The sequence below is a fragment of the Streptomyces sp. NRRL F-2580 genome, from assembly GCF_000720115.1.
In the GTDB taxonomy this organism is placed as follows: Bacteria; Actinomycetota; Actinomycetes; order Streptomycetales; family Streptomycetaceae; genus Streptomyces.
Window position 1 is genome coordinate 172,523 of sequence record NZ_JOIR01000005.1, and the last position, 57,671, is coordinate 230,193.

General features: G+C 72.2%; 49 protein-coding genes (1 of these 49 cut by a window edge). 38 read left to right on the forward strand and 11 right to left on the reverse strand.

The genetic code is table 11. The features are described from left to right. The first annotated feature begins 64 nt into the window (after nt 1-64). The 11 genes from IF88_RS0106860 (at nt 65) to IF88_RS0106910 (ending at nt 12,137) form a co-directional block, all read left to right on the forward strand. A complete protein-coding gene (locus IF88_RS0106860; protein WP_234323452.1) occupies nt 65-733 on the forward strand; it encodes an AAA family ATPase in 669 nt (222 codons plus the stop codon). Nucleotides 734-852: 119 nt separating this feature from the next. Continuing rightward, nucleotides 853-1,587 carry an enhanced serine sensitivity protein SseB gene (locus IF88_RS0106865; protein WP_030708306.1) on the forward strand — a complete coding sequence of 245 codons (735 nt, stop codon included), beginning with the start codon at nt 853-855 and terminating at the stop codon, nt 1,585-1,587. 56 nt (nt 1,588-1,643) lie between these two features. Continuing rightward, nucleotides 1,644-2,384: an enhanced serine sensitivity protein SseB C-terminal domain-containing protein gene (locus IF88_RS0106870; protein WP_030708308.1), complete on the forward strand. Its 741-nt coding sequence runs from the start codon at nt 1,644-1,646 to the stop codon at nt 2,382-2,384. 436 nt (nt 2,385-2,820) lie between these two features. Further along, the gene (locus IF88_RS0106875) at nt 2,821-3,819 is read left to right on the forward strand and encodes an ABC transporter permease (RefSeq protein ID WP_030708309.1); all 999 of its coding nucleotides are present in this window, start codon (nt 2,821-2,823) and stop codon (nt 3,817-3,819) included. Between the two features lie 131 nt (nt 3,820-3,950). Beyond that, the gene (locus tag IF88_RS0106880) at nt 3,951-5,651 is read left to right on the forward strand and encodes an ABC transporter substrate-binding protein (RefSeq protein ID WP_107050490.1); all 1,701 of its coding nucleotides are present in this window, start codon (nt 3,951-3,953) and stop codon (nt 5,649-5,651) included. Nucleotides 5,652-5,792: 141 nt separating this feature from the next. Continuing rightward, nucleotides 5,793-6,800: an ABC transporter permease gene (locus IF88_RS0106885; RefSeq protein ID WP_107050483.1), complete on the forward strand. Its 1,008-nt coding sequence runs from the start codon at nt 5,793-5,795 to the stop codon at nt 6,798-6,800. Beyond that, entirely contained in the window at nt 6,797-7,939 is a 1,143-nt protein-coding gene (locus IF88_RS0106890) for an ABC transporter ATP-binding protein (protein ID WP_051836548.1), read from the forward strand. Before IF88_RS0106885 ends, IF88_RS0106890 begins: the two co-directional genes overlap by 4 nt. Next, on the forward strand, nt 7,936-9,042 hold the full coding sequence (locus tag IF88_RS0106895; RefSeq protein ID WP_420710918.1) for an ABC transporter ATP-binding protein: 1,107 nt from the start codon (nt 7,936-7,938) through the stop codon (nt 9,040-9,042). The genes IF88_RS0106890 and IF88_RS0106895 overlap by 4 nt, the downstream gene beginning before the upstream one ends. A 220-nt stretch (nt 9,043-9,262) precedes the next feature. Then, nucleotides 9,263-9,919 carry a trimeric intracellular cation channel family protein gene (locus tag IF88_RS0106900; RefSeq protein ID WP_030708319.1) on the forward strand — a complete coding sequence of 219 codons (657 nt, stop codon included), beginning with the start codon at nt 9,263-9,265 and terminating at the stop codon, nt 9,917-9,919. 47 nt (nt 9,920-9,966) lie between these two features. After that, on the forward strand, nt 9,967-10,821 hold the full coding sequence (locus IF88_RS0106905) for a thioesterase family protein (RefSeq protein WP_030708321.1): 855 nt from the start codon (nt 9,967-9,969) through the stop codon (nt 10,819-10,821). A gap of 152 nt (nt 10,822-10,973) precedes the next feature. Next, nucleotides 10,974-12,137 (forward strand): cysteine desulfurase family protein, encoded by a 1,164-nt coding sequence (locus IF88_RS0106910; protein ID WP_030708323.1) that lies wholly within the window; start codon nt 10,974-10,976, stop codon nt 12,135-12,137. Here the strand turns inward: IF88_RS0106910 and IF88_RS0106915 are convergent. Beyond that, nucleotides 12,130-12,798, reverse strand: coding sequence for an N-acetylmuramoyl-L-alanine amidase (locus IF88_RS0106915; protein WP_030708326.1), 669 nt, complete (start codon nt 12,796-12,798; stop codon nt 12,130-12,132). The two genes, IF88_RS0106910 and IF88_RS0106915, sit on opposite strands and share 8 nt — an antisense overlap. 69 nt (nt 12,799-12,867) lie before the next feature. Here IF88_RS0106915 and mnmA point away from each other — a divergent pair, with 69 nt between their 5' ends. Continuing rightward, entirely contained in the window at nt 12,868-14,001 is a 1,134-nt protein-coding gene (gene mnmA / locus IF88_RS0106920; RefSeq protein ID WP_030708328.1) for a tRNA 2-thiouridine(34) synthase MnmA, read from the forward strand. 67 nt (nt 14,002-14,068) lie between these two features. Here mnmA and IF88_RS0106925 read toward each other — a convergent pair whose 3' ends face one another. Beyond that, nucleotides 14,069-14,842, reverse strand: a complete 774-nt coding sequence (locus IF88_RS0106925; RefSeq protein ID WP_051836549.1) for a PE-PPE domain-containing protein — start codon at nt 14,840-14,842, stop codon at nt 14,069-14,071. 199 nt (nt 14,843-15,041) lie between these two features. On the opposite strand from IF88_RS0106925, the gene IF88_RS0106930 reads away from it, so the two are divergent. Continuing rightward, nucleotides 15,042-17,513, forward strand: coding sequence for a helix-turn-helix transcriptional regulator (locus tag IF88_RS0106930; protein WP_030708332.1), 2,472 nt, complete (start codon nt 15,042-15,044; stop codon nt 17,511-17,513). A 44-nt stretch (nt 17,514-17,557) separates the two neighbouring features. Here IF88_RS0106930 and IF88_RS0106935 read toward each other — a convergent pair whose 3' ends face one another. Next, complete coding sequence (locus IF88_RS0106935; protein WP_030708334.1) at nt 17,558-18,481, reverse strand: NADP-dependent oxidoreductase; 924 nt, start codon at nt 18,479-18,481, stop codon at nt 17,558-17,560. Between the two features lie 136 nt (nt 18,482-18,617). Here IF88_RS0106935 and IF88_RS0106940 point away from each other — a divergent pair, with 136 nt between their 5' ends. The 12 genes from IF88_RS0106940 to IF88_RS0106995 all read left to right on the forward strand — a co-directional run bounded on the left by IF88_RS0106940 (nt 18,618) and on the right by IF88_RS0106995 (nt 32,077). Then, complete coding sequence (locus tag IF88_RS0106940) at nt 18,618-19,646, forward strand: GlxA family transcriptional regulator (protein WP_030708336.1); 1,029 nt, start codon at nt 18,618-18,620, stop codon at nt 19,644-19,646. Between the two features lie 88 nt (nt 19,647-19,734). After that, nucleotides 19,735-20,079 carry a DUF1330 domain-containing protein gene (locus IF88_RS0106945; RefSeq protein WP_030708337.1) on the forward strand — a complete coding sequence of 115 codons (345 nt, stop codon included), beginning with the start codon at nt 19,735-19,737 and terminating at the stop codon, nt 20,077-20,079. Between the two features lies 1 nt (nt 20,080). Beyond that, nucleotides 20,081-21,025, forward strand: a complete 945-nt coding sequence (locus tag IF88_RS0106950; protein WP_030708338.1) for a hypothetical protein — start codon at nt 20,081-20,083, stop codon at nt 21,023-21,025. A 43-nt stretch (nt 21,026-21,068) separates the two neighbouring features. After that, entirely contained in the window at nt 21,069-21,758 is a 690-nt protein-coding gene (locus tag IF88_RS0106955; RefSeq protein WP_078892747.1) for an SDR family oxidoreductase, read from the forward strand. After that, entirely contained in the window at nt 21,755-22,738 is a 984-nt protein-coding gene (locus IF88_RS0106960; RefSeq protein ID WP_030708342.1) for a methionine synthase, read from the forward strand. Before IF88_RS0106955 ends, IF88_RS0106960 begins: the two co-directional genes overlap by 4 nt. Nucleotides 22,739-22,768: 30 nt before the next feature. Next, a complete protein-coding gene (gene ligA, locus IF88_RS0106965) occupies nt 22,769-24,970 on the forward strand; it encodes an NAD-dependent DNA ligase LigA (RefSeq protein ID WP_030708344.1) in 2,202 nt (733 codons plus the stop codon). 407 nt (nt 24,971-25,377) lie between these two features. After that, entirely contained in the window at nt 25,378-27,558 is a 2,181-nt protein-coding gene (locus IF88_RS0106970) for a bifunctional diguanylate cyclase/phosphodiesterase (RefSeq protein ID WP_324617187.1), read from the forward strand. 306 nt (nt 27,559-27,864) lie between these two features. Further along, nucleotides 27,865-28,161, forward strand: a complete 297-nt coding sequence (gatC, locus tag IF88_RS0106975; RefSeq protein WP_030010586.1) for an Asp-tRNA(Asn)/Glu-tRNA(Gln) amidotransferase subunit GatC — start codon at nt 27,865-27,867, stop codon at nt 28,159-28,161. A gap of 5 nt (nt 28,162-28,166) precedes the next feature. Then, nucleotides 28,167-29,660, forward strand: coding sequence for an Asp-tRNA(Asn)/Glu-tRNA(Gln) amidotransferase subunit GatA (gene gatA / locus IF88_RS0106980; protein WP_030708349.1), 1,494 nt, complete (start codon nt 28,167-28,169; stop codon nt 29,658-29,660). After that, nucleotides 29,657-29,902 (forward strand): hypothetical protein, encoded by a 246-nt coding sequence (locus IF88_RS0106985; RefSeq protein WP_030708351.1) that lies wholly within the window; start codon nt 29,657-29,659, stop codon nt 29,900-29,902. The genes gatA and IF88_RS0106985 overlap by 4 nt, the downstream gene beginning before the upstream one ends. Nucleotides 29,903-29,940: 38 nt before the next feature. Further along, nucleotides 29,941-31,431 (forward strand): Asp-tRNA(Asn)/Glu-tRNA(Gln) amidotransferase subunit GatB, encoded by a 1,491-nt coding sequence (gene gatB / locus IF88_RS0106990; RefSeq protein ID WP_030708357.1) that lies wholly within the window; start codon nt 29,941-29,943, stop codon nt 31,429-31,431. 130 nt (nt 31,432-31,561) lie between these two features. Beyond that, nucleotides 31,562-32,077 (forward strand): hypothetical protein, encoded by a 516-nt coding sequence (locus IF88_RS0106995; RefSeq protein WP_037805542.1) that lies wholly within the window; start codon nt 31,562-31,564, stop codon nt 32,075-32,077. Nucleotides 32,078-32,187: 110 nt separating this feature from the next. Here IF88_RS0106995 and IF88_RS0107000 read toward each other — a convergent pair whose 3' ends face one another. From IF88_RS0107000 to IF88_RS0107010, 3 genes are all read right to left on the reverse strand, one after another. After that, nucleotides 32,188-34,050, reverse strand: a complete 1,863-nt coding sequence (locus IF88_RS0107000) for a protein kinase domain-containing protein (protein WP_051836550.1) — start codon at nt 34,048-34,050, stop codon at nt 32,188-32,190. Between the two features lie 169 nt (nt 34,051-34,219). Beyond that, nucleotides 34,220-34,819 (reverse strand): GNAT family N-acetyltransferase, encoded by a 600-nt coding sequence (locus IF88_RS0107005; RefSeq protein WP_030708363.1) that lies wholly within the window; start codon nt 34,817-34,819, stop codon nt 34,220-34,222. Then, a complete protein-coding gene (locus tag IF88_RS0107010; protein WP_234323453.1) occupies nt 34,816-36,957 on the reverse strand; it encodes a penicillin acylase family protein in 2,142 nt (713 codons plus the stop codon). The genes IF88_RS0107005 and IF88_RS0107010 overlap by 4 nt, the downstream gene beginning before the upstream one ends. Before the next feature lie 77 nt (nt 36,958-37,034). Here IF88_RS0107010 and IF88_RS0107015 point away from each other — a divergent pair, with 77 nt between their 5' ends. After that, nucleotides 37,035-37,775 carry a siderophore-interacting protein gene (locus IF88_RS0107015; protein ID WP_030708367.1) on the forward strand — a complete coding sequence of 247 codons (741 nt, stop codon included), beginning with the start codon at nt 37,035-37,037 and terminating at the stop codon, nt 37,773-37,775. A 30-nt stretch (nt 37,776-37,805) separates the two neighbouring features. Here IF88_RS0107015 and IF88_RS0107020 read toward each other — a convergent pair whose 3' ends face one another. Both IF88_RS0107020 and IF88_RS0107025 read right to left on the reverse strand, forming a co-directional pair. After that, nucleotides 37,806-38,306: a DinB family protein gene (locus IF88_RS0107020; RefSeq protein WP_030708368.1), complete on the reverse strand. Its 501-nt coding sequence runs from the start codon at nt 38,304-38,306 to the stop codon at nt 37,806-37,808. 114 nt (nt 38,307-38,420) lie between these two features. After that, nucleotides 38,421-39,224 (reverse strand): GNAT family N-acetyltransferase, encoded by an 804-nt coding sequence (locus IF88_RS0107025; RefSeq protein WP_030708369.1) that lies wholly within the window; start codon nt 39,222-39,224, stop codon nt 38,421-38,423. A gap of 60 nt (nt 39,225-39,284) precedes the next feature. Here IF88_RS0107025 and IF88_RS0107030 point away from each other — a divergent pair, with 60 nt between their 5' ends. The 6 genes from IF88_RS0107030 to IF88_RS0107055 all read left to right on the forward strand — a co-directional run bounded on the left by IF88_RS0107030 (nt 39,285) and on the right by IF88_RS0107055 (nt 46,903). Continuing rightward, nucleotides 39,285-39,722, forward strand: a complete 438-nt coding sequence (locus IF88_RS0107030; RefSeq protein ID WP_234323454.1) for a signal peptidase I — start codon at nt 39,285-39,287, stop codon at nt 39,720-39,722. A 129-nt stretch (nt 39,723-39,851) separates the two neighbouring features. Next, nucleotides 39,852-42,101 carry an MMPL family transporter gene (locus IF88_RS0107035; protein WP_030708371.1) on the forward strand — a complete coding sequence of 750 codons (2,250 nt, stop codon included), beginning with the start codon at nt 39,852-39,854 and terminating at the stop codon, nt 42,099-42,101. Between the two features lie 39 nt (nt 42,102-42,140). Next, nucleotides 42,141-42,695: a GNAT family N-acetyltransferase gene (locus IF88_RS0107040; RefSeq protein ID WP_030708373.1), complete on the forward strand. Its 555-nt coding sequence runs from the start codon at nt 42,141-42,143 to the stop codon at nt 42,693-42,695. A gap of 109 nt (nt 42,696-42,804) precedes the next feature. After that, nucleotides 42,805-43,392 (forward strand): hypothetical protein, encoded by a 588-nt coding sequence (locus tag IF88_RS0107045; RefSeq protein WP_030708375.1) that lies wholly within the window; start codon nt 42,805-42,807, stop codon nt 43,390-43,392. Between the two features lie 167 nt (nt 43,393-43,559). Then, nucleotides 43,560-43,748 carry a hypothetical protein gene (locus IF88_RS0107050; RefSeq protein WP_030708377.1) on the forward strand — a complete coding sequence of 63 codons (189 nt, stop codon included), beginning with the start codon at nt 43,560-43,562 and terminating at the stop codon, nt 43,746-43,748. Nucleotides 43,749-43,807: 59 nt separating this feature from the next. Further along, nucleotides 43,808-46,903: a helix-turn-helix transcriptional regulator gene (locus IF88_RS0107055; RefSeq protein ID WP_051836552.1), complete on the forward strand. Its 3,096-nt coding sequence runs from the start codon at nt 43,808-43,810 to the stop codon at nt 46,901-46,903. Here IF88_RS0107055 and IF88_RS0107060 read toward each other — a convergent pair. The 3 genes from IF88_RS0107060 to IF88_RS0107070 form a co-directional block, all read right to left on the reverse strand. After that, on the reverse strand, nt 46,866-47,054 hold the full coding sequence (locus tag IF88_RS0107060) for a DUF6191 domain-containing protein (RefSeq protein WP_158754304.1): 189 nt from the start codon (nt 47,052-47,054) through the stop codon (nt 46,866-46,868). The two genes, IF88_RS0107055 and IF88_RS0107060, sit on opposite strands and share 38 nt — an antisense overlap. A gap of 33 nt (nt 47,055-47,087) precedes the next feature. Continuing rightward, on the reverse strand, nt 47,088-48,323 hold the full coding sequence (locus IF88_RS0107065) for a PQQ-dependent sugar dehydrogenase (protein WP_078892749.1): 1,236 nt from the start codon (nt 48,321-48,323) through the stop codon (nt 47,088-47,090). A 104-nt stretch (nt 48,324-48,427) separates the two neighbouring features. Further along, a complete protein-coding gene (locus tag IF88_RS0107070; RefSeq protein WP_030708385.1) occupies nt 48,428-49,435 on the reverse strand; it encodes an aldo/keto reductase in 1,008 nt (335 codons plus the stop codon). A 73-nt stretch (nt 49,436-49,508) separates the two neighbouring features. Here IF88_RS0107070 and IF88_RS0107075 point away from each other — a divergent pair, with 73 nt between their 5' ends. The 6 genes from IF88_RS0107075 to serA form a co-directional block, all read left to right on the forward strand. Continuing rightward, entirely contained in the window at nt 49,509-50,456 is a 948-nt protein-coding gene (locus IF88_RS0107075) for a 2-hydroxyacid dehydrogenase (RefSeq protein WP_030708387.1), read from the forward strand. A gap of 282 nt (nt 50,457-50,738) precedes the next feature. Then, nucleotides 50,739-53,636, forward strand: a complete 2,898-nt coding sequence (locus IF88_RS0107080) for an EAL domain-containing protein (RefSeq protein WP_030708389.1) — start codon at nt 50,739-50,741, stop codon at nt 53,634-53,636. A gap of 204 nt (nt 53,637-53,840) precedes the next feature. Continuing rightward, complete coding sequence (locus tag IF88_RS0107085; RefSeq protein WP_030708391.1) at nt 53,841-55,727, forward strand: acetolactate synthase large subunit; 1,887 nt, start codon at nt 53,841-53,843, stop codon at nt 55,725-55,727. Between the two features lie 31 nt (nt 55,728-55,758). After that, complete coding sequence (ilvN, locus tag IF88_RS0107090) at nt 55,759-56,283, forward strand: acetolactate synthase small subunit (RefSeq protein WP_030708393.1); 525 nt, start codon at nt 55,759-55,761, stop codon at nt 56,281-56,283. 128 nt (nt 56,284-56,411) lie between these two features. Further along, nucleotides 56,412-57,413, forward strand: a complete 1,002-nt coding sequence (gene ilvC / locus IF88_RS0107095; protein ID WP_030708395.1) for a ketol-acid reductoisomerase — start codon at nt 56,412-56,414, stop codon at nt 57,411-57,413. A 241-nt stretch (nt 57,414-57,654) separates the two neighbouring features. Further along, nucleotides 57,655-57,671, forward strand: the start of a protein-coding gene (gene serA / locus IF88_RS0107100) for a phosphoglycerate dehydrogenase (protein ID WP_030708396.1). Its footprint extends 1,573 nt past the window's final position; 17 of the gene's 1,590 nt are visible here — the first part of the coding sequence; the start codon lies at nt 57,655-57,657; its stop codon lies beyond the right edge, outside the window.

Consider the following 57,671-nt stretch of genomic DNA (forward strand, 5'->3'; position numbering starts at 1 on the left):
CAGTGGGCAAGGGTCCTGGCGACCCGATTCGGGGGAGGCGAACACTGTGCGGAGATTCGGAGTGGTGTCGACGACGGGAACCGTGGACGCGGTGCCGGCGCAGCGCGGGGCGCGCGAACGGGACCGCGGGCGCGAGCGTCCGGCGGACGACGGCATCGGCTCCGTACGCGACCTGCGCGGACCCGAGGTGCGCGGCCCGCAGCGGCTCGCCTTCGCCGACGGGGACATCGTCGTGGTGTCCGGCCTGCCCGGCGGTGGCAAGAGCACCCTGATCACGCGGGCGGCGGCCGAGGGCGGCGCCGTCGACTCCCAGGACACCCGTGAGCGCTGGGAACGGCGGATGCCGGTGCCCCTGCCGTACGCCGCGTACCGGCCGCTGGTGCGCGCCGCGCACTACTGGGGGCTGTGGCGGCTCCTGCGCTCCGGAGCCTCCGTGGTCGTCCACGACTGCGGTACGCAGAGCTGGGTGCGCGGGCTGCTCGGGGCGGCCGCGCGGCGCCGGGGGCGGGCGCTGCACCTGCTCCTCCTCGACACGAGCCCCGCGGAGGCCCTCTCCGGGCAGGCCGCGCGGGGGCGGCGGGTCTCGGCCTACGCCTTCGCCCGCCACCGGGGCGCGGTGGGCCGCCTCCTGCGCGAAGCCGAGGCGGGCCGCCCCCCGCGGGGCTGCGCCTCGGTCACCCTGCTCGACCGTGCCTCGGCCGCGACGGTGACCCGCATCGCGTTCCACGCCTGACCCGCATCGTCCAGCCCCTGCGGCGTGTGAGGCGCAGCGGGCCGGGCCCCCGCAGCGGCGGCGCGTACGGGCCGGTACCCTGCGGGGCGACACGCGGCGGGATCACGGAGGCACGGGACATGCAGGGCAGCGGCTGGCCGGGGAATGAGCTGGAGCATGTGCTCGGGGCGGCGCTCGGGAAGCCGGACGCCGGCGGGCGGATCCTGGAGGTGCTCGGGCGCAGCCAGGTATGGGTGCCCCTGCCCGGAGGCGGCGGCCCGGACTCGGCCGACCTCACCCTGCCCACGATGGACATCGACGGCGCGGCCTACGTCCCCGTCTACAGCTCCGAGGCCCAGTTCCTCGCCTGCGTCGGCCCCAGCATGGACTTCGCCGTGGCCCCGGCCGTGGAGTTCGCCCGCGGCCTGCCCCCGCAGCTCGGCATCGCGGTCAATCCCGAGGGCGCCGTCGGCGTCCCGCTCCCTCCGCCCGCCGTCGCGGAGCTCTGCCGAACCGGCCGGACCCCGCTCGACGGCCCCTCCACCGGCGGTCGCGTCCGGCTCTACGAGCCCGACTGGCAGGAGGACCCGGTGGACTTCCTGGCCGCCGCGGCCGAGGAGTTCCGGGCCACCGGAGTGGTCGCGGCCGCGCACCGCTGCCTGGCCAGCATCGAGGGCGGGGCGCCGGAGCTGTTCATCGGTGTCCGCCTGCTGGGATGGGAATCCGAGATGCGCGAGGCCCCGATGGAGGCCCTCGGACGGGCGCTGACGCGTGTCCCGCCGCCGTGGCCCGTGCAGTTGATCCTGCTGGACGCCGCCCAGGACCCGGTCACGGACTGGATTCGTGAGCGCGTACGCCCCTTCTACCTTCCGTAGGGCCGCTTAAGCTGAGGGGCACGCGTGGACGACGGGCGGACGAAGAGGGGTACCGGGTGAGTGCGTCAGGCACGGCCGCGGCCGGGCAGGTCGAGCACATGATGCGCCAGGTGACCCCCGGGCGCTATGAGAGTTACGAGTCGCTCCTGCATGCCCTGTCCGAGGGGCGGCTCTGGATGCTGCTCTGGCAGGGGCAGCCGGGCTCCACGGACGCCCAGTACGGCGGCATGGAGGTCGACGGCCTCGGGTACGCGCCCTGCGTCACCTCCCCGCAGGAGCTGGCCGCCAGCAGCTGGAACCGGGGCTACGAGGTGGTCACCGGGCGAGACATCGCCCGCGCGCTCTACCCGGACCGCTGGGGCCTGTGGCTCAACCCGCACGCCCCGGGCGGCGGCCTCGGCGTCCCCTGGGCCGACCTGCGCCGGATCGCCACCGGCCTGGACCGGATGCCGGCCGGCCCGCTGCGGCTCTCCGAGCCCGCCATCGAGCTCCCGCAGTTCTACGGGCTGCTGACCCAGCACGCGCACCGCACGCCCGCCGTCCGGTCGCTGCGCCGCGCCTGGGTGCAGCCCGCGCTCGGGTCCCCGTACCTCGCGGTCGGGCTCGACCTGTACGACGCCTCCGCGACCGCGCTGGAATCCGTACGGGAGATGATGCGCCAGTCCGTCGGGGTGGTCCCCGAAGGCGTCCCGGTGTGCACGGTCGCGCTGGCGGACGAACACGACCCGGTGGCGATGTGGCTGCGCGCGCAGACCCGCCCCTTCTACGACCGCGAGGGCCAGGCCCCGGCGTACTGATCCGTCTCTCCACATATCGAGACATTCCCCTCGAAGGCCGCACCGGACCCATCGGTGCGGCCTTCGGCATATCCGCCGAATAGACCCAAGATCCACGTCCGAAAGGGCAGTTGGGGCGGATGTCCGTTCCGCGCCGAACATGAGGTCTTGAACCGCTGAGGCGGGTGCGCCGTTCGGATAACGGAAGTCGACTCGTCACATCACGGTTGCGCATCACATCACCGTCGGGTCTGGCGGGTGATCGAGAGACCGTTGAAGACTCCCCCCACTGAGAGGGCCCAACCAGCGGGTGCCCACTCTTCATCCGCATTTCGCGAGCAGTTCCGTAGCGACGAACCGCCGGCAACCAGCGACGACCGCGACACGATGTGAACCAAGCCGTCACAGCGGCTGGCAGGGGCCGGCCACCAGCCGGCCGAGAGGGGTCCCCACCACGATGACGGCACCTACCGAGACCAGCGGGCCCGCGGGGCTCCAGCCCGGCGCCAGCCCGGACGGGGCGAAGCAAGGGGCGATTGAGGGTCGTTCGCTCGGCCGGATCGCCTGGACCCGCCTCAAGCGGGACAAGGTCGCGATGGCCGGCGGGATCGTCGTCCTCTTCCTGGTCGTGCTGGCCGTTCTCGCGCAGCCGATCCAGGCGATCTTCGGCCTCGATCCCGACGCCCTCCACCAAGACCTGATCGACCCGTCGCTCGCGACCCCCACCGGCCCCTTCGGCGGCATCAGCTGGTCCCACCCGCTGGGCGTGGAGCCGAAGTTCGGCCGTGACATCGCCACCCGCATCCTGGAGGGCTCCTGGGTGTCGCTGCTCGTGGCCTTCGGCTCGACCCTGCTGTCCGTGGTCATCGGCTCGGTGCTGGGCGTCGTCGCCGGCTACTACGGCGGCTGGGCCGACACCGTCATCAGCCGGATGATGGACACCTTCCTCGCCTTCCCGCTGCTGCTGTTCGCGATCTCCATCTCGGCCGCGCTGCAGGGCGGTGCCTTCGGACTGGAGGGGCTGCCGCTCCACATCAGCGTGCTGGTGTTCGTGATCGGCTTCTTCGGCTGGCCGTACATCGGACGCATCGTGCGCGGTCAGACGCTGTCGCTGCGCGAACGGGAGTTCGTCGACGCGGCACGCTCCCTGGGAGCGCGGGGCCCGTTCATAGTCTTTAGGGAGCTGCTCCCGAACCTGGTGGCGCCGATCCTCGTCTACGCGACCCTGCTGATCCCCACCAACATCCTTTTCGAGGCGTCCCTGAGCTTCCTGGGCGTCGGTATCCAGCCCCCGCAGGCTTCCTGGGGCGGAATGCTGAGCGAGGCCGTCAGGTACTACAAGGTCGACCCGATGTACATGGTCGTGCCGGGCCTGGCGATCTTCATCACCGTGCTCGCCTTCAACCTGCTCGGCGACGGTCTGCGGGACGCCCTGGACCCCAAGAGCCGCCGCTGAACCGTTTCCTCGGGCGCGGCCGGGCCACCGCCCACCCCATCACCACTCCACTCTGAATCAGGGGGCTTAACTCCACCATGAAAAGCAGGTCGAGATCAGCTGCGGTGCTCGTGGCCGCCATCAGCATCGCCATGGGCGCCTCCGCGTGCAGCGGCGGGGACAAGACGGGCGAGGGCGACGGCAAGGGTTCCGCCGCTGCCAACGCCGCCGTCACGGGTGTCGTCAACACCTCGGACAAGAAGGGCGGAACGCTCGTCTACGAGGCGTCCGACACGCCCGACTCGTTCGACCCGGGCAACACGTACTACGGCTTCGTCTTCAACTTCAGCCGCCTGTACGCGCGTCCGCTGACCACCTTCGCCCCCGCGCCGGGCGCCGAGGGCAACAAGGTCGTGCCGGACCTCGCCGAGTCCCTGGGCGTGGCGAGCGACGGCGGCGCCACCTGGACGTACAAGCTCCGCAAGGGCGTGAAGTACAGCGACGGCACCGAGGTCACCTCGAAGGACGTCAAGTACGGCGTCGAGCGCAGCAACTTCGCCCGTGACGTCCACTCCAACGGCCCGAGCTACCTGGCCCAGTACCTCAAGGACAACGAGCCGAAGTACGAAGGCCCGTACAAGGACAAGAGCGACGAAGGTCTGAAGTCCATCGAGACCCCGGACGACCACACCATCGTCTTCAAGCTCAAGCAGCCCTTCGCGGAGTTCGACTACCTCCTGGCCAACCCGCAGTCGGCCCCGGTGCCGAAGGCCAAGGACGACGGCGCGGACTACGTCAAGCACATCATGTCCTCCGGCTCGTACATGTTCGAGAGCTACGAGCAGGACAAGCAGGCCGTCCTGGTCCGCAACCCCAACTGGGACGCCGGCAACGACCCGCTCCGCAAGCAGCTGCCGGACAAGATCGTCGTCAAGCTGAAGGTCAACCAGGAGACGATCGACTCCAACCTGAAGGCCGGCAACTCCCACATCGACATCGTGGGCAACGGCGTCGCCCAGCAGACCCAGTCGGAGCTGCTGAGCTCGAAGGACCCGAACACCGACAACGCGCAGGGCGGTCGCCTGGTCTACATGGCGATCAACACCAAGGTGGCGCCCTTCGACAAGGCCGAGTGCCGCAAGGCCGTCCAGTACGCGGTCGACAAGGTCTCGGTGCAGACCGCCTTCGGCGGACCGGTCCGCGGCGCCATCGCCAGCACGGTGCTGCCGACGGACATCCCGGGCCACGTGGACTTCGACACCTACAAGACCCCGGACAACAAGGGTGACGAGGCCAAGTCCAAGGAACTGCTGACCGCGTGCGGCCAGCCGAACGGCTTCGAGACCACCATCACGGCCCGCAACGACCGTGCCGGTGAGGTCGACATGGCCACCGCTATCCAGGCCTCGCTGAAGAAGGTCGGGATCACCGTCAAGATCCAGCAGTACCCGGCCGGCAAGTACTTCAGTGACTACGCGGGTGTCCCGAAGTTCACCGAGGACAACAAGATCGGCCTCATGATGATGCAGTGGGGTGCCGACTGGCCGACCGGCTTCGGTTTCCTCCAGCAGGTGGTCCACGGTGACGCGATCGGCAAGACGGGCAACACCAACCTGTCGCAGCTGAACAACCCCGAGATCAACAAGATGCTCAACGACAACATCGCCAACACCGACCCCGCCGCGCGGGAGAAGGTCTACGGCGACATCGACAAGAAGGTCATGGACGAGGCGGTCATCGTGCCGCTGACCTACTTCAAGGTGCTGCACTACCGCTCGCCGAAGATCACCAACGCGGTGTCGAACCCGGCCTGGAGCGGCCAGTACGACTACCTCAACGTCGGTCTGAAGTAAGTCCGAACCCAGTAAGGCCCGACCTTTCAGCCCGATCTGCCAGAACCGTGGAAGGCAGGTGAAGGCAGCAGTGCACGCCGGCTCGTGCGGCTCCCCCGACCGGGGGGCCGTACGGGCCGGCGGACGCCGAAGCCGACCCTCGTGTTTGTGTACATCGTCCGGCGGATGATCGCCGCGGTGGCCCTGCTGCTCGTCGTCAGCGCGATCACCTTTGCGATTTTCTTCCTGCTGCCCAGGCTGGCCGGCGGAACCGTCGACTCGCTCGCCACTCAGTACATCGGCAAGAACCCGTCACCGGAGTCGATCGCCGCTGTCAAGCAGAACCTCGGCCTCGACCAGCCCCTGCACCACCAGTTCTGGGAGTTCCTGAAGGGGATATTCGTCGGCCGCGAGTTCAACTTCGGCCCGCAGCCCTCTCAGTGCCACGCGCCCTGCCTCGGCTACTCCTTCAAGGACCACGTCGAGGTCTGGCCCCAGATGCTGGAGCGCCTGCCGGTCACGGCCTCCCTCGCCTTCGGCGCGGCCGTCGTCTGGCTGGTCACCGGCGTGACCACCGGCGTCATCTCCGCCCTGCGCCCCGGGTCGCTCTTCGACCGCGTGGCCATGGGCGTGGCGCTGGCCGGCGTCTCGCTGCCCATGTTCTTCACCGGCGTCCTGTCGCTGGCCCTGTTCGTCTTCAACTGGCCGATCTTCACCAACGTGTACGTCGACTTCTCCGACGACCCGACCGGCTGGTTCCAGGCGCTCGTCCTGCCCTGGTGCACCCTCGCCTTCCTCTACTCGGCGCTCTACGCCCGCCTCACCCGGGCCGGGATGCTGGAGACGATGAGCGAGGACTACATCCGGACGGCCCGTGCCAAGGGCCTGCGCGAGCGAGTGGTGGTGACCCGGCACGGACTCAGGTCCGCCCTGACGCCGATCATCACCATCTTCGGCATGGACTTCGGGCTCCTCCTCGGCGGCGCCATCGTCACCGAGACCGTCTTCTCGTACCACGGGGTCGGCGAGTACGCCTACCAGGCGATCGCGGTCAACGACCTTCCGAAGATCCTCGGCGTGACCCTGTTCGCCGCGTTCTTCATCGTGTTGTGCAACCTGCTGGTCGACCTCGTCTACGCCATCATCGACCCGAGGGTGAGGCTGTCGTGACCGACCCGACGAAGCCCGTCAGCGGTGCCGGCCAGGGCACCGAAACCAGCACAGGAGCCGGCACCGACACCGGTACCGGAACCGCGACGGCACCCGGCGCGCCCGGGGCCTTCCTCGACGTCCGCGACCTGCGGGTCCACTTCCCCACGGACGACGGCCTGGTGAAATCGGTCGACGGACTCTCCTTCCAGCTGGAGAAGGGCAAGACCCTCGGCATCGTGGGCGAGTCGGGCTCCGGCAAGTCCGTCACCTCGCTCGCCCTCATGGGCCTGCACCGCGTCGGCAACGGCGGCCGGTCCAGCGCCTCCCTCTCCGGCGAGGTCTGGCTGGACGGCAAGGAGCTGCTCTCCGCCCACCCGGAGGAGGTGCGCAAGCTGCGCGGCCGGGAGATGGCGATGATCTTCCAGGACCCGCTCAGCGCGATGCACCCCTACTACACGATCGGCTCCCAGATCGTGGAGGCCTACCGGGTCCACCACGACGTGAGCAAGAAGGTCGCGCGCGCCCGGGCCGTCGAGATGCTGGACCGCGTCGGCATCCCCGAGCCCGACCAGCGGGTGGACAACTACCCGCACGAGTTCTCGGGCGGCATGCGCCAGCGCGCCATGATCGCGATGGCGCTGGTGAACAACCCCGAGCTGCTCATCGCGGACGAGCCGACGACCGCCCTCGACGTCACCGTCCAGGCGCAGATCCTCGACCTCATCCGGGACCTGCAGAAGGAGTTCGGCTCCGCGGTCATCATGATCACCCACGACCTCGGCGTGGTCGCCGAGATGGCCGACGACATCCTCGTGATGTACGGCGGCCGGTGCGTGGAGCGCGGTTCCGCCGAGAAGGTCTTCTACGAACCCCGCCACCCGTACACCTGGGGCCTGCTCGGTTCGATGCCCCGCATCGACCGCGACCAGACCGAGCGGCTCATCCCGGTCAAGGGCTCGCCGCCCAGCCTGATCAACATCCCCAGCGGCTGTGCCTTCAATCCGCGCTGCCCGTACGCCGACGTGCCCAAGGACGGGATCACCCGCACCCAGCGGCCCGAGCTGACCGAGGACGGGCACAAGCACTGGTCCGCCTGCCACATGCCGACGGAACAGCGGACCCGGATCTGGACCGAAGAGATTGCGCCGAAGCTGTGACCGAGGACATGAAGAAGACGGACGCCCCCGGTGTCCCCGCGCAGCGGGCGGAGGAGCCCGGGCCGCTGCTCAAGGTGTCCGGGCTGACCAAGCACTTCCCCATCCACAAGGGGCTGCTGCGCCGGCAGTCCGGCGCGGTCCAGGCCGTCGACGGCCTCGACTTCGAGGTGCGCCGCGGTGAGACCCTCGGGGTCGTGGGCGAGTCCGGTTGCGGCAAGTCCACGATGGGCCGGCTGATCACCCGGCTGCTGGAGCCCACGGGCGGGACCATCGAGTTCGAGGGCAAGGACATCACCCACCTCGGGGCCTCGGCCATGCGGCCGCTGCGCCGCGACATCCAGATGATCTTCCAGGACCCGTACGGCTCGCTGAACCCGCGCCACACGGTCGGCACGATCGTCAGCGCCCCCTTCAAGCTGCAGGGCGTGCAGCCGGAGGGCGGGCTCAAGGCCGAGGTCCAGCGGCTGCTGTCGCTGGTGGGTCTCAACCCGGAGCACTACAACCGTTACCCGCACGAGTTCTCCGGCGGCCAGCGCCAGCGCATCGGCATCGCCCGCGCCCTGGCACTGAACCCGAAGCTGGTCGTCGCGGACGAGCCGGTCTCGGCGCTGGACGTGTCGATCCAGGCCCAGGTGGTCAACCTGCTGGACGACCTCCAGGAGGAGCTCGGCCTCACCTACGTGATCATCGCGCACGACCTGTCGGTCATCCGGCACGTGTCCGACCGCATCGCCGTGATGTACCTCGGCAAGCTCGTGGAACTGGCCGACCGGACCGCGCTCTACGAGAGCCCGATGCACCCGTACACCAAGGCGCTGCTGTCGGCCGTACCCGTTCCGGACCCGCGCCGCCGGGGCGCGAAGAGCGGGCGCATCCTGCTCAAGGGCGACGTGCCCTCGCCGATCTCGCCGCCGAGCGGGTGCCGCTTCCACACGCGGTGCTGGAAGGCCACGCAGATCTGCACGACGCAGGAACCGCCGCTGTTGTCGCTGAAGACGGGCCACCAGGTGGCCTGCCACCACCCGGAGAACGCCCCCGACCAGGCCCCGGGCGACAAGCCCCTGCCCGGCGCGGCGGACGCGGTGGCGAAGACGACGGAGTAGCAGGGCAGGCGGGGCTGGACCATCCGGCCCCGCCCAGCACTTTCCGGCCCCGCCCGGCACTTTCCGGCCCCGCCGCACCCTCCGGCCCCGCCGGCGTTTGAGGGGCGGGGTCCGGGGCGGAGCCCCAGGTCTTTGAGCCGCACGGGTCCGGCGGCCCGCACTCGACCCCGTAACCCCCGGCGGGAGCACAAGGGCGGGAGCGAGGGGCGACAATGACCCGGTGCTCCACGATCTCTTCCCGCCCGGGGTCCAGCATGCGCTGGACCTCGCCGGCATCTTCGTCTTCGCCACCGCCGGCGCCCTGCTCGCCGTCCGCAAGAACTTCGACGTCTTCGGCATCGCCGTCCTCGCCCTGGTCACGGCCCTCGGCGGCGGCCTCTTCCGTGACCTCGTCATCGGCGCGGTCCCGCCGGCCGCCTTCGGCGAGCTCAGTTTCTTCGTCACGCCGCTGATCGCCGCCGCGCTCGTCTTCTTCCTGCACCCCGAGGTCCAGCGGATCAACCGGGCCATCAACGTGTTCGACGCCGCCGGCCTCGCGCTGTTCTGCGTGACGGGCACGACCAAGGCCTACGAGTACGGCCTCGGCCTCACCGCGTCCGCCGCGCTCGGCCTGGCCACGGCCGTCGGCGGGGGCGTACTGCGCGACGTACTCGTCAACGAGGTGCCCTCGCTGCTGCGCGACCGCGAGATGTACGCCGTGCCCGCCACGGTCGGAGCCGCCATGGTCGCCGTCTCCATCGCCCTGGACTCCCTCAACGCGGTCACCACCGGCCTGGCGATCGTCACCACGTTCGTTCTGCGGCTCCTCGCCATGCGCTACCACTGGCGGGCCCCGCTGGCCTGGAACCGGCGCTCTTCGGTGGCCGAAGAGCCGTAGGAAGAGAAAGCTACCGCTTAGTAGCAACCCGGTGTACCGTCGTTTTCATGTCACACGCAGCTGCCAAGGCATCCATCGGCGACAGTGAGTTCGACCGCGACACCAGCATCACCGCACGCGCGGACGAGCCCGGGGTGTACGACGCGGAACTCTCCGCCGGGTGGACGATCATCGCCGCCGTCAACGGCGGCTACCTGTTGGCCCTGGTCGGCCGGGCCCTCTCCGCGGCCCTCCCGCACCCGGACCCCTTCACCGTCTCCGCGCACTACCTGACCTCCTCCGTGCCCGGCCCCGCCGTGATCCGCACGCAGGTGGTCCGCGTCGGCCGCACCCTCTCCACCGGGCAGGCCTCGCTGTTCCAGTTCGACGAGAGCGGCGCCGAGGTCGAGCGCATCCGCGTCCTCGCCTCCTACGGCGACCTCGCGGCCCTCCCGGACGACGTCCGCACGGTCGCCGAGCCGCCCGTCATGCCCGCCTACGAGGACTGCATCGGCCCCGAGGCCGGCCCGGCCCCGATCCCCGGCAGCTCCGCCATCGTGGACCGGCTCCGGCTCCGGCTGGACCCGGCGACCGCGGGCTGGGCCGTCGGCGCCCCCTCGGGCAAGGGCGAGATGCGGGCCTGGTTCGAGCTGGCCGACGGCCGCGACGCCGACCCGCTGTCCATGCTCCTCGCGGTGGACGCGCTGCCGCCGACCGCCTTCGACCTCGGCCTGGTGGCCTGGACCCCGACCGTGGAACTCACCACGCACGTCCGCCGCCGCCCGGCCCCCGGACCGCTCCGGGTCGCCATCACCACCCGCAACCTGGCCGGCGGCTTCCTGGAGGAGGACGCCGAGGTCTGGGACTCGACGGACCACCTGGTCGCCCAGTCCCGCCAACTGGCCCGCGCGCTCCGTTCCTGAACGCGCCCCTCGCACCGCTCGGCCCGGGCGGGCCTCCCGGCAAATCCAGCCCCGCCGGCGTTCGGGGCGCGGGGCCTCGGGCGGAGCCCCAGGAGACGGTGAGGGTCCCGCCGGGCGGACCGGCACCGGCGGGCTCGTAGAATCGGGGGATCATGGCCTACCTCGACCACGCCGCCACCACCCCGATGCTGCCGGAGGCCGCCGCGGCGATGACCGCGCAGTTCGCCGCCACGGGGAACGCGTCCTCCCTCCACGCCGCCGGCCGCCGGGCCCGCCGTACCGTCGAGGAGGCCCGCGAGGCCTTCGCCGAGGCGGTCGGCGCCCGCCCGAGCGAGGTGGTGTTCACCGCCGGCGGCACGGAGGCCGACAACCTCGCCGTCAAGGGCCTCTACTGGGCCCGGCGCGACGCCGACCCGGGCCGGACCAGGGTCCTGGCGAGCCCCGTCGAGCACCACGCCGTGCTCGACGCCGTCCACTGGCTCGCCGAACACGAGGGCGCCCGCGTCGAGTACCTGCCCGTGGACCGCTACGGCCGCGTGCACCCCGACGCCTTCCGGGAAGCCGTCGAGCGCGACCCCGACGACGTGGCCCTGGCCACCGTCATGTGGGCCAACAACGAGATCGGCACCGTCATGCCGGTCCGTGAACTGGCCGCCGTCGCCCGCGAGCACGGGATCCCGCTGCACTCCGACGCCGTCCAGGCCTTCGGGCAGCTCGACGTCCACTTCGCCGACAGCGGTCTCGCCGCGATGACCGTCAGCGGCCACAAGGTCGGCGGCCCCTACGGCATCGGCGCGCTGCTCCTCGGCCGCGACCAGACCCCCGTACCCGTCCTGCACGGCGGCGGCCAGGAGCGGCACGTCCGCTCCGGCACCCTCGACGTGCCGGCCATCGCCGCCTTCGCGGTGGCCGCGGTCCTCGCCGCCGAGCGGCGGGAGCGGTTCGCCACCGAGATCGGCGCCCTGCGCGACGAGCTGGTCGCCGCCGTCCGCGCGGCCGTGCCCGACGCCGTCCTCGGCGGAGACCCCGAGGGGCGGCTTCCGGCCAACGCCCACTTCAGCTTCCCCGGCTGCGAGGGCGACTCCCTGCTGCTCCTGCTCGACGCCCAGGGCATCGAGTGCTCCACCGGCTCCGCCTGCACCGCCGGCGTGGCCCAGCCGAGCCACGTCCTGCTGGCCACCGGCACCGACCCGCAGCTGGCCCGCGGCACCCTGCGCTTCTCCCTCGGCCACACCTCCACCAGGGAGGACGTCGCGGCCGTGGCCGCGGCCATCGGCCCGGCGGTGGAACGCGCCCGCACGGCGGGCCTCAGCTAGGGCCCGCCGCGAGGGCTGCCCGGACGAGGCGTACGTAGCGGTCCCAGTCCCAGTGGGGGCCCGGATCCGTGTGGTCGGCGCCCGGGACCTCGGAGTGCCCGACGAGGTGGGTGCGGTCCGCCGGTATCCCGTACCGGTGGCAGATGTCGGCCGCCAGCCGGGCCGAGGCCGCGTACATCGCGTCCGTGAAGTCCTGCGGGCGGTCCACGAAGCCGACGTGTTCGATGCCGATGCTGCGCTCGTTCATCTTGCGGTTCGCCGCGTGGAAGGCCACGTCCATCTCGCGCACCAGCTGCTCCACGTGGCCGTCGCCGCGCACCATGTAGTGCGCCGACGCCCTGTGCCACGGGTTCTTGAAGGCCTGCACCGAGCCCTCGAAGCTGCCCTGTGTGACATGGACGACGATCCGGTCCACCCGGTAGTCGTCGGGCCGGTCCGCCATCCGCCAGTTCGCGGGCGAGGCCGAGGTCCAGCTCGCGCCCGCGTGGTCGATCTCGCCTTCCTTGCGCGGCTTGGCCACTCCCGGTATCAGCCACCAGGCCCGGCCGATCTCGTCGTGGCCGGCGACCGCCGCCGCCGCGAACACCCCGAGCCCGCCGAACAGCACCGCCCTGCGGGTCCGGTTCCGCGGTTTCGATCTTTTGTTCCCGAGCTCGGTCATGTGATCCACCCCCCGTACCCGATAACGCGCTGTGACCCCGGCCGGTTCCCCCGTACCCTGGAAGGCGCTATGACTGAAAACCTGCCGCGCACCGCCCGCCCCCTTCGCGTCCTGGCCGCCATGTCCGGCGGCGTGGACTCCGCCGTCGCCGCCGCCCGCGCGGTCGAAGCCGGGCACGACGTGACCGGTGTCCACCTCGCGCTCTCCGCGAACCCGCAGTCCTTCCGGACCGGCGCCCGCGGCTGCTGCACCATCGAGGACTCCCGCGACGCCCGCCGCGCCGCCGACGTCATCGGCATCCCGTTCTACGTCTGGGACCTGGCCGAGCGCTTCCGCGAAGACGTCGTCGAAGACTTCATCTCCGAGTACGAGGCCGGGCGCACCCCGAACCCCTGCCTGCGCTGCAACGAGAAGATCAAGTTCGCGGCGCTGCTCGACAAGGCGCTCGCCCTCGGCTTCGACGCCGTCTGCACCGGGCACTACGCCACCGTCGTGCTGAACGAGGACGGCTCCCGCGAGCTGCACCGCGCCTCCGACATGGCCAAGGACCAGTCGTACGTCCTCGGCGTCCTCGACGAGAAGCAGCTCGCCCACGCGCTCTTCCCGCTCGGCGACACCCTCACCACCAAGGACGAGATCCGCGCCGAGGCCGAGCGCCGCGGCCTCGCCGTCGCGAAGAAGCCCGACAGCCACGACATCTGCTTCATCGCCGACGGCGACACCCAGGGCTTCCTCGCCGACCGCCTCGGCAAGGCCGAGGGCGACATCGTCGACGAGGCGACCGGCGAGAAGGTCGGCACCCACGAGGGCGCCTTCGGCTTCACCATCGGCCAGCGCAAGGGCCTGCGCATCGGCCACCCGGCCCCCGACGGCAAGCCCCGCTACGTCCTCGACATCTCCCCGGTGAACAACACCGTCACCGTCGGCCCGGTCGAGGCCCTCGACGTCACCGCCCTCACCGCCATCCGCCCCCGCTGGTGCGGAGCCGTGGCCGCCGCCCCGGGCACGTACACCGCCCAGCTGCGCGCCCACGGCGGCGAGACCGAGGTCTTCGCCGAGGTCGTGGACGGCGAGCTGCGCGTCTCCTTCACCGAGCCGGTCCGCGGCGTGGCCCCCGGCCAGGCGATCGTGCTCTACGACGGCACCCGCGTGGTCGGCTCCGCCACCATCGCGACCACGACGCGGGCCGCCGCCGCCGTCTGACCGGCACCGTTCACGGCACGACGCCGCGGCCCCCCCCGTGCGGGCCGCGGCGTCGTGCTGTCCGGAATCAGGCCGCCGGGTACCAGACGGTGCCGCGGCCGCCGTGCTGGTTGAGGGTGGTGGCGATGATCTCGCCCTCCCGGAAGTAGCGCGGGTGCTGCTGCAGGAAGCCGGGGAAGGAGTTCAGGGACGTCGCGTCACAGACCCCGTCGGTCTGGATGCAGTGGCGCTGGACGGGGACGCCCGGGAAGTCCTCCGGCCCGGTGCCGGGGGAGTAGGCCACGAAGGGGACGAGGACCCCCTCCGGGACCAGGCGCCAGAAACCGGTTCCGGGCTGCATCGGGTCGGAGTAGAGCATGCCGTCGACCCGCTCGCGCGGTACCTCGGTGCCGTTGTCGGCGATCGTCTGGAGCAGCAGGTCGGCGACCCAGGCGCCCTGGGAGTAGCCGGCGACCGTGAAGGTCGCGGTCGGGTCGGCCCGGTAGGCGTCCTCCAGGGCTGCCTTGGCGTTCCAGTAGCCCTGGTTCACGCTGTCGCCGAAGCTCGGCGCGAAGGGGGCCGGCTGCTCGTTGTGGCTCCCGACGAAGGGGCCGCCGCTGGCCACGTAGCAGACCGGGATCGCGATGCCCCCCTTCAGATCCCTGTTCGCGGCGTCGAAGCTCGTGGTGCATCCGGGCGCGGCCGCGGCCGCGCCGGTGCCGCCGATCTCGATGTAGTAGTGGTTCGCCGGGGCGGCGTGCGCGCCGGTCGGTGCGACGACGGCGCCGGCGAGCAATAAGACCGTCGACACGACGACGGACTTGAGGCGGCGGGTGAGCCTGTTCGGCTTCGTGGTGGACATACGGGTCAACTCCCCTGGGTCGAGGCGGCGCCGCGTCGGGTGCGGCGACAGGCACTCATCGTGGTGTTCGTGCTGGTCGGCGGACCATGCCCGCAACCGGCCATATGTGGCCGGCCGGTGGTGCCCCGTGGTTTGACCGGGATCCCGGAGGACATCGGACACAGGTGGCAGGAGCGTCGTCGGGGGAAAGGGCGTACAAGTGAGCAGCCGGTTCGGTGCGTTGCTCCGCGGGTTGCGGCACGAGGCGGGGATGACGCAGGAGCAGTTGGCCGAGCGGTCCCGGCTCGGGGTCCGGACCATCCACCGGCTGGAGACTGGCAAACCCACCGACGCCCGGATGGGAACGGTGAAGCAGGTCGCGCACGCACTGGCCGACGAGCTGCGGCGCGACCGGGACGAGCTCTGGACGGACCTGCTGGCCGCCCACCGGGGCAACGCGGCCGCCGCCGGGCAGGCCGCGGAGGAGGGCGTACGCGAGCCGCCCGCGGCCGGCGCGACTCCGCCTCCCGCACCCGCCCCCGTACCGGCTCCCGTACCGGCCCGGCCGGGGCGCCCCGGCACGCTGCCGACGTCCCGGGGAGCCCTGGCCGCGGTCGCCGAGGCGCTCGCCCACGACGTCTACGGCCGCTGCATCCGCGAGGAGGAGCAGCGCCGCGTCCACGACCCCTTCCCGCTGCCCGTGCGCTGGCGCTCCGCCCCCGCCGAACTGCTCGACCACCGGGCCAACATCAGCGGTACTCCCCCCGGGGCCTCAGAGGCCCCCGGAGCACCCGGAACCGCCGACGGGCAGCCCGCCCTGGACGGCGGCCTCACCGACATCGCCGACGTCTACCGGCGCGTCCGGTCCGGCCGGCTGGTGGTGCTCGGCCGGGCCGGCTCCGGCAAGACCGTCCTCGTGCTGCGGTTCGTCCTCGACCACCTGGGGGCCCGCACCCCCGGCGAGCCCGTGCCCGTGGTCTTCAGCATGGGATCGTGGGACCCGACCGGCACCACCCTGCGCGACTGGCTGATCGGCCGGCTGCTGCGCGACCACCCGAACCTCGACGCGAGCGCACCCGGCGGCTCCACCCTCGCCGCCGCCCTCGTGGACGCCGGATGGATCCTGCCGGTGCTGGACGGGTTCGACGAGATGGCCACCGGGCTGCTCGGCGTCGCCCTGCGCGAACTCAACACCAGCGCGCTGCCGCTGCTCCTGACCAGCCGCACCGAGCAGTTCGCCGAGGCCGTGGGAGTCGAGGTGCTCCGCCGGACCGCGGGCATCGAGCTGCTGGACCTGGACGCCGACGACTTGGTCCACTACCTGCCCCGCACCGCGCGCCCCACCGCACCGGCCGACCGCGACGGCCGGGCCGCCACCGGCTGGGAGCCTGTGCTGGAGCGGCTGCGCACGGATCCGGACGGCGCCCCCGGCGCCCGCCTCGCGGCCGTGCTCCGCACCCCGCTGATGGTCCTGCTCGCCCGGACCGTCTACAGCGACACCCCGGCCCAGGACCCGGCCGTCCTGCTGGACTCCGACCGCTTCCCGACCCCGGGGGCCATCGAGGAGCACCTGCTGGCCGGGTTCGTGCCGAGCGTCTACGGCTTGCCCCCCACGGCCGTCCCGGGCGCACGCCGTGCGCGCGGGACCCGAACCTGGGACCCGCAGCGCGCCCGGCACTACCTGGGCCACCTCGCCGGGCACCTGGACCGGCCCGGGCGGCGCGAGGGCCAGGACCTGGCCTGGTGGCAGCTGCGCGAGTCACTGCCGCTCGCCTCGCGGATCCTGGCCGTCGTCCTCGCCTGCTCCCTGGTCACCGCGGTCGCCGACTGGCTGGTCTTCCCCGCGAAGAACCTGCTGGCGGGCCGCGGCGCCGCCTTCGCGCTCGGCGCGGGCCTGCTGGACGCGCTGCTGTTCGGCCCCGCCGTCGGCCTCGCCTTCGGGCTGGTCCACGGGCTCGTGGCCGTGCTCGGGATCCGGGCGTTCGAGCCGTCCCGGGTGCGGATCCGGCTGCCGGGCCGCCGCCGGCCGTCCGCCGGACCGTCCGCCCGCCGCGTCGGCGCCCTCGTCCCGGCCGGACTGCTGGGCGGATTCGTGATGGGCCTCGGGTGCGGGCTCGCCTACACCGTCAGCGCGCAGTTGACGTACGGCGGGGTGCTGGCCAACCCGGCGGTGCTGGAGGCGACGGCCGTCAACTGCCTGATGTACGGGCTCACGTTCGCCCTGGCGGGAGGGCTCGTACTCGGGCTCGTGGCCACCCTGGAGACCCCCATCGACCTCGGCCGCGCCGCCACCCCGACGGACCTGCTGGCCGTCAACCGCAGCATCGTGGTGCGCCAGGCCCTCTTCCTCGCGCCGATGCTCACCGTGGTGATCGCCTTCGGCGGCCGGCTCATGACCGAGCTGCTCCAGGGCGTCGTCGGCCCCCTGACCTGGCCGATGGCCGACGGGCTCGCGCTCGGCGCCGTGGGCGGGGTGGCCGGAGCGCTCTCCTACGTCCTGGCGTTCACCGCCTGGGGCCAGTGGGTGCTGCTGGGCCGCATCTGGCTGCCGCTGACCGGGCGCCTCCCCTGGGCGACCGTCGCCTTCCTCGAGGACGCCTACCGGCGCGGCGTGCTGCGCCAGGTCGGCGCCGTCTACCAGTTCCGCCACGCCCGGCTCCAGCGCCACCTGCGCGGACGGCCCGGGGGTTAGGCCGTGACCCAGCCCCCGGGCCGTCCCGCGGTGGACCGCGCCGCTCAGGCGACCGTCAGGACGATCTTGCCGGTGGTGCGGCCCAGCTCGCCGATCTCGTGGGCCTTCGCGGCCTGCTCCAGCGGCAGCACCGTGTCGACCAGCGGCCTCAGCAGGCCCTGCTCGGCCAGGGCCGCGATCTCCCGCAGGCCCTGCAGGTCGGGCTCCACGAGGACCCAGGAGGCGCGCACGCCCTCCGTGTCGGCGGGGATGCCGTCCGGGCCCGGCAGGGTCACCAGGTGTCCGCCCGGCTTGAGCACCTTCAGGGAGCGCCGCGTGTAGTCCCCGCCGACGGCGTCGACCACGACGTCCACACCGGAGACGACGTCCTCGAAGTCCGTGGTGCGGTAGTCGATCACCTCGTCGGCGCCGAGCTCGCGCAGCAGCGCGTGCTTGCCCGCGCTCGCCGTGCCGATCACGTACGCGCCGCGGGCCTTGGCGATCTGCACCGCCAGGTGCCCGACCCCGCCGGCCGCCGCGTGCACCAGCACCCGCTGCCCGGCCGTGACACCGGCCGTGTCCACCAGTGCCTGCCAGGCGGTCAGCGCCGCCAGCGGCAGCGCGGCCGCCTGCACGTGGTCGAGGGAGGCGGGCTTGCGGGCGAAGTGCCGGGCGGGGGCGGTCACGTATTCGGCGTACCCGCCGGCCTGCCGCGGGAACAGCGGCATCCCGTACACCTCGTCGCCCGGGGCGTAGAGGGTCGTGCCGGGGCCGACCGCCTCGACGGTGCCCGAGACGTCCCAGCCGACGACAGGGGTCTCGCCCCAGGCGATCAGGGCCCCGCTGGCCCGGGTCTTCCAGTCGACCGGGTTGACGCCGGCCGCGTGGACGCGGACCAGGACCTCGCCGAGGCCGGGCTCCGGCCGCTCGATCTCCCGCTCGACCAGGGTCTCGGGGCCGCCCCACTCGTTCACGACGATCGCGCGCATATCTGTCTGCCTCATTCCGTGTCTTTACGGTCAGTACGTCGATTTCCGGGCCGTTTCCCGGCGACGTGGTCCAGATTCGGGCACCGCGTGTCCGCATGGTGTTGGCCGTCCGGCCACCATGTGACAGGATCTGGCCATGAGCGAGGAACGTGCGGAACCCACGGAACCCACCCGGCGGACCGGGAGCGGTCCGGACGGCAGGCACCTGGTCGCGGTGCTCGCCCTGCCGGGCTTCCCGCCCTTCGAGCTCGGCATCCCCTCCCGCGTCTTCGGCCAGGCAGTGGACGACGCCGGCGAGCCCCTGTACGAGGTGGTCGTCTGCACCGCCGACGGCCGGCCCGTGCTCAGCGACTCCGGCTTCACCCTCCAGCCCGCCGCCGGCGGCGAGGCCCTGGCCGCCGCCGACACGGTGATCGTCCCGCCCACCCACGCCATGCCCGAGCTGGCGCTCGGCGGTCCGCTGCCGGCCGCCGTCGCCGACGCCATCGCCGGCATCCGCCCCGGCACCCGCCTGGTCTCCATCTGCTCCGGCTCCTACGTGCTGGCCGCCGCGGGCCTCCTCGACGGGCGCCCCGCCACCACCCACTGGAACCTCGCACCGGAGTTCCGCCGGGCCTACCCCCGCGTCCGGGTCGACGAGGACGTCCTGTTCGTCGACGACGGCGACGTCCTCACCTCCGCCGGGGTCGCCGCCGGCGTCGACCTGTGCCTGCACCTGATCCGCCGCGACCACGGCGCGGCCATCACCAACCGGGCCGCCCGGATGTGCGTCGTACCGCCCTGGCGCGACGGCGGGCAGGCCCAGTACATCGACCGGCCCGTCCCCGAACCCACCGTGGCCACCACCACCGCCACCCGCGCCTGGGCCCTGGAACGCCTCGCCGAACCGGTCACCCTCGCCGAACTGGCCGCCCACGCCCGGATGAGCCTGCGCACCTTCACCCGGCGCTTCCGCGACGAGGTCGGCATGACCCCGGTGCAGTGGCTCACCGCCCAACGCCTCGAAGTGGCCCGCCAGTTGCTGGAGTCCAGCGACCTGCCGGTCGACCTGGTCGCCCACCGCGCCGGCTTCGGCTCCGCCAACTCCCTGCGCCAGCACATGCGTGCCGCCCTCGGCATCTCCCCGATCGCCTACCGGCGCACCTTCCAGCCCGCGGCGGCATGACCCCGGAGGTAATCGCCGCCCCGGCCCGCCCCTGACAGGATCGGACCAACGGCCCGGACCGGCGGGCCCGTCGAGAGGGGAGCGGACCATGACCGCGTACGCCATCGCCCACATACGGCCCGAGACGATGAACGAGGACGTCCTCCGCTACATCGAGGAGATCCAGTCGACCATGACGCCCTTCGGCGGCCGGTTCCTCGTCCACGGCGCGGAGGTCGAGGTCCTGGAGGGTCCCTTCCCCGGGACCGTCGTCATGGTCGGCTTCCCGGACATCGAGCAGGCCCGCGCCTGGTACGCCTGGCCCGCCTACCAGGCCATCCTCCCGCTGCGCACCGACCACATGGCGGGCGAGGTCATCCTGGTCGAGGGCGTCCCCGCCGGATACGACGCCGCGAAGACGGCCGCCCGCCTGCGCGAAGCCGCGGGTCTCTGACATGAGCGACTACGCCACGTACCTCCTCGGCGGCCCCGACGGCTACACCGGCCACGCCGACGAGTGGGGGGCCATCTGCCTGGACCTCGACCTGCTGGCCGGCCCCGACGTCCTGCTCCCGTTGCTGGAGGCCGGGACCCGTACGCCTGTGGACTGGGGCGCGGACGACTTCGTGCAGTCGGGCGTCCTGGCCGACCCCGGCCGCAAGGTCCTGCTGTTCTTCGCGGTCGAGGGCCCGGCCGCCTCGTCGCGCACCCGCGCCGCGTTCCTCGCGATGCTGGGTCACGCCTGGCCCGGCTGGGAGGTGCGCTGGGCCCACGACGGCCAGGCCGACCTGCGGAGGTACCTCGGCGAGCCGGTGGAAGACCACGGCCACCCGATCTTCTCCTTCGAGGGCTCCGCCATCGGCCCGGACGACCGGACCCTGACCCTGGCGGACCCGCCGACGACGGTCGTCACCATCGGCGCGGACCGCTGTCACGTGCTCACCGACATCGTCGACCTCGCCGTCGCCGGGGGCTCCGGCCTGCTCGGCCGGCTGGACGACGCCCCCCGGCACGAGGCGTACCGGACGTACGCCCAGGGCGGGATCCACATCGATCCGGAGCACCGGCGGGTCGGCTGGTGGCTCAGCGGCACCCACGAGTACGTGCGTACCCCGGCCGCGGCCTGGGAGGGCTGGACGGTGGAATTCTGGGGGGACCGCTGGTGGGAGCAGACCCGCGCCTCGGGCGGCCGCTTCGATCCGCCCGTGCCGGACCGGGCCGCCGCACTGGCCGAGGTACGGGACGAGGCGCTGCGGTACTGGACCGGATCGAGGAACGGTGATCCGGCCGGGGTCATCGCCCTGGCCGGGCTCAGCCAGGTCGCGTGCCTCACCGCGCGGCAGGCCCCCGCCGCCCGAGCCGCGATCGAGCGCGCCCACGCGGCGGCCGCGGGACTCTGACCTCCGGGGTAACGGCAGCCCCAGGGGTGCGAGCATGGGCGGTATGGCTACTCACATGATCACCGGTGCCGGATCCGGCATCGGCGCGGCCGTCGCGGCCCGCCTGCACGCCCGTGGCGACGACCTCGTCCTCCTCGCCCGCGACGCCGCCCGCGGCAAGCAGCTCGTCGAGCGGTACCCCGGGGCACGCGTCCTCGTGGGCGACCTCGCCGACCCCGAGCGGCTCTCGTGGGCCTTCTCCAAGCAGGCGATCCCCGAGCGCATCGACTCCCTGCTGCACGTCGCCGGGATCGTGGACCTCGGACCGGTCGGGGAGCTGCGCCCCAAGACCTGGCACCAGCAGCTCAACGTCAACCTGATCGCGCCCGCCGAGGTCACCCGGCTGCTCCTGCCCACCCTGCGCGCCTCCAAGGCCACCGTCGTCTTCGTGAACTCCGGCGCCGGCCTGACCGCCCACGCCGACTGGAGCGCGTACGCCGCCTCCAAGCATGGGCTGAAGGCCCTCGCCGACTCGCTGCGCGCGGAGGAGAAGGCCAACGGGATCCGCGTCACCTCCGTGTACCCGGGGCGGACCGCCAGCCCCATGCAGGCCAAGGTGCACTCCCAGGAGGGCAAGGAGTACGACCCCGCCGCCTGGATCGACCCCGAGTCGGTGGCGACCACCATCGTCATGGCCGTCGACCTGCCGCGCGACGCCGAGGTCAACGACCTGAGCGTCAGGCCGGGCCGGTGACCGCGAGCGCCACCGGCGTCGGTTCGCTGCCCGGCGGGGACGCCCGCGAGGCCGCCAAGACCGTCACCGGGTCCTTCGAGGAGTTCCCGTACCTCCCCGAGCTGCCCGCCCGCGGGCCCGGCGCCGACATGATCGGCCGGTCCCTCGGACTGCTCGTCGACATGTACGCGCACGTCGAGCCCAGCGGCTGGCGGATCAGCGACCGCCCCGGACGGGACTCGAAGCGGGCCCGGTCCTGGCTCGGGGAGGACCTCGACGCCCTGGAGGAGTTCACCCAGGGGTACACCGGGAAGGTCAAGGTCCAGGCGGTCGGCCCGTGGACGCTGGCCGCCGCCCTGGAGCTGCACGGCGGCGAGGCGATGATCCAGGACGCGGGAGCCTGCCGGGACCTGGCCGGATCGCTGTCCGAGGGGCTGCGCGACCACCTGGCCGACGTGCGCAAGCGGATCCCCGGCGCGGACATCGTGCTCCAGTTCGACGAGCCGTCCCTGACGGCCGTGCTGCTCGGCCGGGTCCGCTCCGCGAGCGGCTACCGCACCTACCGCGCCGTCGACCGGCAGGTCGTCGAGGGCACGCTGCGCGAGCTCTTCGCCGTGCACGACGGGGACGTGATCGTGCACTCCTGCGCCCCCGAGGTCCCCTTCGGCCTGCTCCGGCGGGCCGGGGCCACGGGCGTGTCGTTCGATTTCTCGCTGCTCACCGAGCGCGAGGACGACGCCATCGGGGAGGCCGTCGAAGGCGGTGCGAAACTCTTCGCCGGAGTGGTGCCGGGCACGGACGGCCCGTTGTCGGACCCTGCCGGTAGCGTCATGGGTGTCAGGAAGCTTTGGCGCAGGCTGGGGCTGGCCCCGGGGACTCTCGCGGAGTCCGTCGTGGTCACTCCGTCGTGCGGTCTGGCGGGCGCCTCGCCCGCCTACGCCCGCGCGGTGCAGGCGCATTGCGTCAGGGCGGCGAGGTCGCTCGCCGACAACCCTGAGTGACGGTCGAGACGGGGCACGGGAGGACACGGCATGGCAGCCGAACAGCAGGACACGGCAGTACCGGCGGCGGTGCGTGAGCAGCACCAGCTGCTCGCCGAGCAGATCGAGGAGCACCGCTTCCGGTACTACGTGAACGACCAGCCGGTCGTCAGCGACGCCGAGTTCGACAAGCTGCTGCGCTCGCTGGAGGCACTGGAGGAGCAGTACCCGGAGCTGCGCACGCCCGACTCGCCCACCCAGAAGGTGGCCGGGGCGTACGAGACGCACTTTGCCTCCGTCGAGCACCGGGAGCGCATGCTCTCCCTCGACAACGCCTTCGACGACGAGGAACTGGCCGCCTGGGCCGAGCGGGTGGCCCGGGACGTGAACACCTCGGACTACCACTACCTGTGCGAGCTGAAGGTGGACGGCCTCGCCGTCAACCTCACCTACGAGAACGGCCGGCTCACCCGTGCCGCCACCCGCGGCGACGGCCGCACCGGTGAGGACATCACGCCCAACGTCCGCACCATCGCCGAGATCCCGGACCGGCTGAAGGGCGACCGGATCCCGGCCCTGGTCGAGATCCGCGGCGAGGTCTACTTCCCGATGGAGAAGTTCGAGGAGCTCAACGCGCGGCTCGTGGAGGCGGAGGGCAAGCCCTTCGCCAACCCGCGCAACGCGGCGGCCGGTTCGCTGCGGCAGAAGGACCCCAAGGTCACCGCGAGCCGCCCGCTGCACATGGTCGTGCACGGCATCGGCGCCCGCGAGGGCTTCGAGATCGAGCGCCAGTCGCAGGCGTACGAGTTGTTGCACGAGTGGGGTCTGCCGACCGCGCAGCACAACAAGGTGGTCGCCACGCTCGCCGAGGTCCGGGACTTCATCGCGGACTTCGGCGTGAACCGGCACTCGGTGGAGCACGAGATCGACGGCGTGGTCGTCAAGCTCGACGAGGTCGCCCTCCAGGGCCGGCTGGGCTCCACGGCGCGCGCCCCGCGCTGGGCGATCGCCTGGAAGTACGCCCCCGAAGAGGTCAACACCAAGCTGATCGACATCAAGGTCGGCGTCGGCCGCACCGGGCGCGTCACCCCGTACGCGCAGGTGGAGCCGGTGACGGTGGCCGGCTCGGAGGTCGAGTTCGCCACCCTGCACAACCAGGAGGTCGTCAAGGCCAAGGGCGTGCTCATCGGGGACACGGTCGTCCTGCGCAAGGCCGGCGACGTCATCCCCGAGATCCTCGGGCCCGTGGTGGACCTGCGGGACGGCAGCGAGCGGGAGTTCGTGATGCCCGCCGAGTGCCCCGCGTGCGGGACGGCGCTGCGGCCCATGAAGGAGGGGGACATCGACGTCCGGTGCCCCAACGCCCAGACCTGCCCCGCCCAGCTGCGCGAGCGGCTCTTCTACCTGGGCGGCCGGCAGTCCCTGGACATCGAGAACTTCGGCATGGTGGCCGCGGCCGCGCTGACCGCCCCGCTGGAGCCGGCGCAGCCGCCCCTGCTCGACGAGGGCGACCTCTTCGGCCTGACCATCGAGCAGCTGCTGCCCATCAAGGCGTACGTCCTGGACCCGGACAGCGGCCTGCCCAAGCGGGACCCGAAGACGGGCGAGGAGAAGATCGTCACGGTCTTCGCCAACCAGAAGGGCGAACCGAAGAAGAACGCCCTGGCGATGCTGGAGAACATCGCCGCCGCCAAGGAGCGCCCGCTCGCCCGCGTGATCAACGGTCTGTCGATCCGTCATGTCGGCCCGGTCGCGGCGGAGGCCCTCGCCCGCGAGTTCCGTTCCATCGAGCGCATCGAGCAGGCCACCGAGGAGGAGCTGACCGCCACCGACGGGGTCGGGGCGATCATCGCCGCCTCCCTCAAGGAGTGGTTCGCCGTCGACTGGCACCAGGAGATCCTGCGCAAGTGGCGGGAGGCCGGGGTGCGGATGGAGGAGGAAGGTTCCGCCGAGGAGGAAGGGCCCCGCCCACTGGAGGGGCTGACCGTCGTCGTCACCGGCACTTTGCAGAGCCACACGCGGGACGGCGCGAAAGAGGCCCTGCAGAGCCGCGGCGCCAAGGTCACCGGCTCCGTGTCGAAGAAGACCTCGTTCGTCGTCGTCGGCGACAACCCGGGCTCCAAGTACGACAAGGCCGTGCAGTTGAAGCTGTCCATCCTCGACGACGCCGGTTTCGCCGTGCTGCTGGAGCAGGGCCCGGACGCGGCGCGGGAGGCCGCGCTCCCGGTGGCCGGCGAGGGCGAAGGGGAGTAGTACCGGGCAGTACCGGGAAGGACCCGTGAGGGGAATCGCCGAAGGGGAGTAGCGAAGGCGAACGGATGCGTGGCGTGCGGCCGTACGGGCGGGCGTACGCCAGGCGCAGCGGCCGGTGGTAAACGGCTGGTACAAGGCTGGTCGCAGGGCGGTGACCTGTCGGATCATCGGATGGGTGACGTGGGGGTCCTGGTCCAAACTCACCCGTTCGGCGGATACCGTACTGATGAGGATGGCTGGGTCGCATTCGGGCAACCACTGCCGACCGCTGCCCCTGGGAGCCTCGCGCGTCCTACTGTTGAGGGGTGCGCCTGTCGTGCACGGCTGCAGGATGCGATCCGGCCGTGGTGGCATGACATCGGGGCCATCGCGTGACATCGGCATCGCCGGCTGTGAGAGGTACGGGCATGAAACCCACCGAAAGCGCCGACCCGTCACCTGAATTCGGCGGGGAAGTCCCGTCCATGCGGGCGGGCAGGCTCGGTGTCCTGGGTGTCAGGACACCGGAGACCCGACCGATCGACACCGACGCGGGCGGACAGGAACGGCGCGGCGTGCTGCCCTTCCTGGTCGTGGGCCTCTCGGTCGTGGTCCTCGGCGCCGGCATCGTGTCCGCGCTGAGTGGTCGTCACGCACTGTTCCCGGGCGGCACGGTCGGCTGGGCGCTGGCCCTGCTCACCGGCATCATCGTCGGCCACCTGGTCGCCCTGGGCAGGGACCGCTGGTGGGGCGGCACCGGATCCGGCGCCGCGCTCACCCTCGGCGTGCTCCTCCTCTACGGGTGGGTGCCCGCGGGCCTGGTCTCGCTGGCCGTCGTCTCCCTGGTCGGAGCCGCCCGCCGGCACCGCTGGCGGCAGGGGCTGCTGCACGGCTCCGTGGACATCCTCGGCATCGGCGCCGGGGCCCTCGTACTCGCCGCCTTCGGCGTGGAACCCTCCGTCGAGACCCCCTGGCTGCCCACCACCTGGGAGCTGGAGGCGGTCCCCGAGGTGGTCCTCGTCGCCGTCGCCTACCTGCTCGTCACCCGGGTCCTGCTCTGGATGGCGCTCGCCCCGCGCGGCGGCGGCCTGCCCACCGTCGCCCGCACCGCCCTGCTCCGGCAGGTCTTAGTCGCGGTCGCGCTGCTCGGCATCGCCCCCCTGATCTGCGTCGTCGCGGTCACCCAGCCCGTCCTGCTGCCGCTGTTCGCCGTACCGCTGATCGCGCTGGACTCCACCCTGTGGATCGCCCGGGCACGCGCCGAGGAACAGCTGCGGGACCCGCTGACCGGGCTGCCGAACCGGCAGTGGCTGCTGGAGCGCGCCTGGTCCGCCCTGGACGAGGCTGAACGTTTGGGCACCCGGGCAGCTCTTGTGCTGATCGACCTGGACCGCTTCCGGGCGGTCAACGACACCCTCGGCCACCTGGCGGGCGACCGGCTGCTGCTCCAGATCGCCGACAGGCTGCGCCAGGCCCTGCCCGAGGAAGCCGAGGCGGCCCGGCTCGGCGGCGACGAGTTCGCCGTGCTGCTCCCCGTCACCGACTCCACCACCAGCGCCCAGCGCGTCGCCCGCCACCTGGTCGCCGAGCTCAGCTCCCCGCTCGACCTGGACGGCCTCACCCTCGTCCTGGAGGCCAGCGCCGGCCTCGCCGTCTTCCCCGACCACGCCCTGGACGCGGAGGGGCTGCTGCGGCGCGCGGACGTGGCGATGTACCAGGCGAAGCGCGACCGGACGGGCGTGGAGGTGTACGAGTCCAAGCGGGACAGCAACACCCCCGACCGCCTGGGCCTCCTCGGCGACCTCCGCAGGGCCCTGGACGCCGGTGAAGTGGAACTCCACTACCAGCCGAAGGTCCGCTTCGACGGCCAGGTGGCCGGGCTCGAAGCCCTGGTCCGCTGGGTCCACCCGGAACGCGGACGGGTGTCCCCGGACGAGTTCATCGCGATCGCCGAGACCTCCGGGCTGATGCCGCACCTGACGGAGTACGTCCTGGAGACGGCCCTCGCCCAGGTGGCACGGTGGCGGGCCCAGGGACTGAAGGTCCCGGTGGCCGTCAACGTCTCGCCGCGCGACGTCCACACCCCGGGCTTCGCGGGTGCGGTGGCCGCGCGCCTGGCCCGGCACGGGGTCCCGGCGAGCGGGCTGCAGCTGGAGATAACGGAACACGTCCTGCTGGAGGACCCCCAGCGGGCGGCCGACACCATGGCCGGGCTCACCGGCCACGGCGTGAAGATGTCCCTGGACGACTTCGGCACGGGCTACTCCTCGCTGGTCCACCTGCGGCGGCTGCCGGTCAGCGAGCTGAAGATCGACCGCTCCTTCGTGGGCAGGCTGGCGGTCGACGCGCAGGACGCGGAGATCGTCCGCTGCACCGTGGACCTCGCCCACTCGCTCGGCCTGCTGGTCGTCGCCGAGGGCGTGGAGGACGACGAGACGTGGGAGCGGCTGCGGGACCTGGGCTGCGACGCGGTGCAGGGGTGGCTGGTCGCCGCCGCGATGCCGCCGCAGGAGGCCACCGCCTGGCTGCTGGCCCGCGGCGAACGCGGCTGGCGCCGCCCGGCCGACATCTCGGCCGAACTGGCGGCGGCCGAGGCCGACGTGGTCTGACCGGGCGCCGCCACTGCTGGGGCTCCGCCCCGCACCCCCGCCTCAAACGCCGGCCATCCATCCCCTCCGGCGTTTGAGGAGCCGGGTGCGGGGCGGAGCCCGGTCTTTGAGCCGCGCCGGCGATCGAGGCACGGGTCCGGGCGGCGCCCGCGAGGCTCCGCGCAGCGGCTCGGGCAGCGGCCCGCGCGGCGAACCCGCGGCGGCCCCGTTCAGGCATCGGGCCAAACCGTTTCGCAGGCCGGGCGCCCGGCCCCATAGGATTGGGTCCGAAACCCAAACATCCACCCACCCCCAGAGGATCGCTGCATGCCTGGCATTACGCGCGAGGAGGTCGTCCACCTCGCTCGGCTGGCGCGCCTTGAGCTGTCCAGCAACGAGCTGGATCACTTCGCCGGACAGCTCGGCGACATCATCGGCGCGGTCGCCCGCGTTTCCGAGGTCGCCGACCAAGACGTCCCGCCGACCTCCCACCCGCTGCCGCTGACGAACGTCATGCGCGCGGACGAGGTCCGTCCGTCGCTCACCCCCGAGCAGGCGCTCTCCGGTGCTCCCGCCCAGGAGCAGCAGCGTTTCAAGGTGCCGCAGATCCTGGGGGAGGACTAACAGCCATGGTCGACATCATCAAGCTCACGGCCGCCGAGACCGCCGAGAAGATCGCCTCCGGCGAGCTCACGGCCGTCGAGGTGACCGAGGCCCACCTGGCCCGCATCGACGCCACCGACGAGAAGGTCCACGCCTTCCTGCACGTGGACCGCGAGGGCGCCCTCGCGCAGGCCCGCGCCGTCGACGCCAAGCGCGAGCGCGGCGAGAAGCTCGGCCCGCTGGCCGGCGTTCCGCTCGCCCTCAAGGACATCTTCACCACCGTCGGGGTCCCGACCACCGTCGGTTCGAAGATCCTCGAAGGCTGGATCCCGCCGTACGACGCCACCCTGACGCGCAAGCTGAAGGAAGCCGACGTCGTCATCCTCGGCAAGACCAACATGGACGAGTTCGCCATGGGGTCCTCCACCGAGAACAGCGCCTACGGTCCCACCGGCAACCCCTGGGACCTCACCCGGATCCCGGGCGGCTCCGGCGGCGGCTCCGCGGCGGCCCTCGCCGCCTTCCAGGCCCCGCTGGCCATCGGCACGGACACCGGCGGCTCCATCCGCCAGCCCGCCGCCGTCACCGGCACGGTCGGCGTGAAGCCCACGTACGGCGGCGTCTCCCGCTACGGCATGGTCGCCTTCTCCTCCTCCCTCGACCAGGGCGGCCCCTGCGCCCGTACGGTCCTGGACGCGGCGCTCCTGCACGAGGTCATCGCGGGCCACGACCCGATGGACTCCACCTCCATCGACGCCCCGGTCCCGCCGGTCGTCGAGGCCGCCCGCAACGGCTCGGTCGCCGGCATGCGCGTCGGCGTGGTCAAGCAGTTCGCCGGCGAGGGCTACCAGGCCGGCGTCGTCCAGCGCTTCAACGAGTCGGTGGAGCTCCTCAAGGAGCTCGGCGCCGAGATCGTCGAGCTGGACTGCCCGTCCTTCGACCTCGCGATGGCCGCGTACTACCTGATCGCGCCGTCCGAGTGCTCCTCGAACCTGGCCCGCTTCGACGCCATGCGCTACGGCCTGCGCGTCGGCGACGACGGCACCAAGTCCGCCGAGGACGTCACCGCCCTGACCCGCGAAGCCGGCTTCGGCGACGAGGTCAAGCGCCGCATCATCCTCGGCACGTACGCGCTCAGCTCCGGCTACTACGACGCGTACTACGGCTCCGCCCAGAAGGTCCGCACGCTCATCACCAAGGACTTCGAGAAGTCCTTCGAGCAGGTCGACGTGATCGTCTCCCCGACGACCCCGACCACCGCCTTCCCGATCGGTGAGCGCACCGACGACCCGCTGGCGATGTACCTCGCGGACCTGTGCACCATCCCGACCAACCTGGCCGGCAACTCCGCCATGTCGCTCCCCTGCGGCCTGGCCCCGGAGGACGGCCTGCCGGTCGGGCTGCAGATCATCGCCCCGGCGATGAAGGACGACCGGCTCTACAAGGTCGGTGCGGCCGTCGAGGCCGCCTTCGTCGCGCGTTGGGGTCACCCGCTGCTTGAGGAGGCACCGTCGCTGTGAGCACCAGTGCACTGTCCAAGGCCAAGGGCTTCAAGAAGTCCAAGACCGGCACCTACCTGTCGATCGGCACCACAGCCTTCGGCGCGATCAGCGTGATCAAGCAGGTCAGGAAGGCCCGCAGCGAGAACGACATGCTGAAGCTGGTCGACGCCGCCGTGTCCGCCGCCGCCATCGTCACCGGCCTCGCGATCCTGTACCGCGAGCTGAAGCGCCTGGGCGACGACGACGTCCTGCTGGGCTGAGAGGGAAAAGTTTCACCGTGAGCACCTACACCGAACTGATGTCGTACGAGGACGCTCTCGCCTCGTTCGACCCCGTCATGGGCCTTGAGGTCCATGTCGAGCTCGGCACCAAGACCAAGATGTTCTGCGGCTGTTCCACCGAGCTGGGTGCCGAGCCCAACTCGCAGACCTGCCCCACCTGCCTCGGTCTGCCCGGCTCCCTGCCGGTCGTCAACGCGATCGGCGTCGAGTCCGCCATCAAGATCGGTCTCGCGCTGAACTGCGAGATCGCCGAGTGGTGCCGCTTCGCCCGGAAGAACTACTTCTATCCGGACATGCCGAAGAACTTCCAGACCTCCCAGTACGACGAGCCGATCGCCTTCAACGGCTTCCTCGACGTACAGCTGGAGGACGGCGAGATCTTCCGCGTGGAGATCGAGCGCGCCCACATGGAGGAGGACACCGGCAAGTCGCTGCACGTCGGCGGCGCCACCGGCCGTATCCACGGCGCGTCCCACTCCCTGCTGGACTACAACCGCGCCGGCATCCCGCTCATCGAGATCGTCACCAAGCCGATCGAGGGCGCCGGCGAGCGCGCCCCCGAGGTCGCCAAGGCGTACGTCGCCGAGCTGCGCGAGGTCATCAAGGCGCTCGGCGTCTCCGAGGCCCGCATGGACAAGGGCCAGATGCGCTGCGACGTGAACCTGTCGCTGCGCCCGACCCCCGAGTCAGAGTTCGGCACCCGCAGCGAGACGAAGAACGTCAACTCGCTGCGCTCCGTCGAGCGTGCCGCGCGCTTCGAGATCCAGCGCCACGCGGCCGTGCTGACCTCCGGCGGCTCGATCGTGCAGGAGACCCGGCACTTCCACGAGGAGGACGGCTCCACCACGGCCGGCCGCATCAAGGACAACGCCGAGGACTACCGGTACTTCCCGGAGCCCGACCTGGTGCCCGTGGCCCCGGCCCGCGCGTGGGTCGAGGAGCTGCGCGCAGCGCTGCCCGAGATGCCGCGCGTGCGCCGCAACCGGCTCCGCGAGGATTGGGGCGTCAGCGAGCACGACATGCAGTCGATCCTCAACGCGGGCGCCGTGGACTCCATCGTCGCCACGATCGCGGCGGGTGCCGACTCGGCCGCCGCGCGCAAGTGGTGGATGGGCGAGCTGGCCCGCAACGCCAACGAGCAGGGCGTCGTGGTCGACGAGCTGCCGATCACCCCGGTCCAGGTGGCCCGGGTCGCGGCCCTGGTCGCCGCCGGTTCGCTCAACGACAAGCTGGCCCGCAAGGTCCTCGAAGGCGTCCTCGCCGGCGAGGGCACCCCGGACGAGGTCGTCGAGAAGCGCGGCCTGAAGGTCGTCTCGGACGAGGGCGCGCTCGGCGCGGCCGTGGACGAGGCCATCGCGGGCAACGCGGCCATCGCGGACAAGATCCGCGGCGGCAAGGTCGCCGCCGTCGGCGCCCTGGTCGGCGCGGTCATGAAGACCACCCGCGGCCAGGCCGACGCGGCACGCGTCAAGGAGCTCATCCTGGAGCGCCTGGGCGTCTCCGAGTAACTCTTCCGCACGCACGGCGGCCCCGCACCGGAACCTCTGGTGCGGGGCCGCCGTGCGTGCAGACTGGGTCCGGGGTGATCGCGCGCGAGGGGCGCGCGGTCGTCGGACGTCGGGGCTCGGGGGTGGACCGGTGGAGATCGGTGCGATGGTCATCGCGGTGGCGGGTGTCGCGGGAACGCTGGGCGGCGCGCTGCTCACGCAGCGGGGTGCGGAGCGCGCGAAGCGCCGCGAGATCGAACTCGTGCGCGCCCACGACGAGCTGCGCGAGAACCGGGCGCTGCGGCGCACGTGCTACGCGAACCTCAACCGGGACGCCCGGCAGTTCACCACCGCACTCAACCAGCATCTGCACACCCTGCGGGAACGCACGGTCGACGCCGCGGACCGGGCCGCGCTCGACGCCGCGAAGGACGCCTTCCGGGACCGCTACTCGGAGGCGCAGATGGTCGCCCCCGATCCGGTCCTCGCGCCGGCGACGCTGGTCCACCACGCCCTGACCGCGGTCTACGGGCAGGTGAAACGCCTGGAGCGGGGCACGCCGGCCCCGGGAGAATCGATGGAGACGGCGGTGGAGGCCCAGCAGGAGATCTGGGACCCGCTCCGGGTGATGCGGGAGGCCATGCGCGCCGACCTCGGCGTGGGCTGAGACCGGATCGGGCCGTCCGTCCGTCATGACCGACATCCTGCCCGGTCCTTCTGACCGCGCGGGACTCCGGGCAGGCTCCCGTGGGAGCCCACCGGGAGGCCGCCGCTTCGTCAGCGCGTCAGCTGCGGGGCGGCGATGACCACCTTGCCCATGTCGCAGCCGGCGTCCACCTTGATGCGCAGCCGCAGGGCGCCGTTCACCTCCACCCTCTTGGTGATCGGCTTGCCGAGCGCCACGAGTTCGGAGAAGGCGGCCGGCTGGCCGTCGAGCGAGATGCTGACGCGCCCCTTCTCGTTGGTGGAACCGTCGTCGATCCCGGCCGTGAAGTCCAGGAACTTCCACTCGCGGTTGAGGTCGAACTCCGCGATCGCGTCGCCGTTGCAGCCCAGGTCGGCGATGAACGCCGCGCCGTACTGCTTGGTGTTGATCTTCGCCGCCCCGACCGCGAACTCGCCCAGGCCGTTCACGGGATTCATGACGGTCAGATCGGCCGCGTTGACGCCGGGCGCGGTGCCGTTCGCGGGCTTCGACGCGGTGGCGGTGGGCTCCACCAGGGTGTCGGCCGGGGCCGACGGGCTGCCGGCGGTCGGCGTCGGCGTCGCGTCCGGGGAGGACGGCTGCCGGCTGGAGGCGGAGGCCACCGGTCCGTCCGCGCCCGAGGCCTGCCCCGTCTCCCGGTCCTTGTCCTTGTCGCCCAGCAGCTGTACGCCGGCCACCGCGAGGGCGGCCAGTACCAGCACCGTGGCCACCGAGCCCAGGACCAGGCCGGTCCGCCGCTTCTTCGGGCGCACGGGCTCCGGGGCCGGGGCCGGGGCCGGTGCCGGGTTCAGGTTGTACGTCGGCCCGTACCCGGCGGGCACGGCCGACGGGACCGGCTCCGCCGCGGCCGTCGGCGCCGGATCCGGCACCGTCTCCGGGGCGGGCTCCTGGGGCGCCGCCGGAACCGCGTGCGCGATCGGCGTGTGGGCGGGCGCCGCCACCACCGGCGGCGGGCTCGCGGGCTGCGGCGGGGCCACGGGCTGCGGTGGGGCGGCTGGGCGCGGCGGGGTCCCCTGGACGGCCCGCTGCGAGGTGGAGGTGGTCGTGGAGACCACCGCGTGGCGGACGTCCTTCATCCAGCCGGCCAGGTTCACCGGCCGCTCCCCCGGGTCGGCCGCGTAGATCGAGGCGATCCGCGCCCGCTGCTCGGCGTCCAGCACGGCGATCTGCGGCAGCGCCGTCAGCGCGTGCGCCAGCTGCTCCGGGGTCGCGGGCGGTGACTGCCCGCTCAGCAGGAAGTAGGCGATCGCCCCGAAGGCGTACCGGTCCGTGCCCGGGGTCCGCTTGCCGTCGAAGACCTCGGGCGCCGCGTAGCCCGGGGTGAACCAGACCTCCGCCGTCTGGTGGTCGGCGGTCAGCTTGCTGAGACCGAAGTCCACGAGCGTGGCCTGCCCGTGGGCGTCGACCATCACGTTGCCGGGGGAGAGGTCGCCGTGGACGACCTGCCGTCCGGACGGCGTGGCCTTCCCCGAGTGCAGCCAGTCCAGTACGTCGGCCAGCTGCTCCAGGGTCCGCATCACCTCGCGCCGCTCGGCGGCGGTGGCGAGCGTCCGCTCGGCCCGCCAGTCCCGCAGGTCCAGGCCGTCGACGTGGTTCATCACGAGGACGAGCGCCCGACCCGTCAGGGTCGAGGACTCACCGGGCCGGTGGATCGGCGGACCCTCGAAGTGCTCGCGTACGCCCACGACGCCGGGCCGGTGGACGAAGCGCAGCAGTTCGGCCTGCTCGTTCCACTTCTGGCTGATGCGGTCGAAGATGTCGGGCGTGATGGTCGTCTTGGAGTCGAGCACCTTGACGACCACGGGCTCGGATCCGCCCGCGAGCTCGATCTCCGCGAGATAGAGCACGGCCTCCCCACCGCGCCCGATGGACCGGAGCAGACGATACCGGTCCGCTGCCGAGTCGGGTCCGATGTGCAGGTTCTGACTGGTCAATGTCGCCCACCTCAACGCAGTTTGAGAGGGCATCAGCTTCCCGGGGGATACCTGCGGGGTCAATCGGAATCGGAAATCCCCGTGAGAAGCGCGGCCGGGCGTCCGGTGAGCGGAACTGCCTTTCGGGCAGGTTCCGTTCGACGGACGCCCGGCCGGGTGGGCGAACCGGTCAGCGGCCTGCCGGCGCGTCGAAGAACGCCAGCCGGGCCGGCTTCGCCGGGAGGTAGACCTCGGGCAGGTCGATCTCCGGGAGGACGACCTCCGGTCCGAGCACGAAGCCGGTGCGCTCCAGGCGGGCGATCGCCTTCGTGTTGCGGGCGTCCGGTTCGACGACCACGCGCCGTGCGGCGTCGTCGGAGAACACGAACGCGATGAAGGCGGCCATCAGGGCCCCGGTGAAGCCGCGCTCGGCCGCACCCTCGGTCGGGCCGATCAGCAGGTGCACGCCGACGTCCCCGGGCTGGACCTCGTAGCACTCGCTGACGCGGTCCTCGGCGCAGTCGTACGTCTGGAACAGCGCGACCCGCTCGCCGTCGCGGCTGACCATGAAGGCGTGGTGGGTGGTGCGGCGGTCGACGTCCTCGTAGATCTCCTGGACCAGTTCGCGGCTGGCCTCGCCCATGCCCCAGAAGCGGGCGCGCTCCTGCGTGACCCAGCTGTGGATCAGCGCGGAGTCGGCGGCCGGGTCGACGGGCGTGATGGCGACGGTGCCGAAGCCCTCGACGAGCCGGGTGTGCACGGGCTGTCTGACGGAGGGGGCGGAGGTCATATCGATTCCTTGGTGAGACGGGTCCAGTCGGTGACGACGGGGACGAGTTCGCAAGCGGCCCACAGGGGGAGCTGGTCGCGGTGGTGGGGTGCGCCGGTGACGCCGTCCGCGCCCAGCGGGACCACCCAGAGGCTGTCCTCGCGGCGGGCGAGGTCCCAGACGTAGCGGGCCGCCGACGCGCGGGCGGTGAGGTCGGTGAAACCGGGGACGGTGGAGGTGGCGTTCACGCAGTCGTGGTCGCCGCCGAGACCGGGCCACTCCGTGGCCTCCGGGTCGGGCACGGCCTGCCAGGGGGTCAGGCGGTGCACCTGCGACCAGGGGGTGTCGGGGGTGTCGGCCGCGGCCGTCTCCTCCAGGGCGGCCCGGACGTGCGCCGCACGGTCGAGGCCGGGGACGAGGGAGGTGGTGAGCAGGCCTTCGAGGGCGTAGCCGATCTTCGGGACCAGGTACAGCCACGGGTGGAAGACGGCCGGCCCGGCGGGCGCGCCCCACAGCCCCTCGAAGACCGGGTCGGCGGCGAAGCGGCGTACGGTCGCGCTGCGGAAGGCCGAGAAGACGGTGGCGTCGGTGCTGTCGGCCGCCATGTGCCGGTCCCAGACCAGCAGTCGGGTGCGCAGGGCCCGCGCCGCCGGGGTCAGGTCCTCGAAGGCGGGCAGCAGGGCGAGCAGGGGCTCGGCCGAGGCCAGGTACGTGTCCCGGTGTACGTCGGCCATCGCCTTCGGGGACCAGTCCGCGGAGCCGCCGAGCAGCTCGCGGATGCGGTTGGCGCGGTGCGGGGGCGCGAACTCCACGCCGAGCGGGGAGGCGATCCCGCGCGCGTTGGCCATCACGGCGAAGCCCTGCACGGGCTCGGCGGGGGTCGGGGCCCAGTCCTGCCAGGCGTGCCGCGAGTCCCAGGCGGGCACGGGGCGCAGCCGATTGGCGCTGTGGCGCAGCGGCACGGCGCCCGCGACGCGGTGCAGCAGGCCGCCCTCGGTGTCGGCGGCGTGGACGACGTTGACCGGCTCGGCCCAGCCGTCGAAGGCCCGGTCGATGTCGGCGACGGTGCGGGCGCGCAGGAGGGCGGGGAGGGCGGCGAAGCCGAGGTCCCGGCGGACCCGGGGCGGGTAGCGGAGGGAGAGGGTCTGTGCGCTGCCGTCGGCGTGGGCCGCTGCGTGCGCGTCGGCCCCGGTGTCCCCGTCCGCGTGGATGATCACGGGGCCGCGGGCGGTCTCCAGGACCTCCACCTCGACGTCCTCGCCGCCGGCCACGGTGATGGTCTCGGTGTGGCGGGCGACGGGCTCCCAGGCGCCGTCCGCGCCCAGAGCCTCGACGACGTCGTCGGCGCTGCGGCGCAACTGCTCGATGTACAGGTCCTGGTAGTCGGACATCGCGTTGGTGATCGCCCAGGCGGCGGTGCCGGTGTGGCCGAAGTGGCCGAGGCCGGGGACGCCGGGGACGGCGAGGCCGAGGACGTCGTAGTCCGGGCAGGAGAGACGTATCTGCTGATAGACGCCCGGGTCCTCGATGAACCGGTGCGGGTCGCCCGCGATGATCGCCGAGCCGGAGGCGGTGCGGTCGCCCGGCACCAGCCAGCCGTTGCTGCCGGCGGTGCCGGGGCCGTCGGTGGCGAAGAGGGTGACCGCCTCGTCGCCGAGGGCGCGGGCGACGCGCTCGCGCCACAGCTTGGTGGGGAAACCGGCGAACAGGATGTGGGTGGCGGTCCAGACGGCGAGCGGGACCCACGGCTCCCAGGGGGCGGGGGTGAGGCCGGTGCGGGCGAAGCGCTCGTCGCGGGCGGCGCCGGCGGCGAGCCCGTCGTTGACGCCGTCCACGTACGCGCGGACCCAGGCGGCGGTGCCGGGGTCGTCGGCTTCCAGGACCTCGTGGCAGAGGCGGGCGGTGTCGGCGAGGCGGCACTGGCGGGCGAAGCGGTCCCAGTCGACGGAGTCCGCGCCGAGGAAGGAGGCGCTGGAGCCCTGGGCGCGATGCCGCTCGACCTCCAGCTGCCAGGCGCGGTCGAAGGCGGTGACGCGGCCCTGCGCATAGGCGAGTCGGAGCTCGTCGGAGGCGCGGAGGTGGGGGACGCCCCAGGGGTCGCGGAAGACCTCGTACGATGCGGAGGCCTCCGAGTCGTTCTCGCTGCTCACACTGCTCACGCTGCTCACACTCTTCCCCAGGGTGCATTAGGTTAGGCTGCCCTAACTATAGACGGGGTGCAGGGGAGGGGCTGGACATGGCTGTCGGCAAGGGCTGGGAGGGCGTGGTCCTGAAGCTCATGCGGGGCAAGGACTTCACGTTCACGGTCACGGGGGCGGAGGACGTCACGGAGCACTACCGCCGGGTGTACTTCACCGACGGCGGGCTGCTGGCGGCCGCCGGCGAGTCGCTGCACCCGACGATGTGGGTGCGGGTCTGGTTCGAGGGCGCGGGCCGTCCGCACCAGCGGGCCTACACGCTCGTCGACCCGGATCCCGAAGCGGGCACCTTCTGCTTCGAGTTCGCCCTGCACGGCGGGGTCGCCAGCGCCTGGGCGCGCGGCGCCAAGCCGGGCGACACGATCGAGGCCACCGTCCAGGGCACCGGATTCACCGGCCTCGTGCCGGCCCCCGAGCGCCTGCTGGTCATCGGCGACCCGGCCTCCCTCCCGGCGGTCAACTCGCTGATGGACGCCTACCCGCAGACCCCGGCGACCCTCTGGTTCGAGACGCAGCACGCCTCGGACGCGGAACTGCCGGTCCGCGGGGACGCGGAACTGCGCGACGTCCGCCGCGTACCGCGGGGCGGCCCGGCGCTGGCCGACCGGGTCCGGGCCGAACTCCCGGAGCTGCTGGGCGATCCGGAGTCGGCGTACGTCTGGCTGGCCTGCGACACGGTGACGACGCGCGCCCTGACGGCGTACCTGCGCAAGGACCTCGCGCTGCCGAAGCACCGGGTGAACGGTCTCGGGTACTGGCGGCCGGGCACGGGTGGCTGAGCCGGCGCACCGGACCGCGCCGGCCAGGGCCTACGCGCCGGTGGTGCCGTCGAGCGCCTCGCGGAGGAAGTCTGCGTGGCCGTTGTGGCGGGCGTACTCGTGGATGAGGTGGAGCATGACCAGGCGCAGCGAGGCCTCCTCCTCCCAGCTCGGCACGTACGCCGTCACGTCCAGGGAGTCGGCGGCGGACTCGATTCGGCGGGCGTGCTCGATCTCCTCCCGCCAGGCGGCAAAGGCCTCGGTGCGGCTGGAGCCGGAGGCGTCGTAGGCGGCCTGGAAGTCGTGGGTGTCCGACCACAGGTGCGCGAGCTCCTCGCCGTTCAGGACGCGACGGAACCAGTGCCGCTCGACCTCGGCCATGTGCCGGACCAGCCCCAGCAGGGACAGCGTGGACGGGGGCATCGAGCTGCGGCGCAACTGCTCGTCGGTGAGGCCCTCGCACTTCCAGGCGAGGGTGGCCCGGTGGTAGTCGAGAAAGGCCCGGAGGGTCTCGCGCTCGTTGCCGGTCAGGGGCGGGCTGATGCGTTCCATGCGGGCGATCCTGCCCGTTGATCCCGGGCGGGGGAACCCCGTCGGGGAGGCAGTGTCCGTAGGCCCGCACGCGGGCGGCCCGGCCGGCGGCGGACCGGACCTCCCCGCCGAAGGTCAGACGGCGCCGGCGGCCGTCCACATGTACGGCACCGTCACGCCCAGGACCCCGAAGCCCAGCCGCTCCAGGATCGGACGGCTGTCGTCCGACGCGTCCACCTGGAGGTACGGGATGCCGCGCTCCGCCGCGATGCGGGCGCGGTGGGCCACCAGCAGGCGGTAGATGCCGCGGCCGCGCCACTGCGGGACCGTGCCGCCGCCCCACAGGCCGGCGAAGGCCGTCCCCGGCCGCATCTCCATCCGGGCCGCGCTCACCGGGGTGTCGCCCGCCATCGCCAGCACCGCGGCGATGTTCTCCGGCTCGTTGCGCACCTGGTCGAGCAGATGCTCCCTGATCCGCGGCCGCTCGATTCCGAAGGCCCCCGCGTGGACCTCCATCATCAGGTCGACCCCGGCCTCGTCCGTCACCACCCGCAGCGTGATCCCCTCGGGCGGCTCCACCGGCAGCCGGGCGAGCTCGGCCGCCCGGCCCACCATCAGGGTCTCCGGCGGCTCCGGTACGAAGCCGGCCGCCCGCAGCCGCTCCCCGAGATCGGCCGGCCCGTCGTAGTCGTACAGCTTCCACTCGAACTCGGGACATCCCCGTCCCGCGAAGAACGCCACCTGCGCCGCGATCTCCGCATCCGCGCTCTCCTCGTCGAGGTCCGACCAGAACACGCCGTTCCACCCGAGCCCGGGCACGCTCTGCCGTACGACCCGCCCCACCCGCTCCACCCGGGCCTGAGCGCTGTCCGACTGCGCCCCCTCGCGCACCTCGGCGTCGTAGCGGGTGCGCAACTTCAGAAGTTCGTCAAGATTCATCGTCATCGTCCCAGCTCACCAGTGTCGGGCCGCCCGCCACAACTGCATTAGCCTCACCCCGTGAACGACGACTCCACCATCTACACCGGCAAGGCAGCCCCCGACGCCGCCGCCGACCGCGGCTGGCTGCTGGGCCACTTCAAGGATCCCGCCGATCCCCGTCACAGCGAGGACGTGGAGATCAAGTGGGGGGTCCACCCGAAGGGCGACGAACGGGAGCGGTGGGCGACCGCCGAGCGGCGCACCGCACTGCTGGTCCTGATCAGCGGGCGCTTCCGGCTGGAGTTCCCGGGGCGGACCGTCGTCCTCGCCGAGCAGGGGGACTACGTGCTCTGGGGCCGCGGCGTCGACCACTCCTGGTACGCCGAGGAGGACGCCGTGGTCCTCACCGTCCGCTGGCCCTCGATCCCCGGCTACCGGGTGGACGAGCCTTCCCTGTCCTCCTGTGACGATGCACACGAAACGGGCCAACGATCACTAAACGCTGAGATCCTGTAGATGTAGACCATCTGGGCCCAATTCCCCGGGGCGATCCCCCGGTCCGCCGGCCCGGTCTTCACGAGTTCATGCGTTCTTTGCGACGGGCCGCCTCCCGGTGAAGACCCGAACCATCAGGGAGCACGTCCGTTGGCAGTAATCGCACGCTGGTGCATGCGCCACCGCCTCCTCGCCGTCCTGATCTGGCTCCTCGCACTCGGCGGGACCGCGGCGGCCGCAGGCACCGCCGGAACGGCGTTCTCCAACGACTACGAGGTCCCCGGCACCGAGTCCGGCAAGGCGAACGACCTCCTCCGCGAGGGCTTCCACGGCCAGGGCGGCGACACCGACACCATCGTGTGGCGGGCCCCGGACCATCAGAGCGCGCGCACCCCGGACATCGAGCGGCGCATGACCCGGGCCCTCAACGCCGTCGCCGCGCTCCCGGGCGTCGGCTCCGTCGCCGGACCCTACGGCCCCGGCCCCGAGAGCTCCGCACGGATCAGCCCCGACGGGCGCACCGCCTATGCCGTGGTGACCTTCGACCAGCACGCGGACTCCGTGCCCAAGGCCCAGGCCAGGGCCGTCGTCGACGCGGTGAAGAACCCCGCCACCGAGACCGACGGACTCCAGGTCGAACTGGGCGGCCGCGCCATCCAGCTCACCGAGGCGCCCACCGCGCACCTCGCCGAGGTCATCGGCGTGGCCGTCGCGGCCCTGGTCCTCTTCCTCGCCTTCGGCTCGCTCGCCGCGAGCCTGCTGCCGATAGCGACCGCCCTGGTCAGCGTGGGCACCGCCTATTTCGGCATCACCCTCCTCGGGCACGCGATGCCCGTCGCCGACTTCGCCCCGATGCTCGGCACCCTCATCGGCCTCGGCGTCGGCATCGACTACGCCCTCTTCATCGTCACCCGGCACCGCAAGGGCCTCGCGCGCGGCCTCCCCGTCGACGAGGCCGTCGAGAACGCCGTCGCCACCACCGGCCGGGCCGTCGTCTTCGCCGGCGCCACCGTCTGCATCGCCCTGCTCGGCATGCTCGTGCTGCGGCTGAACTTCCTCAACGGCGTCGCGATAGCGGCCTCCGTGACGGTCGTGCTGACGGTCGCCGCCTCGGTCACCTTGCTGCCCGCCCTCCTCTCGTACATCGGAAAGCGCGCCCTCTCGGGCCGCGAGCGCCGCAAGCTCGCCGCCGGGGGCCCGCGGCCCGCGCAGCCCTCCGGCTTCGCCGCCCGCTGGTCCGTCTTCGTGGAACGCCACCCCAAACTGCTCGGCCTCCTCGCCACCGCGGTCATGCTGGTGCTGGCCCTGCCCACCCTCTCGCTCCACCTGGGCACCTCCGACCAGGGCAACAACCCGGCCGGCTCCACCACCCGGGGGGCCTACGACCTGCTGGCGGACGGGTTCGGGCCCGGCACGAACGGCCCGCTCACCGTCGTCGCCCGGCTGGACGGCGCCGGCGACCGGCTCGCCGTCGACCACCTCGCGGACGCGCTCCGTCGGACGGACGGCGTCGCCTCCGCCGGCCCCGCCGTCCTCAACCGCAGCGGGGACACCGCCGTCCTGACCGTCGTACCGGACTCGGCCCCCCAGTCCCGGGCCACGAGCGACCTCGTCGACACCCTCCGCCAGGACGTCATCCCGCGCGCCGGGCACGGCAACTCCATGGAGGTCCACGTCGGCGGTGTGACCGCCGCCTACGACGACTTCGCCGAGGTCATCATCGGCAAGCTGCCGCTCTTCGTCGGCGTGGTCATCGCCCTCGGCTGCGTGCTCCTGCTGCTGGCCTTCCGGTCCATCGGCATCCCGGTGAAGGCGGCGGCCATGAACGTCGCCGCCGTCGCCTCCTCCTTCGGCGTCGTGGTCGCGATCTTCCAGTGGGGCTGGGGGAGCGAACTGCTGGGGCTCGGCAGCGCCGGACCCATCGAACCCTTCCTCCCCGTGATCATGGTGTCCGTCCTCTTCGGACTGTCCATGGACTACCAGGTCTTCCTCGTCAGCCGGATGTACGAGGAGTGGCTGGAGACCGGCGACAACCGGCGGGCCGTGCGCGTGGGCCTCGCCGAGACCAGCCGGGTCATCAACTCGGCGGCCGTGATCATGATCTCCGTCTTCCTCGCCTTCGTCCTCAGCGGCGACCGGATCATCGCGATGTTCGGCATCGCGCTCGCGGCGGCCGTGGCCCTCGACGCCTTCGTGCTGCGCACCCTCCTCGTCCCGGCCCTCATGCACATGCTCGGGGGAGCCAACTGGTGGCTGCCCGCCTGGCTCGACCGGCGGCTGCCCAGGATCAGCATCGAGCCCCCCGAATGCCGCCCGCATGCGAAACTTCCGGCACAGCGGCCCGCCGCGGTTCCCGCCACGAGCGAGGACGGCGCCGAGCCCGCCACCACCTCCCGGTGATCCGGCCACCCGCCGTCCGAGACCCAAGGAAGACCGCGCATGTTCTCGATAGACCTCGCCGACGACGCCCAGCTGTTCCCGCTTGAGGCCCGGCACGCCGAGGAGTTCTTCGCCCACATCGAGCGCGGCCGGGAGTTCATCGGCCAGTACGTCGGCTTCCCCGACCGCTCGCCCGACCTCGACTCCGCCAGGGCCTTCCTGGCCAAGTACGCGGTGAAGGCGGGGGAGGACGGCGCCCGGTTCTTCGGCATCCGGCTCGACGGCACCCTCGTGGGCGGGGTCCTCTTCCCGGCCTTCGACGCGGACGGCGGCAACTGCGAGATCGGCTGCTGGCTGGAGCCCGCCGCGGCCGGCCGGGGCCTGGTGACCAAGGCCTGCCAGGTCCTGATCGACTACGCCTTCGGCGAGCGCGGCATGCACCGCGTCGAGTGGCACGCCGCCACCGGCAACAAGAAGAGCCTCGCCGTGGCCGAGCGCCTCGGCATGACCCGGGAAGGCGTCATGCGGCAGAACCACCTGCACCGCGGCGTCCGCCAGGACACCGAGGTCTGGTCCCTCCTCGCCCACGAGTGGTCCGCGGCCCGCTCCGCCTAGACCGGATCGACCGGCCGCCGGTCCGGGCCCCGCCCACCGCGGGGCCCATTGTGGCCACCACCAGCGGATTCTCAGAAAACTCTCAGACAGGGCGCCTACGGTGCCCCGCATGGACACCACGAAGACCCCCGCCGCGAACGCCACCGAGGCGGACGCCACCCCGGTCGACCTCGACAAGACCGAGGCCGCCCAGCCCGCCGAGGCCGAGGCCGAAGCCGACTCCGTACGCACCGACGCGGACCCGGAGGACGAGACCTTCGCCGAGGACGGGGACGAGGACGAGGCGCAGACCGCGCAGCCGAGCCACGTCGGTTCCGCTGCCTCCGCGATCGTCGCCGCGGGGCTCGGCGTCGTCGCCCTCAGCGGCAGCTGGGTCGCCGGCATCGTGTCCGAGCGCGCGAGCATCGCCGCCCGGCTGGAGCTGAGCCAGGCCGCCGACGCCAACGCGCAGATCGCCGCCCAGTTCGTCGACCCGTGGCACACCACCGCGATGGTGAACGGCGTCTTCTCCGCCCTCGCCCTGATCATCGCCACCTTCGTGCTGGCCCTCCCCGCCTTCAGCACCCCCGAGCGCATCCTCCCCACCTGGGTGCGGTCCGTCTCCTGGGCGGGCATCGGCCTGGGCGCCCTCGGCGTACTCCTCTTCGTCCTCATGTACTTCGACCTCCTCCTCGCCATCCCGAAGGCGGCGGGCTAGGTACTGCCTTAGGCGAACTCGGCCTGGTCCGGGCACATCCCGGCCCGGACTAAGGCCCCCCGCCCCCGGCAGATGCGGCATGCGACCGATGCGCCGGCACCCCCTGGGACGCGAATCTTGGATCACACCGAACGAGGTGCCCGAGAAACGCCACCAGGGAGTACGAGATGTTCGAGTACGAGATCGCCGCCACCGCCCGCACCGCCGACCTCCTCCGCGAGGCCGCCGCGTACCGCACGGTCCGGGACGCCGGCGCGCGCCGCGCCTCCTTGCGCCACCTCGAACCGCGAGGGTCGGTGAGAGCACTCCGGAGCCGCTTCGCCCGCACCGCGGGCCACGCGCCCCACACCGCCTGAACCGACACGTGATGAGAAGCGCACCGATATCGAGTGCCGTCGCACCGGACGGCTGTGCGATGCTCGGCGACGTGGAGACCAGATCTGTCAGCCCGGTGTTCGTCGGCCGAGCCGACGAACTGGCCGTACTCACCGACGCACTGACCCGCGCCGCCGGCCGCGAGCCCCAGGCGATGCTCATCGGCGGAGAGGCCGGGGTCGGAAAGACCCGCCTCACCGAGGAGTTCGTCTGCGAGGCCGAGCGCCGCGGCGCCGTCGTCGCCGTCGGAGGCTGTGTGGAGATCGGGGCGGAGGGACTTCCCTTCGCCCCCTTCTCGACGGCCCTGCGCACCCTGCACCGCCTGCTCCCCGACGAACTGGCCGCCGCCACCGCCGGCCAGGAGGACGAACTCGCCCGGATCCTCCCCGAACTCGGCGACACCCCGCGCGGCCCGCACGACGAGGAGAGCACCGCCCGGCTCTTCGAACTGACGGCCCGGATGCTGGAGCGGCTCGCCGCCGACCGCACCGTCGTCCTCGTCCTGGAGGACCTGCACTGGGCGGACACCTCCACCCGTCACCTGCTCTCCTACCTCTTCCGCACCCTCGGCAGCGGCCGGCTCGTCGTCGTCGCCACCTACCGCGCGGACGACGTCCACCGCCGCCATCCGCTGCGCCCCCTCCTGGCCGAGCTCGACCGGCTCCGTACCGTCCACCGCATCGAACTGGCCCGTTTCAACCGGGCGGAGGTGCGCCGCCAGCTCGCCGGCATCCTCGCCACGCAGCCCGACGAGGACTTCGTCGACTCCGTCTTCGACCGGTCCGACGGCAACGCCTTCTTCGTCGAGGAACTCGTCGCCTCCCGGGAGAGCGGCTGCCGTACCGGCCTCACCGAATCCCTGCGCGACCTGCTCCTCGTCCGCGTCGAGGTGCTGCCCGAGGAGACCCAGCGACTGGTGCGGATCGTCGCCGAGGGCGGCTCCACCGTGGAGTACCCGCTGCTGCGCGCCGTCGCCGGGCTCACCGAGGACGAGCTGATCGAAGCGCTGAGGGCGGCGGTCGGGGCCAACATCCTGCTCGCCACCCCCGACGGCGACGGCTACCGCTTCCGGCACTCGCTGGTCCGCGAGGCCGTCAGCGACGACCTGCTGCCCGGTGAACGGGCCCGCGTCAACCGCCGCTACGCCGAGGCCATGGAGGCCGACGAGTCGCTGATCCGCTCGGGGGAGCGGGTCATCCGGCTGGCCAGCTACTGGTACCAGGCGAACGACCCCGCCAAGGCGCTGCCCGCCGTACTGGCCGCCTCCGTTGCGGCCCGCCGCCGGCACGCCTACTCCGAGCAACTGCGCCTGCTGGAGCGGGCCATGGACCTGTGGGACAGCGCTCCGGAGGAGGTCCGCGAGGCCCTGCGCCCGGCGGACTACACCGAGGTGTACCCGCCGTGCGGCTGCGACGACTCCGCCGCCACCCCGCTCCGGCGGATCGACCTGCTGGCCGAGGCGACCGTCGCGGCACGCTACGGCGGCGAGCGCGAACGCGCCCTGAAGATCACGAAGACGGCGCTGCGCCTGCTGGAGGAGGAGCGCGACTCGCTGCGGGCCGCCTGGTTCTGGACCGAGCGCTCCCGGCTGGTCGCCGGCCTCGGCCGTGGCGACGGCTGGGAGGAGATCGCCAAGGCGCAGGAACTCGTCCGGGGGCTGCCCCCGTCCCAGGTGCACGCCGAGGTCCTGGTCCGGGCCGCGAGCTGGGGCATGCTCCACAAGCCGGGCCCCGACAACCTCGCCGCCGCCGAACGCGCCGTCGAGTACGCGCGCATGCTGGGCGCCGAGGACACCGAGCTCAATGCCCGGATCACGGTCGGCTGCCTGCTCACCGACTCCGGTGACGGCGCCGGCGGCCTCGCCGAACTGCACGCGGTCAGGGAACGGGCCGCGAAGCTCGGACTCACCAGGCTGACAGGGCGTACGCATGTCAATCTCACCTCTCAGTTGGAAAGCATGGGCCGGTCCCGCGAAGCCGTGGAACTGGCCGAACAAGGGGCCGAACTGGTCCGGGAATCCCGGCTGATGGACAGTGAGGCCTGGGTCTGCGGAAACATGGCCGAGAGCCTCTACAGCCTCGGCCGCTGGGACGAGGCCGCCGAGGCGGCCCGGCGCACCCTGCGCGTCGGCCAGAGTGCGGCCCCGCGCGGTACCGCCTCCGCACGGCTGGCTCACCTGGCCCTGGCCCGTGGCGAGTTGGCCGAGGCAGCCCAGCAGCTCGCCGCCGCCCACGCCCACTTCGGCACCCACGACACCCAGCCCCAGCACCGGATACCGCTGTACCGCCTCGCCATCGGGATCGCGGCGGGAGAGGGCCGGATCGCCGACGTGCGCGCCGAGACCGCCGCCGCCGTCGCCTACGGGTTCCCGCTCGGCCAGCACCGCTACGCCTGGCCGCTGCTGCTCGCCTCCGCCTCCGCCGAGGCGGACGCCCGCGGGCTCCCGGCCGCCGACGCCGACCGGGACGCCGCCCTGGGCGTGCTGCGCGGCGCCGCGCACACCCTCGCCACCCCGGTCCCGCTGTGGGCCGCCCACGCCGAGTACCTCCGGGCCGAACTGCTCCGGGCCGAGGCCCGGGACACCCCGGCGGACTGGACCGCCGTCGAGGCGGCCGTCCGCCCGCTGGAGCGCCCGTACCTGCTGGCCCGTGCCCGCCACCGGCTCGCCGAGGCCCTGCTGGCGGCCGGCGACCGGGAACCCGCGGCCACCCTGCTCCGCGAGGCCTACGCCACCGCCGAACAGATCGGTTCACGCCCGCTGCGCGAGGACCTGGCGCTGCTCGCCCGGCGCGCCCGGCTCCCGCTGAGCGACGCCGACCCGTCCGCGGCCCCGACCGCCCCGCAGAGCGACCCGGTCGAGGCGCTCGGCCTGACCAGCCGCGAGCGGGACGTCCTGCACCTGGTGGCGACGGGCAGCACCAACCGCAAGATCGCCGAGGAACTCTTCATCTCCCCGAAGACGGCGAGCGTGCACGTCTCCAACATCCTGGCCAAGCTGGGCGTCGCCGGCCGCGGCGAGGCCGCCGCCCTCGCCCACCGGCTACGGCTCTTCGCCCCGCCCGTCCACGGCGGCCCCGCAGAGGGCGGCCCCGGCCCGGTCAGCCCCCGTCCGGAGGCTGCTCGGCAGGGCGTATGAGCACTCTGCCGGAGTCGAGGTCTATCGGCCCCCGTCCCGGATCGTTGTCATTCACATCGGTCCGGGACAGCTCCAGCCGCTTCTTCTCCTCGTTCGTGTGCTTGCGTCCCGGGTTGAACAGCTCCTCGATCATGTTGAACAACGCGCCCACCGTCCCTGTGGTCCCCGTGCGGAGACGTGCTGGTCACCGCACCGTCAGTGTCAGGATCCTGTCGTCGCCCGCCTCCGGCGACCCCCGTCCGTCCGTCTCGCTCGTCACCAGCAGCAACCGGTCACCGCCAAGAGCCACCACCGTCCGCAGCCGGCCGTACCGCCCCTCCAGGAAGGCCTCGGGCTCCGCCACCGGCTCCGTCCCGGCCAGGGGTATCCGCCACAGCCGGTTGCCCTTCAGTGCGGCCATCCACACCGAACCCTCCGCCCAGGCGATCCCGCTCGGCGAGGCCTCGTCGGTCTTCCACACGGCCACCGGATCCCGGAAGCCGGGCCTGCCCGCCTTCCCCTCGGCCTCGGGCCAGCCGTAATTCGCCCCGGGCTCGATCAGGTTCAGCTCGTCCCAGGTGTTCTGGCCGAACTCGGCCGCCCACAGCCTCTTGTCCTTGTCCCAGGCGAGGCCCTGCACATTGCGGTGACCGTAGGAGTAGACGACCGAATCCGCCTCCGGGTTGCCGTGCACCGGATCCCCGTCCGGAGTCATCCGCAGGATCTTGCCGCCCAGCGACTTCTTGTCCTGCGCGAGCGCCTTCTCGCCGGTCTCGCCCGTCCCCGCGTAGAGCATCTTGTCCGGGCCGAAGGCGATCCGGCCGCCGTTGTGCACGAGGCCCTTGGGGATGCCCCGGAACACGGTGTCCGGCGCGCCCAGTTGCTGGCCGGCGGATCTGTGCTCGTCGTACCGCAGCCGGGCGATGCGGTTGTCGGACTCGGTCGTGAAGTACACGTACACCAGCCGGTCCGAGGCGAAGGAGGGCGACAGCGCGAGACCCAGCAGCCCGCCCTCGCCGCCCGGGGCCACCCCCGGCACCTCGCCGATCCGCGTCACCGTGCCCGAGCCCACCGCGACCCTGCTGATCGTCCCCATGTCCCGCGAGGCGACCAGCAGGTCCCCGCCCGGCAGCTCGGCCACGCCCCACGGCGACTCCAGGCCCTTGGCGACCTCGCCGGTCACCGTCACCGCGCCCTTGGCCGGCGGCCCGGTCGCCTCCGGCGAGGCGGACGCGCTCCCCGACTGGCCCGCCGGCCCGGAGCCCGCCGCGGCCTTGCCCGGTGGAGAGCTCCCACCCCCCGCTCCGGGGGCGCCGGCCGGTGCGCATCCCGCCGCCAGCAGAACGCCGCACCCCGCCAGAACCGCCGCCGCCAGCACGCTCCGGTGCCGCACGCCCTGCGTCTCGGACCCCACGTGCCCGGGAGAACTTCCGTATCGCATCACCCTGCTCCTTCCGGTCCTCCGATCGTGCCCTTCACCAGTCTCAACAGCGGCGGCAGTTCCCGAAGTTCCACCACTCGTACACTCGATCGAGTGGTTGTCGCTCAGTCCCAGGCTCCCACCTCGACCGGCAGGGCCGCGATCTCGGCCAAGTCCCCGGCCGACAGCCGCACCTCCGCCGCCCGCGCGTTCTCCGCGGCCCAGTGCGCCCGGTCGGCCCCCGGCACCGGCACCACGTGCGGCCCCTGCGCCAGCACCCACGCCAGCGCCACCTGCGCCGCCGTGACCTCCGCCCCGTGCCGCCGCGCCACCCGCCGCAGCCCCGCCACCAGCACCTGGTTCGAGGCCATCGCCGCCGCCGTGAACCGCGGATGGCGGGCCCGCACGTCCTGCGGCTCGAAGCCCTCACCCGGAGTGAGCGTCCCGGTGAGGAACCCGCTGCCCAGCGGCATCGCCGCAAGGAAGCCCACACCCCGCGCCGCGCACCACGGCAGGAGCTGCCACGCCGCCTCCGGCGACCACACCGACAGCTCCGCCTGCACCGCGCTCACCGGGAACACCTGCTGCAGCCGCTCCAGGTGCCGCAGCGTCGTCCGGTACTTCCGGTCCCCGCTGCGCCCCGCCCCCGGCCCGGCCCCGGCGCCCAGCGCGCAGAAGCCGAGGGCGCGCACCTTCCCCGCACCCACCAGCTCTGCCATGGCACCCCAGGTCTCCTCCACGGGCACCTCCGGATCCACCCGGTGCAGCTGGTAGAGGTCTATGACATCGGTCCGCAGCCGCCGCAGCGAGGCGTCGCAGGCCCGCCGCAGATAGCCGGGCCGCCCGTCGGCGACCACGTGCTGGTCACCCGCCCGCAGCCCCACCTTGGCCGAGACGAACGCCTCGGAGCGCCGCTCGCGCAGCACCCGCCCCAGCAGCAGCTCGTTGGTGAACGGCCCGTACACGTCGGCCGTGTCCAGCAGGTTCGACCCCAGGTCCAGCGCCGCGTGCACGGCCGCAAGCGACTCCTGTCCCCGCCGCCGCGAAGGCGCGTACGCCCAGCTCATCGGCATACAGCCCAGGCCGACGGCGCCCACGGTCAGCGCCCCCGCCCCGATCGACCTGCGCTCCACCCCTCGGTCCCCCTCACGCTCCGGCCACCAAACTAACGGCTTGATCAAGACGGCTTGGCATAGCCTCGTGATCATGACTGCTACGCCCCAGGACGTCTGGCTCCCCTTCCCCGCCGAGGAGGTCGCCGGCCTTCCCGACTCCTTCCGGTACCGCCGGTGGGACGGCGAGGACGCCTACCCGGCCGATCCGGCCGCCTGCGTCTTCTACGTGGCCCCCTACATGAAGCCCGCCGAGGTCACCGTGCGGCCGCTCGCCGCGATGACCGCCGTCCGCGTCGTCCAGACCCTGACCGCCGGCATCGACGACGTGCTGGGCCGCCTCGGCGACCTGCGCCCCGGTGTCCGGCTGTGCAACGCCGCCGGGGTCCACACGGCCAGCACCGCCGAGCTCGCCCTGACGCTGACCCTCGCCTCCCTGCGCGGCATCCCCGGCATGGTCCGCGGACAGGACCGCGAGGAGTGGCGCTCCGGCTTCTACGACGCACTCGCGGACAAGTCCGTTCTGATCATCGGCTACGGATCGATCGGCTCGGCCATCGAGGACCGGCTCGTGCCGTTCGAATGCGGGCCGATCGCGCGCGTGGCCCGTACGGCGCGGACCACCGGGCGCGGGCCCGTGCACGCCCTCGCCGACCTGCCCGGCCTCCTGCCGCAGGCCGACGTGGTGATCCTCGTGACGCCGCTGACGGACGCCACCCGGGGCCTGGCCGGCGCCGACTTCCTGAGCCGCATGAAGGACGGCGCCCTGCTCGTGAACGTGTCCCGCGGCCCCGTCGTCGACACCAAGTCCCTGCTCGCGGAGGTCGAATCGGGCCGGCTGCGCGCGGCGCTCGACGTCACCGACCCGGAACCGCTGCCCGCCGGCCACCCGCTCTGGCATGCTCCGAATGTCCTGATCACGCCTCATGTCGGCGGCAGCAGCACGGCGTTCGAGCCACGCGCCAAGCGCCTGCTGGCCCGCCAGCTCGGCCGGTTCGCCGCCGGAGAGCCCGTGGAGCACACGGTGCTGATCACCGAGTGAGCCGTGATGCGCACGCTCCGCATTCACCCGGATGCGCACCGTGGGCAGAGCTCCTCAACCGGTAACTGAGAGTAGAGGGACTATGTCCCTGAGTGACGAAAGTGGTGTATCGTCCGGAACAAGGGGCTGCGCCACGAACGTCTGGCGCTGGGGAGTGATCGGACACTTTGGGGGGCGACGGGCGATGCACGGCCAATGGACGAAGGATCCGATGCGGCACAGCCGCCGGAGGCGACGCTGCCGAGACTGGGCTGCACCGGAACCAGCCAGCGAGGGGGACCGGTGAGTGCCCCGGGGGCGGCGCTCCTGAACCGGCCGTCCGTCTCGGGCGGAGGCAGGGGTCTGGCGATGCAGCTGCTCCTCGCGGTGGTCAGCGGCGGGTACGCCGTAGGCGCCGCCCTCAACTGGGGCTCGGAGGAAGTCGCCGAGATCATGGGTGACTTCGGACTGAGCGCGGCCGGCTTACTCGCCGCCGTCTCCTGCTACACCTACGCGCGCGCCATCGACAGCCGTGAACGCCCCGCCTGGCTGCTCTTCGCCTTCTCCTCCCTCATGGGCGCCGGCGGCAACGCGGTCTGGGGCTGGTACGAGGTGATCCTCGGGGAGCCGGTTCCGAAGCCCTCGGTGGCCGACTTCGCCTTCCTCTGCTTCGCCCCGCCTGCCATCGTGGGCCTGCTCGTCCTCGCCAAACGTCCGGTCACCCGCGCCGGCTGGGTCTGCCTCGGGCTCGACTCCTGGCTCATCGGCGGCTCCCTGCTCACCCTGTCCTGGAGCCTGGCCCTGGCCCACGCGGCGCGGACCGCCCAGTCCGGTGCCCCCGGCAGCGTCCCGCGCGCCGCGCTCTCCCTCGCCTACCCGCTCCTGGACATCGCGCTCGTCTCGATGGTCCTGGTCCTGCACTTCCGCCGGAGCGAGACCAACCGCTCCGCCGTCAACACCGCCATCGCGGCGCTGGCCCTGACCGTGCTCAGCGACGCGCTGTTCACCTCGCCCCTGCTGAGCGCCGAGTACCAGTCCGGACAGCTGCTCGACGCCGGCTGGTTCGCCGGCTCGCTGCTGCTCGCGTACGCACCCTGGGGCGCCCGGCGCATCCACCCGGGCCCGGAGCCGGCCGGGCACCCGCGCGGGGACCGGCCGCACAGCCGCCCGATCACCGGTTCGCTGCCCGCCCTCACCCCGTACCTCGCGGCCGGCGTGTGCACCCTCGGCATCCTCTACAACGTCGTGGACGGCCGGAAGGTCGACCGGATGGTCGTCTTCACCGGCTGCGCGGTCGTGCTCGCCCTCGTCATCCGGCAGGGCATCATGCTCCTCGACAACATCGCGCTCACCCAGGAACTGGCCCAGAAGGAGAACCACTTCCGCTCCCTGGTCCAGGGCTCCAGCGACGTCATCATGATCGCCGCACCCACCGGGACCCTGCGCTACGTCAGCCCCGCCGCCGCCGGGGTCTACGGCCGCGAGGCCGAGGAGCTGGTCGGCACCGAGCTCGCCACGCTCATCCACCCGGACGACCTCGGCCGGGTGGTCCACGAGGTACGCCGCTTCCTCGCCGCACCGCCGACCGAGGAGCCCACCACCCGCATCGAGTGCCGCTTCAAGTCGGGCGGCGGCGAATGGCTCAACGTGGAGTCCACCGTCAACCGCCACCAGGGCGGGCTCATCCTCAACAGCCGGGACGTCACCGAGCGGGTCCGCCTCCAGGCCCAGCTCCAGCACAGCGCCGAGCACGATCCGCTGACCGACCTGCCCAACCGCGCCCTCTTCACCCGGCGGGTGCGCCAGGCCCTGACCGGCCGGCGCGCGGGCGACCACAGCACCGCCGTGCTCTTCATCGACCTCGACGGCTTCAAAGCGGTCAACGACACCATCGGCCACCAGGCCGGCGACGAGCTGCTCATCGAGGCCGCGCGCAGGCTCCAGGACTCCGTCCGCGCCGGGGACACCGCGGCCCGCCTCGGCGGCGACGAGTTCGCCGCGCTGATCGTGGGCGACGGCAACCGCGACCGCAGCGCACGCGAGTACCAGGTGCGCGAGATCGCCGACCGGCTGCGCACCACCCTCTCCCAGTCGTACCGGATCGGCGGCAGCGAGGTGCGGGTGGCCGCCAGCATCGGCGTGGCCTTCGCCGACCCAGGCATCACCCCTTCGGACCTGATGCGCAACGCGGATCTCGCGATGTACCGGGCCAAGGCGGGCGGCAAGGACCGCGTCGAGATGTACGCGCCCCAGATGCAGGCCGAGGTCGTACGGAAGGCCGAGCTCGCCGGCCGGCTGCGGACCGCACTGCACGAGGGGGAGTTCGCGCTGCTGCACCAGCCCGTGGTCTCGCTGGCCACCGGCGAGGTGGCGGCCGTCGCCGCGCAGGCCCGCTGGCGCTCCGCCCAGGGGATCCTCTTCACCCCGGCCGAGTTCCTCCGCGTCGCCGAGTACAGCGAGGGCGGTGCGGGCGGACCCGGCGGCTCCGGCACGGCGGGCCCGGACGCCTCGCGCACCGCCGAGCTGGGCCGCTGGCTGCTGGAGGAGGCCGTGGAGCAGGCCGCCGACCGGCACCGGGCCGGGCACGCCGTACCGGTGGCCGTGCGGATGACCGCCCAGCGGCTCCTGGACCGCGCCATGCCGCTCCGCTCCGTGGAGGCCCTGCTGACCCGGCACGGCCTGCCCTCCGGAGCCCTGGTGCTGGAGCTCGCCGTATCCGACCCGAGGGTGCCCTTCGACGACCTGGAGCGCCGTCTGACGGCCCTGCACCGACTCGGGGTGGGTATCTCCCTGGACGGCTTCGGCAGCGGCTACGCGGCCATCAGCGCCCTGCGCCGCCTTCCCGTGGACATGCTCAAGCTGGACCGGGGCCTGGTGGAGGGCGTGGTCGAGTCGGCCCGCCTGCACAAGATCACTGCCGGACTCTTGCGCATCGCAAACGACCTGGGCATGCGGTCGGTGGCCGACGGGGTCGACCTCCCCGAGCAGGTCATGGCCCTGCGCGCGATGGGGTGCACGCACGGTCAGGGAATGGCCTTTTCCGGCCCGCTCGACGAGTACAGGCTGCGCCGCGCGCTGGTGCGCGGTACGTTCCCAGTACCGGGCGGGGCGGCCCAACCAGCGCTGGCCGGCGGCTCCCCCGGGGGATCGATGGCCATGCGTAGAGGCTCACATAATGAGACGCCCGTCCCACCTACTTGACATCACCCTCCCGCCAGAGGGAGGGTCAGTGCCATGCGCACCCGAATTCTCGTACTTGGAAAGCGCGTCGGCTGAAGCTGGGACCTGCATGTCCTCGCTCAAGACACCCGACGCGCTCCCCTCGCTTGCCTCCTGGCACGAGGGGTTTTTTGTTGCACTGGCACAGAGTCGAATCCGCGTAAAACCCTCAGCTTCGAGAAGAGAATGCCGATGACCGAGCAGGCCACCGGGGCCCACCATCCGCAGCCGCGGCCCCGTTCCGGCGGACAGCAGTCCGCCGCAGTTGAGCACGTCACGGGTGCGCAGTCCCTCATCCGCTCTCTCGAAGAGGTGGGGTGCGACACCGTCTTCGGGATTCCGGGCGGCGCCATCCTCCCGGCGTACGACCCGATGATGGACTCCAAAAAGGTCCGTCACATCCTGGTCCGCCACGAGCAGGGGGCCGGCCACGCCGCCACCGGCTACGCGCAGGCCACCGGCAAGGTCGGCGTCTGTATGGCCACCTCCGGCCCCGGCGCCACCAACCTGGTCACCCCGATCGCCGACGCGCACATGGACTCGGTCCCGCTCGTCGCCATCACCGGCCAGGTCTCCTCCAAGGCGATCGGCACGGACGCCTTCCAGGAGGCGGACATCGTCGGCATCACGATGCCGATCACCAAGCACAACTTCCTGGTCACCAAGGCCGAGGACATCCCGCGGACGATCGCCGAGGCCTTCCACATCGCCTCCACCGGCCGCCCCGGCCCGGTCCTGGTCGACATCGCCAAGGACGCCCTGCAGGCGAAGACCACCTTCTCGTGGCCGCCCGCCCAGGACCTCCCCGGTTACCGGCCGGTCACCAAGCCGCACGCCAAGCAGATCCGCGAGGCCGCCAAGCTCATCTGCCAGGCCAAGCGCCCGGTGCTGTACGTCGGCGGCGGCGTCATGAAGTCCGGCGCGACCGCCGAGCTGAAGGTCCTCGCCGAGCTGACCGGCGTCCCGGTCTGCACCACCCTGATGGCGCTGGGCTCCTTCCCCGACAGCCACCCGCTGCACGTCGGCATGCCGGGCATGCACGGCAGCGTCACCGGCGTCACCGCGCTGCAGAAGTCGGACCTGCTGATCGCCCTCGGCACCCGCTTCGACGACCGCGTCACCGGCAAGCTGGACAGCTTCGCCCCCTTCGCCAAGATCATCCACGCGGACATCGACCCGGCCGAGATCGGCAAGAACCGCGCGGTCGACGTCCCGATCGTCGGTGACGCCCGCGAGGTCATCGCCGACCTGATCCAGGCCGTCCAGGCCGAGCACACCGAGGGCAACGCCGGGGACTACACCGCCTGGTGGAACGACCTGAACCGCTGGCGCGACACGTACCCCCTGGGCTACGACCTGCCCACCGACGGCAGCCTCTCGCCCCAGCAGGTCATCGAGCGGATCGGCGCGCTCGCGCCGAAGAGCACGATCTTCGCGGCCGGCGTCGGCCAGCACCAGATGTGGGCCTCGCACTTCGTCAAGTACGAGGAGCCCCGCACCTGGCTGAACTCCGGCGGCGCCGGAACCATGGGCTACGCGGTCCCGGCCGCGATGGGCGCCAAGGTCGGCATGCCCGAGCGCACGGTCTGGGCGATCGACGGTGACGGCTGCTTCCAGATGACCAATCAGGAACTGGTCACCTGCGCCCTGAACAACATCCCGATCAAGGTCGCGATCATCAACAACGGTGCGCTGGGCATGGTCCGCCAGTGGCAGACCCTGTTCTACAACCAGCGGTACTCCAACACCGTCCTGCACGCCGACGAGACCGGCCACGACACCGTCGGCTCCCAGCTCGGCGAGTCCATCGCGCCCCGCAAGGGCACGCGCGTCCCTGACTTCGTCAAGCTCTCGGAGGCCATGGGCTGCGTGGCGCTGCGCTGCGAGGACCCGGCCGACCTGGACAAGGTCATCGCCGAGGCCAACGCGATCAACGACCGTACCGTCGTGATCGACTTCATCGTCCACGAGGACGCCATGGTGTGGCCGATGGTCGCCGCCGGCACCTCCAACGACGAGGTCATGGCAGCCCGGGGCGTCCGTCCCGACTTCGGCGACAACGAAGACGACTGAGCCGAGAGAGCCGAGAGAGAGAACGCCCCACATGTCCAAGCACACGCTCTCCGTCCTGGTCCAGAACACGCCCGGCATCCTCGCCCGGATCGCCGCCCTGTTCTCCCGCCGCGGGTTCAACATCGACTCCCTCGCGGTCGGCGTCACCGAGCACCCCGACATCTCCCGCATCACCATCGTCGTGAACGTCGAGGACCTCCCGCTGGAGCAGGTGACCAAGCAGCTGAACAAGCTGGTCAACGTGCTCAAGATCGTCGAGCTGGAGTCCCACAACGCCATCGAGCGTGAACTCGTCCTGGTGAAGGTCCGCGCCGACAACGAGACCCGTTCGCAGATCGTCGAGATCGTCCAGCTGTTCCGCGCCAAGACCGTCGACGTCTCCCCGGAGGCCGTCACCATCGAGGCCACCGGCGGTTCCGACAAGCTCGGCGCGATGCTCAAGATGCTGGAACCCTTCGGCATCAAGGAACTCGTGCAGTCGGGCACGATCGCCATAGGGCGTGGCGGACGGTCCATCACGGACCGCAGTCTGCGCGCGCTCGACCGCAGCGCCTGACCCGCCGGGCGCAGCGGACACCCAAGCCGCTCCAGACACGCTCAGCTCGCATAGCGAGACCGAGAAACTCAGATTCCGTTCCCCGCCGTACGGTGGGAGCAACACCAGCGCACCAAGGAGATATCCCAGTGGCCGAGCTGTTCTACGAGAACGACGCCGACCTGTCCATCATCCAGGGCCGCAAGGTCGCGGTCATCGGTTACGGCAGCCAGGGCCACGCCCACGCGCTGTCGCTCCGTGACTCCGGCGTCGACGTCGTCGTCGGCCTGAAGGAGGGCTCGAAGTCCAAGGCCAAGGCCGAGGAGCAGGGCCTGAAGGTCGTCCCCGTGGCCGAGGCCGCCGAGTGGGCGAACGTCATCATGATCCTGACCCCGGACCCGCTGCAGGCCGAGATCTACGAGGAGTCCATCAAGGACCACCTCAAGGAGGGCGACGCGCTCTTCTTCGGCCACGGCTTCAACGTCCGGTACGGCTTCATCAAGCCCCCCACCAACGTCGACGTCGCCCTGGTCGCCCCGAAGGGCCCCGGCCACCTGGTCCGCCGTCAGTACGAGGAGGGGCGCGGCGTTCCGTGCATCGCCGCCGTCGAGCAGGACGCCACCGGCAAGGCCTTCGACCTGGCGCTCTCGTACGCGGCCGGCATCGGCGGCACCCGCGCCGGCGTCATCAAGACCACCTTCACCGAGGAGACCGAGACCGACCTGTTCGGTGAGCAGGCCGTCCTCTGCGGTGGCGCGTCCGCCCTGGTCAAGGCCGGTTTCGAGACGCTGACCGAGGCCGGCTACCAGCCGGAGATCGCCTACTTCGAGTGCCTGCACGAGCTGAAGCTCATCGTCGACCTCATGTACGAGGGCGGCCTGGAGAAGATGCGCTGGTCGGTCTCCGAGACCGCCGAGTGGGGCGACTACATCACCGGCCCCCGCATCATCACGGACGCCACCAAGGCCGAGATGAAGCAGGTCCTCGCGGAGATCCAGAGCGGCGAGTTCGCCAACACCTGGATGGCCGAGTACAAGGCCGGTCTGCCGAAGTACAACGAGTACAAGAAGGCCGACGAGGCGCACCTGCTGGAGACCACCGGCAAGAAGCTGCGCAAGCTCATGAGCTGGGTCGACAGCGACGAGAGCTGATCGTGGACGGCGGGGCCGGGACGCCGTGTCCCGGCCCCGCCGCGCGTCGCTTGTCCAACACGGCCAACCACGGAAGGGTGATCCTTCCGTACAGGCGGAAATCCGGTCCGTCAGCGCCACTACACTGCTCAACACATACGCGTCAGGCCCACAGTGTCGTGCGTCTTCCACGCGGCTACCCCCTCCACCGCCTGCGGCCGTCGGGACGGCCGTCCGCACTGGACTTGTGAGGATGACCCACGTGAGCTCGAAACCTGT

Coding starts and splice junctions, on each gene's coding strand:
- IF88_RS0106865 (WP_030708306.1), top strand. CDS start 853: ATGCAGGGCAGCGGCTGGCCGGGGAATGAGCTGGAGCATGTGCTCGGG.
- IF88_RS0106875 (WP_030708309.1), top strand. CDS start 2,821: ATGACGGCACCTACCGAGACCAGCGGGCCCGCGGGGCTCCAGCCCGGC.
- IF88_RS0106880 (WP_107050490.1), top strand. CDS start 3,951: ATGGGCGCCTCCGCGTGCAGCGGCGGGGACAAGACGGGCGAGGGCGAC.
- IF88_RS0106905 (WP_030708321.1), top strand. CDS start 9,967: ATGTCACACGCAGCTGCCAAGGCATCCATCGGCGACAGTGAGTTCGAC.
- IF88_RS0106910 (WP_030708323.1), top strand. CDS start 10,974: ATGGCCTACCTCGACCACGCCGCCACCACCCCGATGCTGCCGGAGGCC.
- IF88_RS0106915 (WP_030708326.1), bottom strand. CDS start 12,798: ATGACCGAGCTCGGGAACAAAAGATCGAAACCGCGGAACCGGACCCGC.
- mnmA (WP_030708328.1), top strand. CDS start 12,868: ATGACTGAAAACCTGCCGCGCACCGCCCGCCCCCTTCGCGTCCTGGCC.
- IF88_RS0106925 (WP_051836549.1), bottom strand. CDS start 14,842: ATGTCCACCACGAAGCCGAACAGGCTCACCCGCCGCCTCAAGTCCGTC.
- IF88_RS0106935 (WP_030708334.1), bottom strand. CDS start 18,481: ATGCGCGCGATCGTCGTGAACGAGTGGGGCGGCCCCGAGACCCTGGTC.
- IF88_RS0106940 (WP_030708336.1), top strand. CDS start 18,618: ATGAGCGAGGAACGTGCGGAACCCACGGAACCCACCCGGCGGACCGGG.
- IF88_RS0106945 (WP_030708337.1), top strand. CDS start 19,735: ATGACCGCGTACGCCATCGCCCACATACGGCCCGAGACGATGAACGAG.
- IF88_RS0106950 (WP_030708338.1), top strand. CDS start 20,081: ATGAGCGACTACGCCACGTACCTCCTCGGCGGCCCCGACGGCTACACC.
- IF88_RS0106955 (WP_078892747.1), top strand. CDS start 21,069: ATGGCTACTCACATGATCACCGGTGCCGGATCCGGCATCGGCGCGGCC.
- ligA (WP_030708344.1), top strand. CDS start 22,769: ATGGCAGCCGAACAGCAGGACACGGCAGTACCGGCGGCGGTGCGTGAG.
- IF88_RS0106970 (WP_324617187.1), top strand. CDS start 25,378: ATGAAACCCACCGAAAGCGCCGACCCGTCACCTGAATTCGGCGGGGAA.
- gatC (WP_030010586.1), top strand. CDS start 27,865: ATGCCTGGCATTACGCGCGAGGAGGTCGTCCACCTCGCTCGGCTGGCG.
- gatA (WP_030708349.1), top strand. CDS start 28,167: ATGGTCGACATCATCAAGCTCACGGCCGCCGAGACCGCCGAGAAGATC.
- gatB (WP_030708357.1), top strand. CDS start 29,941: ATGTCGTACGAGGACGCTCTCGCCTCGTTCGACCCCGTCATGGGCCTT.
- IF88_RS0107005 (WP_030708363.1), bottom strand. CDS start 34,819: ATGACCTCCGCCCCCTCCGTCAGACAGCCCGTGCACACCCGGCTCGTC.
- IF88_RS0107015 (WP_030708367.1), top strand. CDS start 37,035: ATGGCTGTCGGCAAGGGCTGGGAGGGCGTGGTCCTGAAGCTCATGCGG.
- IF88_RS0107020 (WP_030708368.1), bottom strand. CDS start 38,306: ATGGAACGCATCAGCCCGCCCCTGACCGGCAACGAGCGCGAGACCCTC.
- IF88_RS0107025 (WP_030708369.1), bottom strand. CDS start 39,224: ATGAATCTTGACGAACTTCTGAAGTTGCGCACCCGCTACGACGCCGAG.
- IF88_RS0107040 (WP_030708373.1), top strand. CDS start 42,141: ATGTTCTCGATAGACCTCGCCGACGACGCCCAGCTGTTCCCGCTTGAG.
- IF88_RS0107045 (WP_030708375.1), top strand. CDS start 42,805: ATGGACACCACGAAGACCCCCGCCGCGAACGCCACCGAGGCGGACGCC.
- IF88_RS0107050 (WP_030708377.1), top strand. CDS start 43,560: ATGTTCGAGTACGAGATCGCCGCCACCGCCCGCACCGCCGACCTCCTC.
- IF88_RS0107055 (WP_051836552.1), top strand. CDS start 43,808: ATGCTCGGCGACGTGGAGACCAGATCTGTCAGCCCGGTGTTCGTCGGC.
- IF88_RS0107065 (WP_078892749.1), bottom strand. CDS start 48,323: ATGCGATACGGAAGTTCTCCCGGGCACGTGGGGTCCGAGACGCAGGGC.
- IF88_RS0107075 (WP_030708387.1), top strand. CDS start 49,509: ATGACTGCTACGCCCCAGGACGTCTGGCTCCCCTTCCCCGCCGAGGAG.
- IF88_RS0107085 (WP_030708391.1), top strand. CDS start 53,841: ATGCCGATGACCGAGCAGGCCACCGGGGCCCACCATCCGCAGCCGCGG.
- ilvN (WP_030708393.1), top strand. CDS start 55,759: ATGTCCAAGCACACGCTCTCCGTCCTGGTCCAGAACACGCCCGGCATC.